The 57,671-nt window shown below is 49.3% G+C and carries 56 protein-coding genes (1 of these 56 cut by a window edge); 4 read left to right on the forward strand and 52 right to left on the reverse strand.

Annotated features, from left to right (window positions below):
• Positions 1 to 41 precede the first annotated feature (41 nt).
• The 11 genes from rpsA to gyrA all read right to left on the reverse strand — a co-directional run bounded on the left by rpsA (position 42) and on the right by gyrA (position 13,919).
• Entirely contained in the window at positions 42 to 1,721 is a 1,680-nt protein-coding gene (rpsA, locus tag Q4526_RS13005; RefSeq protein WP_215977776.1) for a 30S ribosomal protein S1, read from the reverse strand.
• A 394-nt stretch (positions 1,722 to 2,115) separates the two neighbouring features.
• Complete coding sequence (gene galU, locus Q4526_RS13010; protein WP_215977512.1) at positions 2,116 to 3,021, reverse strand: UTP--glucose-1-phosphate uridylyltransferase GalU; 906 nt, start codon at positions 3,019 to 3,021, stop codon at positions 2,116 to 2,118.
• Positions 3,022 to 3,052: 31 nt separating this feature from the next.
• Positions 3,053 to 4,408, reverse strand: coding sequence for a phosphomannomutase CpsG (locus Q4526_RS13015; RefSeq protein ID WP_215977513.1), 1,356 nt, complete (start codon positions 4,406 to 4,408; stop codon positions 3,053 to 3,055).
• Between the two features lie 202 nt (positions 4,409 to 4,610).
• On the reverse strand, positions 4,611 to 5,261 hold the full coding sequence (gene cmk, locus Q4526_RS13020; RefSeq protein ID WP_368411107.1) for a (d)CMP kinase: 651 nt from the start codon (positions 5,259 to 5,261) through the stop codon (positions 4,611 to 4,613).
• Between the two features lie 30 nt (positions 5,262 to 5,291).
• Positions 5,292 to 5,999 carry an orotidine-5'-phosphate decarboxylase gene (gene pyrF / locus Q4526_RS13025; protein WP_215977514.1) on the reverse strand — a complete coding sequence of 236 codons (708 nt, stop codon included), beginning with the start codon at positions 5,997 to 5,999 and terminating at the stop codon, positions 5,292 to 5,294.
• 204 nt (positions 6,000 to 6,203) lie between these two features.
• Positions 6,204 to 6,479, reverse strand: coding sequence for a helix-hairpin-helix domain-containing protein (locus Q4526_RS13030; RefSeq protein ID WP_303603400.1), 276 nt, complete (start codon positions 6,477 to 6,479; stop codon positions 6,204 to 6,206).
• Between the two features lie 152 nt (positions 6,480 to 6,631).
• Positions 6,632 to 8,053, reverse strand: coding sequence for a sulfate adenylyltransferase subunit CysN (cysN, locus tag Q4526_RS13035; RefSeq protein ID WP_215977516.1), 1,422 nt, complete (start codon positions 8,051 to 8,053; stop codon positions 6,632 to 6,634).
• Positions 8,054 to 8,156: 103 nt separating this feature from the next.
• Positions 8,157 to 9,068: a sulfate adenylyltransferase subunit CysD gene (gene cysD, locus Q4526_RS13040; protein WP_215977517.1), complete on the reverse strand. Its 912-nt coding sequence runs from the start codon at positions 9,066 to 9,068 to the stop codon at positions 8,157 to 8,159.
• 182 nt (positions 9,069 to 9,250) lie between these two features.
• The gene (locus Q4526_RS13045) at positions 9,251 to 10,147 is read right to left on the reverse strand and encodes a prephenate dehydrogenase/arogenate dehydrogenase family protein (RefSeq protein WP_303609657.1); all 897 of its coding nucleotides are present in this window, start codon (positions 10,145 to 10,147) and stop codon (positions 9,251 to 9,253) included.
• A gap of 32 nt (positions 10,148 to 10,179) precedes the next feature.
• Positions 10,180 to 11,283 (reverse strand): prephenate dehydratase, encoded by a 1,104-nt coding sequence (gene pheA, locus Q4526_RS13050; RefSeq protein WP_215977519.1) that lies wholly within the window; start codon positions 11,281 to 11,283, stop codon positions 10,180 to 10,182.
• Entirely contained in the window at positions 11,283 to 13,919 is a 2,637-nt protein-coding gene (gene gyrA, locus Q4526_RS13055) for a DNA gyrase subunit A (RefSeq protein ID WP_215977520.1), read from the reverse strand. Before gyrA ends, pheA begins: the two co-directional genes overlap by 1 nt.
• A 241-nt stretch (positions 13,920 to 14,160) precedes the next feature.
• Between gyrA and Q4526_RS13060 the strand changes: the two genes are divergently transcribed.
• From Q4526_RS13060 to Q4526_RS13075, 4 genes are read left to right on the forward strand one after another with little or no spacing between them, the layout of a single operon-like run.
• On the forward strand, positions 14,161 to 15,486 hold the full coding sequence (locus Q4526_RS13060) for a TRZ/ATZ family hydrolase (RefSeq protein ID WP_215977521.1): 1,326 nt from the start codon (positions 14,161 to 14,163) through the stop codon (positions 15,484 to 15,486).
• Entirely contained in the window at positions 15,455 to 16,213 is a 759-nt protein-coding gene (ubiG, locus tag Q4526_RS13065; protein WP_215977522.1) for a bifunctional 2-polyprenyl-6-hydroxyphenol methylase/3-demethylubiquinol 3-O-methyltransferase UbiG, read from the forward strand. Before Q4526_RS13060 ends, ubiG begins: the two co-directional genes overlap by 32 nt.
• A 17-nt stretch (positions 16,214 to 16,230) precedes the next feature.
• On the forward strand, positions 16,231 to 16,917 hold the full coding sequence (locus Q4526_RS13070) for an HAD family hydrolase (RefSeq protein WP_303603405.1): 687 nt from the start codon (positions 16,231 to 16,233) through the stop codon (positions 16,915 to 16,917).
• Positions 16,918 to 16,923: 6 nt separating this feature from the next.
• Complete coding sequence (locus Q4526_RS13075) at positions 16,924 to 17,691, forward strand: YciK family oxidoreductase (protein ID WP_215977524.1); 768 nt, start codon at positions 16,924 to 16,926, stop codon at positions 17,689 to 17,691.
• 88 nt (positions 17,692 to 17,779) lie between these two features.
• Here the strand turns inward: Q4526_RS13075 and Q4526_RS13080 are convergent, their stop codons facing one another.
• The 41 genes from Q4526_RS13080 to Q4526_RS13280 all read right to left on the reverse strand — a co-directional run.
• On the reverse strand, positions 17,780 to 18,076 hold the full coding sequence (locus tag Q4526_RS13080; RefSeq protein WP_215977525.1) for a DUF2802 domain-containing protein: 297 nt from the start codon (positions 18,074 to 18,076) through the stop codon (positions 17,780 to 17,782).
• Between the two features lie 97 nt (positions 18,077 to 18,173).
• Positions 18,174 to 18,659, reverse strand: coding sequence for a chemotaxis protein CheW (locus tag Q4526_RS13085; protein WP_215977526.1), 486 nt, complete (start codon positions 18,657 to 18,659; stop codon positions 18,174 to 18,176).
• Between the two features lie 121 nt (positions 18,660 to 18,780).
• Entirely contained in the window at positions 18,781 to 19,641 is an 861-nt protein-coding gene (locus Q4526_RS13090; RefSeq protein ID WP_215977527.1) for a chemotaxis protein CheW, read from the reverse strand.
• Positions 19,641 to 20,453, reverse strand: a complete 813-nt coding sequence (locus tag Q4526_RS13095) for a ParA family protein (RefSeq protein WP_215977528.1) — start codon at positions 20,451 to 20,453, stop codon at positions 19,641 to 19,643. The genes Q4526_RS13090 and Q4526_RS13095 overlap by 1 nt, the downstream gene beginning before the upstream one ends.
• A 78-nt stretch (positions 20,454 to 20,531) precedes the next feature.
• Positions 20,532 to 21,449, reverse strand: a complete 918-nt coding sequence (gene motD, locus Q4526_RS13100) for a flagellar motor protein MotD (protein ID WP_215977529.1) — start codon at positions 21,447 to 21,449, stop codon at positions 20,532 to 20,534.
• A 13-nt stretch (positions 21,450 to 21,462) separates the two neighbouring features.
• Positions 21,463 to 22,203: a flagellar motor protein gene (locus tag Q4526_RS13105; RefSeq protein ID WP_215977530.1), complete on the reverse strand. Its 741-nt coding sequence runs from the start codon at positions 22,201 to 22,203 to the stop codon at positions 21,463 to 21,465.
• Positions 22,203 to 23,318, reverse strand: coding sequence for a chemotaxis response regulator protein-glutamate methylesterase (locus Q4526_RS13110; RefSeq protein WP_215977531.1), 1,116 nt, complete (start codon positions 23,316 to 23,318; stop codon positions 22,203 to 22,205). Before Q4526_RS13110 ends, Q4526_RS13105 begins: the two co-directional genes overlap by 1 nt.
• A 50-nt stretch (positions 23,319 to 23,368) precedes the next feature.
• On the reverse strand, positions 23,369 to 25,642 hold the full coding sequence (locus tag Q4526_RS13115; protein WP_215977532.1) for a chemotaxis protein CheA: 2,274 nt from the start codon (positions 25,640 to 25,642) through the stop codon (positions 23,369 to 23,371).
• An 11-nt stretch (positions 25,643 to 25,653) separates the two neighbouring features.
• Complete coding sequence (locus tag Q4526_RS13120) at positions 25,654 to 26,448, reverse strand: protein phosphatase CheZ (RefSeq protein ID WP_215977533.1); 795 nt, start codon at positions 26,446 to 26,448, stop codon at positions 25,654 to 25,656.
• Positions 26,449 to 26,482: 34 nt separating this feature from the next.
• Positions 26,483 to 26,866 (reverse strand): chemotaxis response regulator CheY, encoded by a 384-nt coding sequence (gene cheY / locus Q4526_RS13125; protein ID WP_215977534.1) that lies wholly within the window; start codon positions 26,864 to 26,866, stop codon positions 26,483 to 26,485.
• A gap of 139 nt (positions 26,867 to 27,005) precedes the next feature.
• Positions 27,006 to 27,725 carry an RNA polymerase sigma factor FliA gene (locus Q4526_RS13130; RefSeq protein ID WP_215977778.1) on the reverse strand — a complete coding sequence of 240 codons (720 nt, stop codon included), beginning with the start codon at positions 27,723 to 27,725 and terminating at the stop codon, positions 27,006 to 27,008.
• Positions 27,726 to 27,752: 27 nt separating this feature from the next.
• Positions 27,753 to 28,580 carry a MinD/ParA family protein gene (locus Q4526_RS13135; RefSeq protein ID WP_215977535.1) on the reverse strand — a complete coding sequence of 276 codons (828 nt, stop codon included), beginning with the start codon at positions 28,578 to 28,580 and terminating at the stop codon, positions 27,753 to 27,755.
• A gap of 106 nt (positions 28,581 to 28,686) precedes the next feature.
• Positions 28,687 to 30,081: a flagellar biosynthesis protein FlhF gene (flhF, locus tag Q4526_RS13140; protein ID WP_215977536.1), complete on the reverse strand. Its 1,395-nt coding sequence runs from the start codon at positions 30,079 to 30,081 to the stop codon at positions 28,687 to 28,689.
• A gap of 20 nt (positions 30,082 to 30,101) precedes the next feature.
• The gene (gene flhA / locus Q4526_RS13145) at positions 30,102 to 32,309 is read right to left on the reverse strand and encodes a flagellar biosynthesis protein FlhA (RefSeq protein ID WP_215977537.1); all 2,208 of its coding nucleotides are present in this window, start codon (positions 32,307 to 32,309) and stop codon (positions 30,102 to 30,104) included.
• 140 nt (positions 32,310 to 32,449) lie between these two features.
• Complete coding sequence (flhB, locus tag Q4526_RS13150) at positions 32,450 to 33,586, reverse strand: flagellar biosynthesis protein FlhB (RefSeq protein WP_215977538.1); 1,137 nt, start codon at positions 33,584 to 33,586, stop codon at positions 32,450 to 32,452.
• Positions 33,586 to 34,371 carry a flagellar biosynthetic protein FliR gene (gene fliR / locus Q4526_RS13155; protein ID WP_215977539.1) on the reverse strand — a complete coding sequence of 262 codons (786 nt, stop codon included), beginning with the start codon at positions 34,369 to 34,371 and terminating at the stop codon, positions 33,586 to 33,588. Before fliR ends, flhB begins: the two co-directional genes overlap by 1 nt.
• A gap of 3 nt (positions 34,372 to 34,374) precedes the next feature.
• The gene (gene fliQ, locus Q4526_RS13160) at positions 34,375 to 34,644 is read right to left on the reverse strand and encodes a flagellar biosynthesis protein FliQ (protein ID WP_215977540.1); all 270 of its coding nucleotides are present in this window, start codon (positions 34,642 to 34,644) and stop codon (positions 34,375 to 34,377) included.
• Positions 34,645 to 34,665: 21 nt separating this feature from the next.
• Entirely contained in the window at positions 34,666 to 35,511 is an 846-nt protein-coding gene (gene fliP / locus Q4526_RS13165; RefSeq protein ID WP_303609658.1) for a flagellar type III secretion system pore protein FliP, read from the reverse strand.
• A complete protein-coding gene (fliO, locus tag Q4526_RS13170; RefSeq protein ID WP_215977542.1) occupies positions 35,504 to 35,977 on the reverse strand; it encodes a flagellar biosynthetic protein FliO in 474 nt (157 codons plus the stop codon). The genes fliP and fliO overlap by 8 nt, the downstream gene beginning before the upstream one ends.
• A 4-nt stretch (positions 35,978 to 35,981) precedes the next feature.
• Positions 35,982 to 36,395, reverse strand: a complete 414-nt coding sequence (gene fliN / locus Q4526_RS13175; RefSeq protein ID WP_303603542.1) for a flagellar motor switch protein FliN — start codon at positions 36,393 to 36,395, stop codon at positions 35,982 to 35,984.
• Positions 36,396 to 36,441: 46 nt separating this feature from the next.
• Positions 36,442 to 37,452 (reverse strand): flagellar motor switch protein FliM, encoded by a 1,011-nt coding sequence (gene fliM, locus Q4526_RS13180; RefSeq protein WP_215977544.1) that lies wholly within the window; start codon positions 37,450 to 37,452, stop codon positions 36,442 to 36,444.
• Between the two features lie 10 nt (positions 37,453 to 37,462).
• Positions 37,463 to 37,996: a flagellar basal body-associated FliL family protein gene (locus Q4526_RS13185; RefSeq protein ID WP_215977545.1), complete on the reverse strand. Its 534-nt coding sequence runs from the start codon at positions 37,994 to 37,996 to the stop codon at positions 37,463 to 37,465.
• Between the two features lie 258 nt (positions 37,997 to 38,254).
• Positions 38,255 to 39,835: a flagellar hook-length control protein FliK gene (locus tag Q4526_RS13190; protein WP_215977546.1), complete on the reverse strand. Its 1,581-nt coding sequence runs from the start codon at positions 39,833 to 39,835 to the stop codon at positions 38,255 to 38,257.
• 104 nt (positions 39,836 to 39,939) lie between these two features.
• The gene (locus Q4526_RS13195; RefSeq protein WP_215977547.1) at positions 39,940 to 40,281 is read right to left on the reverse strand and encodes an Hpt domain-containing protein; all 342 of its coding nucleotides are present in this window, start codon (positions 40,279 to 40,281) and stop codon (positions 39,940 to 39,942) included.
• Positions 40,282 to 40,303: 22 nt separating this feature from the next.
• Positions 40,304 to 42,007, reverse strand: coding sequence for a SpoIIE family protein phosphatase (locus Q4526_RS13200; RefSeq protein WP_368411108.1), 1,704 nt, complete (start codon positions 42,005 to 42,007; stop codon positions 40,304 to 40,306).
• 21 nt (positions 42,008 to 42,028) lie between these two features.
• Complete coding sequence (locus Q4526_RS13205; RefSeq protein WP_215977549.1) at positions 42,029 to 42,334, reverse strand: STAS domain-containing protein; 306 nt, start codon at positions 42,332 to 42,334, stop codon at positions 42,029 to 42,031.
• A 133-nt stretch (positions 42,335 to 42,467) separates the two neighbouring features.
• Entirely contained in the window at positions 42,468 to 42,890 is a 423-nt protein-coding gene (gene fliJ, locus Q4526_RS13210) for a flagellar export protein FliJ (protein ID WP_303609670.1), read from the reverse strand.
• A 31-nt stretch (positions 42,891 to 42,921) separates the two neighbouring features.
• Positions 42,922 to 44,316, reverse strand: a complete 1,395-nt coding sequence (gene fliI / locus Q4526_RS13215) for a flagellar protein export ATPase FliI (RefSeq protein ID WP_215977551.1) — start codon at positions 44,314 to 44,316, stop codon at positions 42,922 to 42,924.
• The gene (locus tag Q4526_RS13220; RefSeq protein ID WP_215977552.1) at positions 44,309 to 45,382 is read right to left on the reverse strand and encodes a FliH/SctL family protein; all 1,074 of its coding nucleotides are present in this window, start codon (positions 45,380 to 45,382) and stop codon (positions 44,309 to 44,311) included. The genes fliI and Q4526_RS13220 overlap by 8 nt, the downstream gene beginning before the upstream one ends.
• Positions 45,383 to 45,399: 17 nt before the next feature.
• Positions 45,400 to 46,425 (reverse strand): flagellar motor switch protein FliG, encoded by a 1,026-nt coding sequence (gene fliG / locus Q4526_RS13225; protein ID WP_215977553.1) that lies wholly within the window; start codon positions 46,423 to 46,425, stop codon positions 45,400 to 45,402.
• Between the two features lie 5 nt (positions 46,426 to 46,430).
• A complete protein-coding gene (fliF, locus tag Q4526_RS13230; RefSeq protein ID WP_303609671.1) occupies positions 46,431 to 48,113 on the reverse strand; it encodes a flagellar basal-body MS-ring/collar protein FliF in 1,683 nt (560 codons plus the stop codon).
• A 32-nt stretch (positions 48,114 to 48,145) separates the two neighbouring features.
• The gene (gene fliE / locus Q4526_RS13235) at positions 48,146 to 48,511 is read right to left on the reverse strand and encodes a flagellar hook-basal body complex protein FliE (protein ID WP_215977555.1); all 366 of its coding nucleotides are present in this window, start codon (positions 48,509 to 48,511) and stop codon (positions 48,146 to 48,148) included.
• A 192-nt stretch (positions 48,512 to 48,703) separates the two neighbouring features.
• Positions 48,704 to 50,167 (reverse strand): sigma-54 dependent transcriptional regulator, encoded by a 1,464-nt coding sequence (locus tag Q4526_RS13240; protein WP_215977556.1) that lies wholly within the window; start codon positions 50,165 to 50,167, stop codon positions 48,704 to 48,706.
• A gap of 25 nt (positions 50,168 to 50,192) precedes the next feature.
• Positions 50,193 to 51,416: a PAS domain-containing sensor histidine kinase gene (locus Q4526_RS13245; RefSeq protein WP_215977557.1), complete on the reverse strand. Its 1,224-nt coding sequence runs from the start codon at positions 51,414 to 51,416 to the stop codon at positions 50,193 to 50,195.
• A 518-nt stretch (positions 51,417 to 51,934) separates the two neighbouring features.
• The gene (locus Q4526_RS13250; RefSeq protein ID WP_215977558.1) at positions 51,935 to 53,371 is read right to left on the reverse strand and encodes a sigma-54 dependent transcriptional regulator; all 1,437 of its coding nucleotides are present in this window, start codon (positions 53,369 to 53,371) and stop codon (positions 51,935 to 51,937) included.
• A 170-nt stretch (positions 53,372 to 53,541) separates the two neighbouring features.
• Positions 53,542 to 53,940 (reverse strand): flagellar export chaperone FliS, encoded by a 399-nt coding sequence (fliS, locus tag Q4526_RS13255; protein WP_215977559.1) that lies wholly within the window; start codon positions 53,938 to 53,940, stop codon positions 53,542 to 53,544.
• A gap of 22 nt (positions 53,941 to 53,962) precedes the next feature.
• On the reverse strand, positions 53,963 to 54,241 hold the full coding sequence (locus Q4526_RS13260; protein WP_215977560.1) for a hypothetical protein: 279 nt from the start codon (positions 54,239 to 54,241) through the stop codon (positions 53,963 to 53,965).
• Positions 54,242 to 54,243: 2 nt separating this feature from the next.
• Positions 54,244 to 54,639 (reverse strand): flagellar export chaperone FliS, encoded by a 396-nt coding sequence (gene fliS, locus Q4526_RS13265; protein WP_215977561.1) that lies wholly within the window; start codon positions 54,637 to 54,639, stop codon positions 54,244 to 54,246.
• A 167-nt stretch (positions 54,640 to 54,806) separates the two neighbouring features.
• Positions 54,807 to 56,822, reverse strand: a complete 2,016-nt coding sequence (gene fliD, locus Q4526_RS13270) for a flagellar filament capping protein FliD (RefSeq protein ID WP_215977562.1) — start codon at positions 56,820 to 56,822, stop codon at positions 54,807 to 54,809.
• A gap of 133 nt (positions 56,823 to 56,955) precedes the next feature.
• On the reverse strand, positions 56,956 to 57,345 hold the full coding sequence (locus Q4526_RS13275) for a flagellar protein FlaG (RefSeq protein WP_215977563.1): 390 nt from the start codon (positions 57,343 to 57,345) through the stop codon (positions 56,956 to 56,958).
• A gap of 54 nt (positions 57,346 to 57,399) precedes the next feature.
• Positions 57,400 to 57,671, reverse strand: partial view of a flagellin gene (locus Q4526_RS13280; RefSeq protein WP_215977564.1) — the final stretch only. The gene runs 1,465 nt beyond the window's last position; only the last 272 of its 1,737 coding nucleotides appear in the window; its start codon lies off the right edge, out of view — the gene reads right to left on this strand; the stop codon is at positions 57,400 to 57,402.

The following is a 57,671-nucleotide window of genomic DNA, read 5'->3' on the forward strand; positions in this document are numbered from 1 at the left end:
GGCCAGCTTTAAAGCTGGCCTTTTTTGAGCTCAGACTAAAATCAGTCTTTTGCTTCCATTTGCGCCTTGATCAAGTCACCCAAGGTCGCAGGCTGGGCTTGCTCGGCCTGCTTGGTAGAGTGCTCTTTCACAGCTGCTTTCTCTTCGGCCACATCTTTCGACTTAACCGACAGGCTGATAGTGCGGTTTTTGCGGTCAACGCTAATGATCTTAGCTTCAACTTCTTCACCTTCTTTCAGCACGTTGCGGGCGTCTTCAACTTTCTCACGTGACAACTCAGAGGCTTTCAATACAGCTTCTACGTCGTCAGCCAGAGTGATGATAGCGGCCTTAGCATCAACTTCTTTGACGGTACCTTTGATCACAGTGCCTTTGTCGTTTTCAGCAACATACTCTGAGAACGGATCAGCTTCTAACTGCTTGATACCCAGTGAGATACGCTCACGCTCTGGGTCAATGGCCAGAACAACAGTCTCAATCTCGTCGCCTTTCTTGTACTTACGCACGGCTTCTTCGCCGGCTTCGTGCCAAGAGATGTCAGACAAGTGAACCAGACCATCAATACCGCCATCCAGACCAATGAAGATACCGAAATCGGTGATCGACTTAATCTTACCGGTGATCTTGTCGCCTTTGGCACAAGTACGGGCAAACGCGTCCCAGGGGTTTTCCTGACACTGTTTAACACCCAGTGAGATACGACGACGCTCTTCGTCGATATCCAGAATCATCACCTCAATCTCGTCGCCAACGTTAACAACTTTAGAGGGGTGGATGTTCTTGTTGGTCCAATCCATTTCAGACACGTGAACCAGACCTTCAACGCCTTCTTCCAGCTCTGCGAAACAACCGTAGTCGGTCAGGTTAGTTACCACAGCCTTAACGCGGGCACCTTCTGGGTAGCGACCAGTGATTTGCAACCATGGATCTTCACCCAATTGCTTCAGACCCAGAGATACGCGATTGCGCTCGCGGTCGAACTTCAGCACTTTAACGTCAATTTCGTCACCAACGTTAACGATTTCGCCTGGGTGCTTAATGCGCTTCCAAGCCATATCGGTAATGTGCAGCAGGCCGTCAACACCGCCCAGATCTACGAACGCGCCGTAGTCGGTCAGGTTCTTAACGATACCTTTAACAACCATGCCTTCTTGCAGGGTTGCCAACAGCTCTTCACGCTCTGCAGAGTTTGCTTGCTCCAATACCGCGCGGCGAGATACCACAACGTTATTGCGCTTCTGATCGAGCTTGATCACTTTAAATTCTAATTCTTTGCCTTCCAGGTGAGCGGTTTCGCGCACAGGGCGAACGTCAACCAAAGAACCAGGCAAGAAGGCGCGGATACCAGCAACGTCAACGGTGAAACCACCTTTAACCTTACCGTTAATAACACCTTTAACAACCTCATCGGCTGAGTGTGCCGCTTCCAGCACTTTCCAAGCTTCAGCGCGCTTGGCTTTTTCGCGAGACAGGCGAGTCTCACCGAAACCGTCTTCCACGGTTTCCAGGGCAACTTGAACTTCATCGCCCACTTCCAGCTTAACTTCACCATTTTCGTCGGCAAATTGATTAGCTGGAATAACGCCTTCAGATTTCAGACCAGCGTGAACAGTCACCCAGTCTTTATCCACATCAATAACAACGCCGGTTACGATGGTGCCGGGCGCCATTTCGACGGTTTTCAAGCTCTCTTCAAATAACTCTGCAAAACTCTCAGTCATGGTCACAAATATACCTGTATAAGTGCCGTTCGCAACATCAGAAAAGCGATGTCCGATACAGCGCCGCACAGCCAGTAGCGCGGGTCGATTAAAAAATTGAACCGGCCTGACCTCTTCGCTGGCAAGGACAAACCGATCGGCTGCTAACGTCTGCAAAATGACGAGAAAGATCGCCGTTTTTGCCTGCTTCTGCAGATGCAGGTGTTAGCAGGTGTTAGCAGGTGTTAGCAGGTGTTAGCAGGTGGGGCAGGCTAGCAGAAACATTAAGCATTGGCAAGATAAAAAGCGGCCGGAGGGGAACTTTACCCCTCCGGCCGCTTAATAACCGTGGTTTCAGTCGTGTTATCGCGGGCAGAGCACTCTAAGAACGACTCAGCCACCTATGACTCTAGGCTTAACTGTCTTTCTTGCCCGCGTAGGTTTTTTGCAAAAACTCAGTCACACCCTGCCCCACTTCTGGATGTCTGGCACCATAAGTGATGTTAGCAATCATGTAGCCGGTCTTACTGCCGCAATCGTGACTGCGTCCTACCAGTTCATAGGCCTCTACGCTTTCTTTTTCTAGCAGCATGTCGAGTGCGTCGGTCAGCTGAATTTCACCCCCGGCACCAGGTTGCGTGCGCTCAAGTAAATTCCATGTCTCAGCCGAGAGGACATACCGCCCCACGATTGACATATTAGAGGGCGCCTCATCGACCGGTGGCTTTTCCACCATCGCTTTAATTTTTTGGCTATTACCAGGTCCAATGTCTTTGCCGTCGCAATCGACCACGCCGTACTTATAGACCCACTCCCAAGGCACGCCTTCAACCAAGATCTGACTAGCGCCGGTTTCATCGAAGCGACTCACCATGCCAGCAAGATTGTCTTTTTTTAGGTTGCACTCGTAGCTATCGACCAACACATCGGGCAGCAACACCGCGAAAGGCTCATCACCGATGACAGGCTTGGCACACATAATCGCGTGCCCCAAACCTTTTGCCTCCGCCTGACGTACCGATATAACGGTCAAGCCCTGCGGCGTAATCGACTGCACCTGCTCCAATAAAGAACGCTTAAGCCGGGCCTCGAGCTGTGCCTCAAGCTCAAAACTGGTATCAAAATGGTTCTCAATGGAGTTTTTCGAGGCATGAGTAACCAACACAATCTCTTTAATACCCGCCGCTGCCGCTTCATCGACGACATATTGAATCAACGGTTTATCGACCACCGGTAACATCTCTTTCGGCAAGGCCTTGGTCGCTGGCAACATGCGTGTTCCCAAACCTGCGACTGGAATGACTGCTTTTTTAACTCTCATTTATGACCCCACTTTCACCTTAGTTTTTCAATTAGCTGTCTAACAGCGCAATGATCTCATCGGTTTTTTGTTGCATGAGTGCTTTATCGGCGCGACTTTCAACATTGAGTCGCACGACGGGCTCGGTGTTCGACATGCGCAAATTGAAACGCCAGTCATCGAACTCCATGCCAATTCCATCGGTAATATCAATCGCTTTGGCCTCACCGGCAAAATGTGCCCGGACCTTTGCAATAGAGGCCTTAGCATCGTCAACGGTGCGGTTAATCTCTCCGGGAGACGGATACTTAGCAATGCACTCCTCCATCATTGAGGAAAGCGTTGCAGATTTACGGATCATTAATTCGGTCACCAGCAGCCACGGGATCATGCCGCTGTCGCAGTAGAAAAAGTCGCGAAAGTAGTGATGGGCGCTCATTTCACCGCCGTAGATAGCGTCTTCTTTGCGCATCAACTCTTTAATAAAGGCATGGCCGGTTTTCGATTGCACCGCCTCGCCACCGCACTGCTCAGCAATGGCCTGGGTGTTCCACACCAGCCTCGGGTCGTGCACGACTTTACTGCCAGGTGCCTTAGTAATGAACGCTTCGGCCAACAGACCTACCACGTAGTAACCTTCGACAAAGTCTCCTTTTTCATCGAAGAAGAAACAGCGGTCAAAGTCACCATCCCAAGCGATACCCAAATCGGCACCATGCTCGATTACCGCGTCGCGGGTTGAGTGACGGTTTTCGATCAAAAGAGGGTTGGGGATGCCGTTAGGAAAGCTGGCGTCGGGCTCGTGATGGATTTTGATAAATTCGAACGGCAGGTATTGCTCAATAGCATCAATAACATGCCCTGCGGCACCGTTACCGGCATTAACCACAATTTTTAATGGCTTCAGCTCGGCCACGTCAACATAGCTCAACAGGTGTTGTACGTAATCGGCGAGCACATCTTTTTTCTCATAGCCGCCGCGATCGGCCTCGGCAACCGTTTCGAATTCACCCTGCTCTGCGATACGCTTGATATCCAGCAGGCCGGTATCGCCACTGATGGGTTTGGAGTTTTCCCGTACCGGCTTCATTCCATTGTAATCAATGGGGTTGTGGCTCGCGGTGACTTCAATGCCGCCATCCGCCTTTAGAAAGCTGGTGGCAAAGTACACCTCTTCGGTACCTGTCATGCCGATATCGACAATACTGACCCCTTCGTCTCGCATACCATTGCCCACAGCGGTTTTTAGAGCTTCACTGGTTTGGCGTACATCACCGCCCAGAACGACGGTTTGGGGCTTTAAAAATTGACCGTATGCGCGGCCAATACGGTAGGCGATTTCTTCATTTAATTCCTCGCCTAATTTTCCGCGAATATCATAGGCTTTAAAACATGTCAGGCTGGGCATAATTGAATTCAAACTCCCTAATTATATCGTCAACGTGGGCGGCGATGCCCTTTTAATCAATTCTCAAGTGACTGCACCAAGACATAGCACAAGCAGTTTACACACTTGAGGAATAATCAAACATTGTCATGATTGTGCCTTGTGATAGAACAATGCAGGTTTCACACCAACTTAGGCGCGCCCTGTGATTGCACACAAGGCGTTAGTTTATATGCTTTAAGATGACCTGTAACACCTCATCAATCCCCAAATCGGTGCTATCTATTCGCACTGCATCATCGGCGGGCTTTAACGGGGAGCTTGCGCGCGATTGATCGCGTTCATCCCGGTCTCGAATATCAGCAATTAAAGCGTTCATATCAACGCTTTCACCACGCTCTGCTAGCTGCTTATAGCGACGCTCGGCGCGGGCCTCGGCGCTTGCGGTTAAAAAGAATTTATAGTCCGCATTGGGGAAAACGGTTGTGCCCATATCGCGACCGTCGGCCACCAGCGCACCTGTAGCGGCGAAATCACGCTGTCTTTGCAGCAGTGCCTCGCGGACTTCGGCAATAGCGGCTACCCTGGAGGCTTGCATACCGACTTGCTCGGTGCGAATCGCTAAGGTGACATCTTCCCCCGCCAGCGTGACCTCAACGCCTTTTGGAGTACTGATAAAAGTCACATCTAACTGACGCGCCAACTCCACCAAAGCCTCGACAGACTCTATGGCGATAGCGTGTTTGATACTGGCCAGTGCGACCAAACGATAAAGTGCACCACTATCGAGCAATGTGGCATTGAGTTCGGCCGACAGCAGTTGGCTTATCGTACCTTTTCCGGCGCCACTGGGGCCATCTATCGTAACGATCAAAATACAGTCCTTACATTTTTCATGGAATATTTACGCTTGACTCATATCTAACAAGATTTGACGACAAGCTTGGTTGGGATCGGTCGCCTGAGTGACGGGTCGCCCTACCACCAGATAATCACTGCCCGCCGCTACCGCTTCTGCCGGGGTCATAACACGGCGCTGATCATCGGCAACCGCGCTGGCGGGTCGAATGCCTGGCGTTACGGTTAAAAAACCGTCGCCACACTGACGCTTGAGGTCACTTACCTCTTGCGCCGAACAAACCACACCATCGAGTTCACACTGTTTGGCTAAATCAGCCAAGTACAGTACCTGCTCACGAGGCGAGCGCCCCACTCCAGTTTGAGCCAAGTCTAAATCACTCATACTTGTTAGCACAGTCACCCCAATCAGTAGAGGTTTAGACTGATATGGGACGAGCGCCTCACGGGCAGCTTCCATCATTCTGATACCACCGGTGGCGTGTACGTTGACCATCCACACGCCAAGCTCAGCCGCGGAAGCTACAGCCTTTGCAGTTGTATTTGGAATATCGTGAAATTTTAAATCGAGAAAAACGTCAAAGCCCAAGGCCATCAACTGTTCGATAAGCTGGGGGCCGGTAGCAGTAAAAAGCTCTTTCCCCACTTTTAATCGGCACTCTAAAGGCGAGAGCTGGTGCGCAATTTTTAAACAATCATCTGAATTATTGTAATCCATGGCCACCACTAACCGTGGCCCTTGTTGCTGACGCATATATCCCCCTCTCATTTGCCATCATCGTAGAGGGTATTAAAACAAACTTCGATCAGGCGCGCAGCAAGTTCTGCACGCCGTTGTGATTTACTCAAAAATCAAGGTAATCTGAGTGTAATAGAAAAACTCCCCAGTGGGTAACCAGCGGGGAGTCGATTTATGTGGAATTGAGCCCTTTACAACTGGCATTCGCTCAATCTGATGTCACTCCAAACTGACCTGCTTTCGAATGGATTCTAATGTGGATTCACCGATGCCATTCACGGACAGTAGTTCATCGACAGTCTCAAACGGCCCATGCTCTTCACGCCAAGCAATAATCGCTTTTGCCTTGCTTTCGCCTATCCCTTTGAGCTGCACCAAAGACGTTAGGCCGGCTTCATTGACATTAATAATCGACATGCTCTGATTTTCATCCGCGAAACCAGGCATTGCTAGAACAACACATACTAAAGTGACAAGTCTAATTAGCTTTTTCATCGCTAACCTCCCTGTAGGTAAGTGAAAAATTAAGCAGTCGCTGCTGCCCTTTCAACTTAGAATCTAGCAGAGGGTTTTACAATGCCGAAAAAACTGAAACCCTTGTAAGACTTCTCTTACAAGGGTTTCAGAAGGTCGTGCAAAAGCTGTATTTACTTCAATAGGTCTTGCAGATTTTTAGCTTCCCAATGTGGAAAGTGTTTGCGTATCAGCGCATTGAGTTCAATTTCAAACTCACTATGTCCACTCACAACGGATGAGCTAACGTCTGCCTGGGTATCGATAACCATACCCGCACCCACCGTAATATTGGTCAATCGGTCAATCACGATAAAAGCACCAGTGGCGCGATTGCGTTGATAGTTATCGACCACAACGGGCTGATCCAAACTTAATCGCCCTACCGCGATATCGTTTAGACTCAGCTGATCAGTATCTGTGTGCTCTTGGGTGTTGACATCAATTTGATAATCAAACGAGGCAAAGCGACCGTTAACAACTTTGCTGGCAAATTTGAATAGATAGTCGGCATTGGGGACGCATGCTTTCTCATTCATCCACACCACATGGGTTTTTAAGCCGCTGGTCATTTCGACCTGATCATCGGCTTTTACCAAGGTGTCGCCCCGACTGACATCGATCTCATCTTCAAGGGTAATGGTCACCGCTTGACCGGCAAACGCCTGTTCTAAATTGCCATCGAAAGTAACAATCTCTTTTACTTTGCTGGTTTTATTGGAAGGCAAGGCGCGAACAGTGTCTCCGGGTTTTACAATGCCCGACTCGACTGTGCCACAAAAACCGCGAAAGTCGAGATTGGGTCGATTTACATATTGAACCGGGAAGCGGAAATCGTCGAAATTTTTGTCAGCCGTGACCGGTACAGTTTCTAAAATTTCCATTAAGGTCTGACCGGCATACCAATCAGAGCGCTCGGAGCGATTGACGACGTTATCGCCATCGAGTGCCGAGATAGGCACAAACTGAACATTAGTCATGCCAAGCTTTTGTGAGAACTCCAAATAATCAGACTTTATTTGGTCAAATACATTCTCATCAAAATCTTTAAGATCCATTTTGTTGACCGCGACAACCACATGTTTTACTCCCAACAAAGAAGCAATGTAACTGTGGCGGCGTGTTTGGGTAACAACACCGTAGCGGGCATCAATCAAAATTACAGCCAAATCGCAGGTTGAAGCACCAGTGGCCATATTGCGGGTGTACTGTTCGTGCCCCGGCGTATCGGCAATAATAAATTTACGCTTTGCGGTAGAGAAATAGCGATAGGCAACATCGATGGTGATGCCCTGCTCTCGTTCGGCCTGCAAACCATCAACCAGCAGAGCCAAATCAAACTCTTGACCGGTGGTGCCGTGGCGAGTGGTGTCAGATCGAACTGCATCCAATTGATCTTCGTAGATCATTTTTGAATCGTGCAGCAGGCGGCCGATTAACGTACTTTTACCGTCATCCACACTGCCACAGGTTAGAAACCGCAACAGCTCTTTATGTTCATGCTGCTTAAGGTAAGCATCAATATCTGTTTCGATAAGTTCAGACTGGTGACTCATTCTACTTTCTCAACTTGGTTCGTTCCCCCGCAACGTAAGCGCTGCGGGTCATGAATATGCTTGCTAGGTAATGTGAAAAGCGCTCGGCAGTAAGCCCGAGGCCCTAGAAGTACCCTTCCTGCTTTTTCTTTTCCATCGAGCCCGAGCTGTCGTGATCAATCACGCGCCCCTGGCGCTCGGATGTGGTCGTCAGCAACATTTCCTGAATAATTTCGGGCAAGGTTGTGGCTTCTGACTCAACCGCACCGGTGAGTGGGTAGCAGCCCAGAGTACGGAAGCGGACCATTTTCTCTTCCACTTTTTCACCGGGTTCCAGTGGCATTCTGTCATCGTCCACCATAATCAAAGTGCCATCGCGTTCAACCACGGGGCGCTTATCGGCAAAGTACAATGGCACCAATGGGATATCTTCCAGGTGGATATACTGCCAAATGTCGAGCTCGGTCCAGTTCGACAAAGGAAATACGCGAATGCTTTCGCCACTATCAACCCGGCCGTTATAGATATTCCACAACTCTGGACGTTGATTTTTGGGGTCCCAGCGATGGTTGCGGTCGCGGAACGAGTAAACGCGCTCTTTGGCGCGTGACTTCTCTTCGTCGCGGCGGGCACCACCAAAGGCAGCATCAAATTTATATTTATCCAGCGCCTGCTTAAGGGACTGGGTTTTCATAATGTCCGTATGCTTAGCACTACCGTGGGTGAACGGACCTACGCCCATATCAACACCTTCTTGGTTAACATGTACCAAGAGATCCCAACCCAAGTCTTTGACACGCTGATCGCGGAACTCAATCATTTCGCGAAATTTCCAGGTGGTATCAACATGCATTAATGGGAAAGGCGGTTTGCCGGGGTGGAAGGCCTTCATCGCGAGGTGCATCATCACCGCGGAGTCTTTACCAATCGAATAGAGCATAACCGGGTTATCAAACTCGGCCGCCACTTCGCGGATAATATGGATACTTTCAGCTTCAAGCTGCTTTAGGTGCGTCAGATTGTATTGCTCAGACATTCCGCTCACATTTTCAGTCATTCGGTTAGTGGGATGCCAACTCAGTTGGCGGCGCGTATTATAGGGGAACTTGGCCCAATACTCTAATCGAGGCAAGGTACATGGAAATAAGCGCCTTGTTAACGATTAAATAATTCTATGCTTATAGCCTGCAGGTCTGTGGCATGCGTGCCCCATCCAAATTACGGCTCATCACCGCTGTTGGTCGACCCTAGCTGTGTGTAGAGATCGCGGGCCTCCTTGGCACGGGCGAAGGTGGCAAGCAGGTAGTCGCCATCATCGGTTTCAATCGCGGTTTTTAAGCGCTGTAGATTATCCATAAACAACTCTAGCGAGGCTGTCACCGCATCCTTATTGGCTCGCATAATATCGTGCCACATACGCGGATCACTGGAGGCAATACGGGTGAAATCACGGAACCCACCGGCGGCATATCGGAAAATATTGGGATTGTCGAGGTCGTGGGCCAGTGTATCCACCAACGAATAGGCAATCGCGTGGGGTAAGTGGCTGGTCGCACCGAGCACCTGATCATGCTCAGCAATCGGCATATTAATTACCTCGGCCCCCAGTGCTTGCCACAACTGAGTGACACACTGCATTGAGCTGACCGAGGTAGAGTCCACCGGTGTGAGTATCACGCGATGATTAAGATATAAATCCGGATTAGCGGCGCAAACTCCGCTTTTTTCTGAGCCGGCAATAGGATGGCCCAACACCAGATTTGTGGGAATATCGCCAAACACACGCCGAGCGGCCTCGGCGACACTGCCCTTAACGCTGGCGCCATCGGTGACCGTTACACCGCGAGCCAGACAAGGTTTAAGTTTTTCCAGTACCGACTCCACCGACAACGTAGGGACGGCGATAAACACCATATCGCCCTCGCCGAGCTCAGCGATAATCTCATCCAAGTTCAGACAGGCTCGGTCAATCACTCCTAGCTCAATGGCTTGCTGGGCGGTTTGAGCGCGGCGAACAACCCCAATGCGCTCTTTTGCCAGCCCTCTGACACCGGCGCCTTTGCTGAAACTGCCACCGATAAGTCCCAACCCAACCACTACCAATTTATTAATCAAAGGCTTTGCACCCGTTTGAGTTCCGAGCATTATTAAAGAACAGCCTTAGGGTAAGAACCGAGAATTTTAAGGTCGGCAACTCGCGTGGCCACTTCGGTTAAAGTACTGCTGATCAGCGGGTCGTCCTGGTGGCCGGTGAAATCGACAAAAAAGACGTAAGTCCAGACTCCTGAGCGCGACGGACGAGTTTCCACTCTGGTGAGGTCAATGTTGTTTCTGTGAAAGGGCTCAAGCAGCCGATGCAAGGCACCTGGCTGATTACGCATAGCCACCAACAGCGAGGTTTTGTCTTTGCCACTGGCCGGAACATCCTGGGTGCCAATAATCAAAAAGCGGGTGCTATTATCCGGCTGATCTTCAATTTTTTCGGCGATTATGCGTAAATCGTATAGCTCGGCAGCCTTTTGTGGTGCTATCGCTGCCGCATTCCACTCACCTTTAAGTCGGCGAGCAGCCTCAGCGTTGCTGCTAACCGCAATTCGCTCAATATTAGGATAGTGTGAATCCAACCATTTACGACACTGCGCTAAGGACTGACCGTGGGAGTATATGCGAGAGATGCTCTCTACATTGGTGACATCCGATACAACCAAATTATGATGCACCCTGAGCTCAACCTCTCCGCAAATACGAAGGTTTGAGTTCATAAAATTATCCAAGGTATGGCTAACCACCCCCTCGGTGGAGTTTTCCACGGGCACCACGCCATAATTTACGGCGCCAGCTTCAACTTCGCGAAACACTTCATCGATCGCCGAAAAGGGTACGGCCAGCGCCGATTGGCCGAAGTGCTTTAGTGCGGCTTGCTGAGTAAAGGTCCCTTCAGGCCCTAAATAGGCCACTTTGACCGGTTGCTCCAGCGCCAGGCAAGCCGACATAATTTCCCGAAACAAGCGCGCCATTTCTTCATCTTTTAGCGGGCCCTGGTTGCGAGCCATGGCCTTACGCAGTACTTGAGCCTCCCGCTCAGGCCGGTAAAACACGGCATCGGTTGAACCGGATGCGGTTTTAACCTCGGCCACTCGCTGGGCACACTGGGCTCGCTCGGATATCAAGTAACCAATTTGCGCATCAATATCGTCAATTTTGTCGCGCAGCTCTAGCAGCGCGGCTTGTTGCGTATCGCTATCGGTCATTACTCATCATTTCCTTCATTGCTCTCATCACTGCTAGCGTCGCTGGCCGGTGCCGTAGGCTCCTCACTAGTTTCTGCTCCCTCGACTTGCTCTACATCTTGCTCATCAGCGGTGTCTTCGATTCGGGCAGCACCTTTTAAGTGCTCGCCGTCGCGCAGCTTAATAAGTCGAACGCCTTGGGTATTACGACTTAAAATAGACACCTCATCGGCTCGGGTACGCACCAAAGTGCCTTGATCAGAGATAAGCATAATCTCTTCGCCATCCAGCAGTTGTACCGCGCCCACTAAGGGGCCATTGCGTTCGCTGCTAGCCATGGCAATAACGCCCTGACCGCCTCGACCTTTGGCTGGGAATTCCGACACTTCAGTACGCTTGCCGTAGCCGTTTTCACTGACAGTTAACACCTTGCCATCTTCAACCGGCACCACCATTCCAATGACCGAGTGCTCTTCACTTAAGCGGATACCACGCACCCCGCGGCTGATGCGACCCATGGATCGTACGGCCGTTTCATTAAAGCGCGCTGCTTTACCATTACTGGCAAACAACACAATGTCTTTGCTGCCATCGGTAATGGCGGTGTACACCAGGTTGTCACCTTCCTCTAGGTCAATGGCTCGCAAACCAACACTGCGCGGACGGGAGAATTGATCGAGAGAGGTCTTTTTAACCGTGCCTTTTTCGGTGGCCATAAAGACAAAGTGATCGGCATCGAATTCACGCACAGGCAGAATTGAGGTAATCCGTTCGCCCTCTTCCAGCGGCATCAGATTGACTACTGGTCGGCCGCGAGACTGACGCCCGGCAACCGGGATTTGATAGACTTTTAACCAATACACTTTACCCGCACTGGTAAAACACAGAACGGTATCGTGGGTACTGGCAATCAATAGATGCTCGACAAAGTCTTCATCTTTCACGGCAGTGGCAGATTTACCCATACCACCGCGACGCTGAGCCTGATAATCAGCCAATGGCTGGCTTTTGGCGTATCCGCCGTGGGAGATAGTCACCACTCGCTGCTCTTCGTTGATCAAATCTTCCATCGTCAAGTCGAGTGTGGAAGCGGTAATTTCGGTGCGTCGCTCATCGCCGTAATCGGCAACAATTTGCTCTAACTCTTCGCGAATAACCGTCATCAAGCGGCTAAAATTGGCCAAAATATCTAGATATTCGGCTATCTGCTCCACTTTCTCTTTGTATTCACTGAGCAGCTTGTCGTGCTCCATGCCAGTGAGGCGGTGCAGTCGCAACTCTAGAATTGCCTGTGCCTGAGCGGGCGATAAGAAATACTTGCCTTCTCGCATACCGAAGGTATCGGGCAAGTCCTCCGGCCGGCATGCATCTTCGCCAGCGCGCTCGAGGAACTGCCCCATTTCCGAGGCATCCCAGCCACGAGAAATTAACGCTTCTTTTGCCTCAGCAGGCGATGGCGAACTCTTAATGAGCTCGATAACAGGGTCGATGTTGGCAATCGCGACAGCCAGACCCTCAAGAATATGGCCGCGCTCGCGAGCTTTGCGCAACAAATAGACAGTGCGTCGTGTCACCACTTCGCGGCGGTGGCGCACAAAAGCTTCCAGCAGTTCTTTGAGGTTGAGTACTTTAGGCTGACCATCCACCAGCGCCACAATGTTTATGCCAAAGACATTTTGCAGTTGTGTTTGGGAGTACAGGTTGTTGAGAAGAACCTCAGCCGATTCGTTGCGCTTGACCTCAATGACCACCCGCAAGCCATCCTTGTCGGACTCGTCACGAAGCTCACTGATACCTTCAATTTTTTTGTCTTTAACGAGCTCGGCGATTCTTTCAATCAGTCGAGCCTTGTTTAGCTGATATGGAATCTCAGTAACGATAATAGTTTCGCGGCCGGTTTTATCGTTGACCTCGATATCGGCCTTAGCACGTACATAGATGCGTCCGCGGCCAGTGCGGTAAGCCTGTACGATACCAGCGCGGCCATTGATAATAGCGCCGGTAGGAAAGTCGGGGCCTGGAATATACTCCATCAACTCATCGATGGTGATGTCTTCGTTATCGATTAAGGCCAGGCAACCCTTAACCACTTCGGTTAAGTTATGCGGTGGGATATTGGTGGCCATACCGACCGCAATACCGGATGAGCCGTTAACCAGGAGATTGGGGACCCGGGTGGGCAGTACATCGGGAATTTGTTCGCTGCCATCGTAGTTAGGGACATAATCGACGGTTTCTTTGTCGAGATCGGCCAGCAATTCGTGCGCAATTTTCTGCATACGCACTTCGGTATAACGCATGGCAGCGGCGCTATCGCCATCGATTGAGCCGAAGTTACCCTGCCCGTCTACCAGCATGTAGCGCAATGAGAACGGTTGCGCCATACGCACAACGGTGTCATACACTGCTGAATCACCGTGCGGATGGTATTTACCGATCACATCCCCGACAACACGGGCCGACTTTAAGTAGGATTTATTCCAGTCGTTTTTAAGTTCGCTCATGGCGAACAACACCCGCCTGTGCACGGGTTTTAAGCCATCTCGCACATCCGGCAAGGCCCGGCCTACAATGACACTCATAGCATAGTCGAGATACGACTGCTTAAGCTCATCTTCAATATTAACGGGAAGTACTTCTTTCGCTAAATCGCCCATGGAATAACGCGTTCCTTATTGTCTTAAGCGGTGCTTCGGTCGTACAGGACTGAGTTGAGCAAGCCCTGCACCGGCTCCGGGCCCACCCTCTTCACAGAGGGCAAAGAGCTGGCAATATTACCATAAAATCAGACGCATAGGTGAGTAACAACACCCACACCCTGCTGTCAGTAAGGTATAATTTAGCCGTGAAATTCGATGCACTTTGTTCAAGTAAGGTGCTCCATACAAGGACAAGACAATGCCCGCGCGCAAAGCTGTGCAATTATTAATCAAAGCCCGCTGGATAATCCCCATTCTACCCGCCGAACGCGTTTATCAAGATTGTGCCATCGCGGTATCCGGAGGACGAATTGTCGCCATCCTTCCCTGGGAAGAAGCCGACAAGCAATTTACCCCAGAACAAAGTGTTAATCTTGACCAGCACGTCGTGATGCCTGGATTGGTGAATTGCCACGGACATGCCGCCATGTCACTACTGCGTGGCTTTGCCGACGACTACCCGCTCGACACATGGCTCAATCAGCACATTTGGCCCGCAGAAAAGGCCCATGTTGACGGGGATTTTGTCCGCGACGGCACCGAACTGGCCATTGCTGAAATGATTCGCTCAGGTACCACCTGCTTTGCTGACATGTACTTCTTTCCCGAGCAGGTGGCAAAGGTAGCCCGCCGCGCTCATATGCGCAGTCAAATCACCTTTCCGGTATTAGATTTCCCCACCAATTGGGGGGAAGGGCCAGATGAGTACATTGCCAAAGGGCTAGAGTTGCACGACGAGTACCGGGCCGATGACCTTATTCGCATCGGCTTTGGCCCACACGCTCCTTATACTGTATCGGATGAACACCTACAGCGTATTGCCGTGTTAGCCGAAGAAATGCAGGCCCCCATTCAGATACACCTGCATGAAACCGCTCAGGAAGTTGAAGATTCGATTGCAAAATACGGCATGCGGCCTATCGAGCGCATCCACCAACTGGGTTTACTCACACCACAGACTCAGTGCGTTCACATGACGCAAATTGACAGCACGGATTTAGCACTGCTCACCCAAAGTGGTGCCCATGTGATTCACTGCCCCGAGTCCAACCTTAAACTCGCCAGCGGTTTTTGCCCAGTGGGTCAACTCATCGATAACAACACCAATGTTGCCTTGGGGACCGACGGCGCCGCCAGCAACAATGACCTCAATATGCTAGGCGAACTTGAAACGGCGGGCCTGCTTGCCAAAGCCGTCGCAGGCAACCCGGCACAACCCAGCGCCCATGAAATACTGGCCATGGCAACCATTAATGGCGCCAAAGCTATGGGACTTGAGGGCGAGATTGGTAGCCTAGAGGTCGGCAAGGCCGCGGATATAATCGCCTTGGAAACTAAACATATCGGTTGTCGGCCTATTTACGATATCGCCTCTACCCTCGCATACAACAATCGCTCTCTTTCGGTTAGCCATAGCTGGGTGGCCGGCAGAGCATTAATGCTGTCATCGCACTTGCAAACCTTAAATGAGCGTGACATTGCAGACAAAGCGAATGCTTGGTCCAAGAAAATTAACCGTGAGTAACTCCATGAACGAGCCAAAAAACACCGACAACGTCGATCCGCATGAACTGGAGAAATTCGAGCAAATCGCCGAGCACTGGTGGGATCAGAACGGTGAATTTAAACCTTTGCATCAAATGAACCCTATCAGAGCCAACTTTATTGATGAGCGCTCACCGGTGGCCGGATTAAAAGTACTAGACATAGGCTGTGGTGGCGGGATTTTGTGCGAGGCTTTGGCCCAAAGAGGCGCCAAGGTTACCGGCATTGACTTAGGTGAAGCACCTCTACAGGTCGCTAAAACCCACGCCGATCAGCAGTCTTTAAATATCCTCTATAAAAAAATCAGCGCCGAAGCTTTTGCCCAGCAACATGCCGGTGAATTTGATATTGTCACCTGCCTAGAGATGCTCGAACATGTCCCCGAGCCTGCTTCTATTGTTCAGGCCTGCAACCAATTATTAAAACCCGGCGGACATGGCTATTTCTCGACATTAAATCGCAATCCAAAATCTTGGGCCATGGCGGTTGTGGGTGCCGAGTATGTATTGGGCTTATTACCCAAGGGAACGCATGATTATCAAAAATTTATTAAACCGAGTGAGTTGGGCGCTATGGTTCGACGTGCAGGGTTACAAACTCAGCAGTTAGCCGGCATCACCTACAATCCCATTATGCAAAGCTTTAGCATTTCTGCCGACGATGTCAGCGTGAATTATATATTACACGCCCAAAAACCTAACTTATGAGAACGGAATCAACGTTAATGTCCTCACCTCTTACTGCGGTAATGTTTGATCTCGACGGCACCTTGCTCGACACAGCGCCCGACTTTGTTATGGCATTAAATCAATTGCGCCGCGATTACAATAAAGAAGGCTTACCGTTTAACGTTATACGCGAACAAGTATCTAACGGGGCTGCGGCACTGGTCACCCTTGGTTTTGATTGCACGACTGAAGATAAAACCTTTGCCCCATTGCGCCAGCAACTTCTCGATCACTATTTACATGGTATCGGCAAGGAAACCCGTTTTTTTCCAGGCATTGAAACCCTTTTACAAGACTTAAAAAATAAAGGAGTGCCTTGGGGCATTGCCACCAACAAGCCTCGACTTTATACCGAAGCTTTATTGAAAAAAATTAACTTCCCGACGCCGCCGAATTTTGTGGTTTGCCCGGATGATGTTGTCAATCGAAAACCTCATCCTGAATCATTGATTCTGGCCGCCAAGCATCTAAAGGTCGACTGTCAAAACATTCTCTATCTGGGAGATCACAGACGTGATATTGAATGTGGTAACGATGCCGGGGCGACTACCATTGCCTGTGGTTATGGCTATATTGATGCAAACGACCCTGCCGAATCATGGTTGGCCGATTTTTTAGTCCAACATTCGGAACAGCTACCCGATTTAGTCCATCATTTATTGATGCAATCAAGAGACCGATAACTATCCATGAGCGAAACCATTAACACTCTGCCAATTGATTACATTCCGGCCTCCCAAGCACTGACCAATGACATCATCCTCGTCACTGGAGCCGGCGATGGGATTGGTCGTGTAGCGGCATTAACTTACGCCAGCCACGGCGCCACCGTTATTCTACTGGGGCGAACCCTGGCAAAACTAGAAGCCGTTTACGACGACATTGAAAATACGGGCGGTCCGCAACCCGCCATATATCCGATGAATTTTGAAGGCGCCACAGAAAAAGAATACACCGATCTCTGTAATGCCTTACAAAGCGAATTCGGTGGTTTAAGCGGAATCTTACACAACGCCTCAGAGCTGGGCGATCGCATGCCCATCAGAGATTATGCCAATGACACCTGGGCTCGCATAATGCAGGTAAACGCCAATGCACCCTTTATGCTAACGAAAGCCTTGCTGCCATTATTGCATAGCTCCCCTACTGGCCACGCCAGTGTGATTTTCACCGGCTCGTCGGTGGCGCGCCAAGGGCGCGCCTATTGGGGCGCTTACGCGGCCAGTAAAGCGGCGCAAGAAAACTTAATGCAAACATTGGCCGATGAGCTCGACGGCACCAGTGTGCGTAGCAACAGCATCAACCCCGGGGCCACCCGCACTGCCATGCGTGCATCCGCTTATCCGGCCGAAGACCCTCAAACCATTAAAACTCCCGAGCAAATTATGCCGCTCTATCTTTATTTGATGGACAAGAAGTCTATTGCCATAAATGGTCAGTTGTTTAACGCTCAATAACATAAAGCGTGGAATTGAGTGCGCGCAGATGGGTTATTGCAGAAAGAAAGTTTTGTTAAAACTACTAATAATAATTTAGAAAAAACAATTAAGCGGTAGGTTTTTTGCGCAAAGCATCCAACAGGGAAGATTCGGCGCGGGAGAGGCCGCAGCGGCTAGCCACCTCTTCACGCGACACACCCATTTCCAACAGGTGAGTCGCCTCCGAGTATGGTCGTACACTGGCGGGAATATCATCCGCGTCAGTGCCTCGAACGCTTGAACTAGACTCCATAGCCATAATACGCTGCCCCATACCAATTGCGCCGGATTTTAGGGTGGTCAAATCTTTCGCGGTACTGTTTAGCTGAGATTGGATTCGGCCAATTCGGTTGCTGAGCAACATACACCAAACGCCACAAGCCACAGTCGCAAGAAGCGCTGCGGCTAATAACCATAAAAGTAACGGGCTCTCAGTCATATAGAAAAGCTCATTGGCTCGCTTAAATATCTTCTAACTCTGCCCACTCGTGGTCGGAAAGCAGCTTGTTGAGTTCAATCAAAATAAGCAATTCATCATTCTTGTGGCACACGCCTTGGATAAATTTAGCACTTTCCTCATTGCCGACATTAGGTGCCATTTCGATTTCAGATTGACGCAGATAGACAACCTCGGCCACGCTATCCACCAAAATACCAATAACGTGATTGTCGGCCTCGATAATCACAATACGTGTATTATCGGTCACCTCACCGGTAGGGAGAGCGAATCGATGGCGAGTATCAATAACGGTTACGACATTACCCCGTAAATTAATAATCCCTAATACGTAGGCCGGCGCACCCGGTACTGGTGCTATCTCTGTGTAGCGCAGCACCTCTTGGACCTGCATTACATTGATGCCGTAGGTTTCACCATCCAGCCGAAATGTCACCCATTGCAACACCGGATCGTCGGCATTATGATTTTGATTGGCATTGCTAGCCATGCACATTTCCTCGCTCGCTGGGCACTTAGCCCTTAATAATCTCTACACCAAATAGCATAACACTATTCATTACTATAGCTTACCGCACAAAATGCGCCAACAACACTAGCTTGGACTAACCTCAAGCGAGCCGGGCATTTTTATCCGAGTCAGTTAACAATTTACCGACCATAGGTATATCCAGCAGAGCACACATATGGGCTTTAACAGTGCCTGCCAGCCAGGGTCGCTGGGTACGAGTACCACGCCATTTTACATCTTCCGGGCTTAAGGTAATGGGCTGCTCGACATTATCGACAGCCAAACCCCAAGGCACACCATTGATAGAGATCACGTATTTAGCCGTTTGCTCAAAGGCGGGATCATATCGCTCTGGCATCACAAATTTTGCTGTATTGACGGTACGTACCTTGCCAGATGCGGTGGGTTGAAGTCCCATAAACCAATCAGCCTGCCCAAATAAAGGCGTTAATTCATCGGTCAAAGGCTGAATTTGCCCCAAAGAGATTAAGGGCACCGCTAAGGTCAAACCGCTTACTTTAAATAACAACACCTCAAAGGTGTTTTGTGCCCAGCGAGGACGGCCATTATCAAGCCATTCGAGCTGTTCATCTAGCACATTTAAGGCAACAGCATCCTCTATTGCCTCTAGAGTTTCACCAACTGAAGGCGACTCTTTACTCGTAACTTGGCTGACGGGCACCACCGGTGCTTGCACAGGCACAGCGGCGGGCTCGTTTAGGTCTACATCGGCCACCTGCTCTACTTGAACACGCGCGCTTTGCAGTAATTTTTGCAGCTGCTCGCGCTTAATTGCCATAACATCTTTTTCGGCAAGCGGCATCGGTTTTACGGCTTCGGATTGAGGTGCAGCTATCGCAGGCGACGCCGCAGACCGAGTTGACGATTCTGATTCAGACCCGACGCCCAACAAATCGCTGAGATAGTCCTGGAGTACATCATCAGTTTTGCTATCACTCATCAGCCGACCCCTACTTTTTGTGAAGTATTAGCCGATTTATTGCTTTTGCTGCGGACTAACCATTTATATAAAGATCGGTAGGCCTCAACGCCTCGGCTTTGCGGCTCGAATAGATGTGGTGGGACCCCCGCCTTACTGGCATCACGAAACTTAGTATCAATTGGAACCTTGCCCGGCCAAGTCTGCAAAGGATAATCATGGCGTATGGTTCGCAAGGTTGAGACGGATGCTTGTGTTCGGCGATCGAACATAGCCGGTACGATACAGTAGCTGACTTGTTTTTGATTGGATTTTGCCATCATATTCAGCGTGTTGACCATTCGCTCAAGCCCTTTCAGAGCGAGGTATTCTGTTTGCACCGGAATAATCAACTCATGACAAGCTGCCAGCGCATTGATCATCAGTACGCCTAGCAAAGGAGGGGTATCAATAATGGCCAAGTCGTAATCGTCACTGACCGCGGATAATACCTCACCTATAACTAACCCCAAAGCACCCTGCCCCACAGCGCGGCGCTCCAATGTCGCCAAGGCGGTAGCCGATGGGATTAAATCAAGTTTCTGATGGCCACTATTGATAATGACCGACTTTACAAAGTCCCGACTTAACTTGCCTCGTTCGGCAAAGAGCGTAAAAGCACTGAGTTTTACGGTATCCGGGTTTTGACCAAAGTAGCTGGTCAAAGAGCCATGCGGGTCCAAATCAATCAGCAATACGCGACGGCCTTGCTCGGCGGCAAGGCCGGCTAGTGCTGCGCTGGTGGTCGTTTTACCTACACCACCTTTTTGATTTGCCACCGTCCAAACGATCAATGTTTACTCCAGCGTCAATATGCTGACACAGTTTATAGTATTGGCCCTATTCGGTATCAACAGCAACTATTGTGCCTACTAGTTTTCACGAGGTAAATCAGGATCACTGCTAAACAGCAAATCGCCGTCTTCCATCTGCACAGCCTCTATCAAGCCTTGATTCGAATCAGGTCTTTTGACGGTATCGGCCGACTGCGCCATATCTTCAGGTGTATTTTCAGCTTCAGAGGCTGGCGCAAGTGCCGCGTCTCCGGCCAGCGCATCGATCGAGTTGCGCGGTCGGTCAAAGGCATCGCGGGCAATCATCACGGCCACTCGTCTGTTTTGTGCTCGCCCATCGGCACTGTCGTTCGCCGCTACTGGTTGATGCTCACCATAGCCCACAGCCGCAAGTCGGGTGGCATCGACACCGTTTGCCACCATCCATTTTACGATCGCGCTGGCGCGCGCCGAAGACAATTCCCAGTTACTGGGATAGCGCTCAGTATTGATCGGTACATTATCCGTAAAGCCTTCAATTTGAATCGGGTTTTGGGTTTCGGCCAAAATAGTAGATACTTTACTAAAAATTTCACGGGCTTGCGCACTGGCATCGGCACTGGCGGAATCAAATAAAATATTGTCGCGTAGTTCAATTTGCAGCCACATTTCATTACTTGAAATGCGCATTAATTCATCATCAATCAGTTGATCAAATTCATCACGAAAGTTTTGTTCTAAAATTCCTAAATTTCCGCCGCGAGCCATATTTAAATGAACGACCGACTGTTGCTGGTTTAGTATGGGGCGATCGATATCGATAGTTTTTTTCTGTGTTGAATCAGATTCAAAGGCCTGATCAAGCGTTGTGGAAAGCACTCGATACTTACTTTCATTCACTTGTGAAATAGAGTACATCACCACAAAGAATGCAAATAACAACGTAATAAAGTCGGCATAGGATACCAACCAACGTTCGTGATTTACTTTTAGCTCTGATGATCGGCGGCGAGGCATAACAGGGTCTACATTAATTGAGGTAGCCGCTCAGCTTTACCTGAATGGCTTTAGGGTTTTCACCATCGGCAATCCCCATGACCCCCTCGATGAAAAGCTCTTGGTAGCGACTGTCGCGGTCCACACACTGCCGTAATTTATTGGCAATAGGCAATAAAAATAAATTGGCAAGCGCCACACCATAAATTGTTGCGACGAAAGCAACGGCTATACCTGGCCCCAATTGTTCGGGATCTGCCAAATTGCGCATAACATGTATAAGCCCCATGACTGCGCCTATAATGCCTATGGTTGGCGAGTAACCTCCCATGCTTTCATACACACGAACGGCCTCCATGTATTTTTGCTCTTTTAAAATCATGTCTCCTTCCAGTACGCGTTTAATACTGTCAGGCTCATTACCATCAACTAATAACTCCAGACTTTTTTGGGCAAATGGGTCTTTTTCTTCTTCCGCCAAACGCTCTAGCCCTAACAGCCCTTCTTTACGTGCAACTGACGACCAATGAGTTATTTTCTTCACGCCTTTGGCATAATCCACAGACGGTGGTCGAAACACCCAAGGGAACATCCCCAACGCCCGCGACAAACAATCTTTCGGGGTCTGCAACATGGCAGCGCCAGCCGTACCGCCAAATACAATTAACGCGGCAGGCAAATTAACCAGCGAACCCAGAGATCCGCCCTCAATAAAATTACCGCCAATAATAGCCGCAAAACCAAGTATGACGCCAATAATACTGAGCAGATCCATTAGGTCACCTCATTGGCGATTTCTATGCCAATCTCTTTTAATGGCAGTATTCGATCAGATAAATTAGCTCTAGCGACCGCCATTGGCATACCGTAAATGACACAACTGGCTTCATCTTGACTCCAGATTTGAGCGCCCTTTTGTTTTAGCAGTTCTGCCCCCTTGCATCCATCAGACCCCATCCCGGTTAGCACAACGCCAAGCACACGATCCGACAAACTATTAGCGGCGGAACCGAAAGTGATATCCAAGCTGGGTTTATAGTTAATTCTCACATCATCGGGCATTACTTTTACTTTTGAGCCACGAGAATCCAGCATCATTTGCTTACCCCCGGGCGCCAACAATGCCACACCCGGCCGTAAGGTGTCGCCATCCACCGCTTCGCGAACCTCAATAGCACATTGCTTGTTAAGTCTTTCGGCAAAAGCTTTAGTAAAATTCTCCGGCATATGCTGTACCAGCAAAATAGGTATTGGAAAATTTCCCGGCAATTTAGTCAACACATCGGTCAATGCCACCGGCCCTCCGGTTGAGGCGCCAACCACGAGCAGTTTAGGCTTGGAAAATGTCTTTTTAGTTGAGCTGGATTTCGTTGATTCGACTCTTGGCCGGCTGCTCGTTAATGGTTGCCGTTTCGGCAGCGGGGTTACACGATCAGCAGTGGCTGCATGCCTTGTTGCAGTATTGGCCGAACTAACGACTGGGGTACTTTTTGCTTGACGAGCTAAAGTAAGTAATCGTTCGTGTAATTTTTGAGTTAAAGTCACGGAGTTGCGAGACACTTCGGCAAAATCTTTGGGGATAAAATCCAAAGCACCTGCGGCCAATGCATCCAGAGTAATACGTGCACCTTCGTAGGTTAACGAAGAAAACATTAAGATAGGCGTAGGGTTTTCGGCCATAATATGCCTGACCGCGGTTACCCCGTCCATCACCGGCATTTCGAAATCCATGGTGATAATATCAGGTTTGGCCTTGGCAACCATTTCTACAGCTTCTCGGCCATTACTTGCAACAGCAACCACCTGAAGATTTGCATTTTTACCGATAATTTCCTTCAATCGTGTTTGAAAGAAGTGTGAATCATCTACAATCATTACCCGTACGGGCATGCCTTATCTCCATTTATCAGGATAAAATCCATAACCGTTACAACTCAAAATCACGCGCCATTAGAATAGCTCTGCAATAAGCTAGGCACATCTAAAATAAGAGCGATGGTGCCATCACCGGTAATCGTAGCGCCGGCCATCCCCGGGGTACCCTGTAACATTTTACCCAGAGGTTTAATAACAACCTCTTCCTGTCCGATCAATTGGTCTACAACAAAACCCACACGCCGTGTGCCTACCGTTACAATCACCACATGGCCTTCTTTTTGATTTTTGGTGGATACATGCGCACCATTGATCAACCAATTTTTCAGGAAAAATAGAGGTATTGCCTGATCTCGTATTGCCACGCACTCTTGGCCATCCACCACGTGGGAACGGGTAAGATCCATATGGAAAATTTCATTTACACTGACCAAAGGCAAAGCAAAGGTCTGATTTTCCAACATGATCATCAACGTTGGCATGATTGCCAGGGTAAGCGGGACTTTAATATTAAAGCGAGTGCCCTCACCCAATTTCGATTGAATTTCTATCGAACCATTTAATTGGGTGATTTTAGTTTTCACCACATCCATTCCGACGCCGCGGCCCGACACGTCGGAGATTTCTTTTTTCGTTGAAAAGCCGGGAGCAAAAATTAACGCAAAGGCTTCACTATCGGATAACCGCTGCACAGTATCCTCATCATAGACACCTTTCTCCACTGCAATCTTGCGCAGCTTATCCGGATCCATACCGGCGCCATCGTCGGTAATAGACAGAAGAATATGATCGCCCTCTTGCTCCGCGCCCAGCACAACACACCCTTTGCGTGGTTTGCCTTTTTGTTCCCGAATTTCTGGCAGTTCGATACCGTGATCTACCGAATTGCGCACTAAGTGAACTAAGGGATCGGCCAAAGCTTCAACCAAGTTTTTATCCAGGTCGGTTTCTTCACCGACCAGTTCAAGGTCAATCTCTTTTTTCAAATTGCGAGCCAAGTCCCGCACCACACGAGGAAAGCGACCAAACACCTTTTTAATTGGCTGCATACGAGTTTTCATAACGGATGACTGCAAATCAGCCGTTACAACATCAAGATTAGAGACCGCCTTAGATAAAGACTCATTTTGAGCGCTATCACCTAATCGCACCAATCGATTGCGCACCAAGACCAGCTCGCCCACCATATTCATGATTTCATCGAGCCGTTGCGTATCTACCCGCACTGTTGTTTCTACTTGGGCTGGCGCGCCTTCTCGCTCAGGCCGGCCTTTTTGTGGGCCACCCGGTGTAGCGCTTTTGGCTTGAGCCTGAGACGCTGAAGCTTTAGGCGCTAATTCTACTTTTGGCTTAGCAGAAGGTGTTGGAGCGGGAGCTTTGTCTTGAGCTGCATTACTTTGAGGCCCTTTGCCTTTACCGTGTATTTGATCCAGCAAAGCTTCAAATTCGTCGTCGCTGATATCATCACTGGCTCCAGCGGCTTTAGCCGGCTCGGAGCTGTCGGCGGCTGGCGTGCTCTCAGCAGGAGCTGAGCCAGCGGTTTTTGTCGGGGCCTTACCCTTGCCGTGTAATTCGTCCAACAGAGCCTCAAACTCGTCATCGCTAATCTCATCACTTGAGGTTGCCGGCTTGCTATTGCCGCTTGGCGCTGAAGGCGCTGCCGCACCGGGAGCTTGCCCGGCACCGTGAAGTTGATCGAGTAATGCATCAAATTCATCTTCGGAAATCTCATCACTACTACCATCAGGTGTAGTGGCCGCAGTAGTGCTCGCGCCGCTCGGTTCGTTAGTAGATTGGCCCGCCGTAGTACCGGATAAGGCATCCAAAAGGTCATTAAATTCGTCGTCGGTGATATCGCTGCTAGCGCGAACGGTATCGGGCGAAGCGCTTTGCGACTCAGACGGGACAGCACCGTCATCGGCAGGGGCTGCGCTGGGTCCGTTCAGATCCTCGCAGGCGACCAGTTTTTCGAGCTGTGAAAGGAGTTCGGGGTCGGCCGCGGTGAGCTCTTCGCGTTGAGAGACCTGTTCGAATTGCAAATTAACGGCATCTAGCGCTTGCAACACAACATCCATAAGCTCAGATGTCACTTCGCGTTTACCATTGCGCAGAATATCGAACAGGTTTTCGGTGACGTGACAGCATTCCACCATCGCGTTTAATTGTAAAAAACCGGCCCCACCCTTAACGGTATGAAAACCGCGAAAAATGGCATTCAGTAATTCACGGTCGTCGGGCTGACGCTCCAGTTCGACCAGTTGTTCTGAGAGGTTCTCTAGAATCTCACCGGCTTCAACCAGGAAATCCTGTAGAATTTCTTCATCATCACCGAATCCCATTCACTCTTCCTCTAAAAGCCGAGACTGGACAGCAGGTCATCTACTTCGTCCTGACTTGATACTACGTCTTCTTTTTCTTTATCAATTTGAGGGCCTTCGCCTTTACTGACTTCAACAACGCGGGCCTTACCCTCGTTATCGGCCTCAACTTGTAAACCTGTAATCTCTTCTACCTGACCGGCGATTCGAACCAAACTGACCAAATCCTGTTCGACTTCATTAATCAGACCCATTACGCGCTTGAGCACTTGACCGGTTAGATCCTGAAAGCCCTGCTCGAGAATGATTTCCTGCAGGTTTTTCCCCAGCTGCTGAGTACCACTTTCCATTTGGCCCAAAAAATCATCCATACGGGTGTAGAGTGCTCTGAACTCGTCCGCACTCATGTCTCCACTTTGCAACCGGGTCCACTCTTGTTTGAGAGAGTTAGCCTCTTGTCCCAGGTTCATCGCAATAGGAGCGGCCTCTTCAACCATGTCCATGGTCTTGTCAGCGGCACTCTGGGTTAAATCAATGACATACTTTAAACGGTCGGTAGCATCGCGAATTTCAGAACGCTCAATACTGGGAGGTTCTGAGGAGAGGTCGCCGTCAACATTGAAATTGACAATGGCACTGTGCAGACCGCGGGTTAAACGGCCCACAGACTGGAAAAGATGCTGATCCCGGGAAGACACTATCGATTCAATTAAGCGGGTCGCCTCATCGTAATCATTACCTTGAAGTTTCTCCACCAGCAAACTGGCACTTTCTTGCAGTTCTTTGACGAACATTTTGTTGTCGTTTTCTTGAGTATCAGACGTCATCGGAGTGCCTTTATTGTTGTAATTTTCTGAGCTATTAACCTACCCGCTCGAAAATCTTCTCAATCTTCTCTTTCAGTGCCGCCGCAGTGAAAGGCTTGACGACATAACCATTAACACCCGCTTGCGCCGCCTCAACAATTTGATCCCGCTTTGCTTCGGCAGTGACCATAAGAACTGGCAAAGGCGCCAGTTTCTCATCGGCGCGAACTGCTTTAAGCAAATCGATACCACTCATCCCTGGCATGTTCCAGTCGGTAATCAAGAAATCAAACCCGCCGCTTTTCAGCATCGGCAGTGCAGTCACACCATCATCAGCTTCGTGGGTATTGGTAAACCCAAGGTCTCTGAGTAGATTTTTGATGATCCGCCGCATTGTCGAAAAGTCATCGACAATTAGAATCTTCATTTCTTTATCCAATGCTGCCTCCGTATCACTCTCAAGGGAGTCTGAATTACTCTAATTCTAGTCGCTGGGGAGAATGAATCCAGTGCCAGCGGCCACTTTACGTTCCGATCCTATATTTTTGAGATCGGAACCCGGCTATTGTACCCTATGATCAATCATTCTGGGTCCAATCTGACAGTCTGGACCTGAGTCTGCTAGCCGCCTGAGAATGTATCTGACTAACCCGGGACTCACTAACGCCTAATATTTGACCAATTTCTTTAAGATTTAGCTCTTTATCATAGTAAAGGGCCAACACCATTTTTTCCCGTTCCGGCAATTGGTTTATCGCCTGACTGAGAGATACCTTTAGGCTTTCTCGCGTTATATTGTCCTGAGGGTTATCAAACTCGCTGGATTCACCGGAAAGAGAAGCTCCGGCATCGTCGGTAAAGGTTTCTTCATAGCTAAACAAACGGCTGGAATTGGCATCGCGCAGCATTGCGTGATAATCGTTCAGTTCAACCCCTAATTCGGCTGCCACTTCACTGTCGTCGGCATCGCGTCCATGTCGAGCCTCCACCCGGGTAATAGCCTCGCTGACACGTCGAGCGTTGCGATGAACAGATCTTGGAGCCCAGTCCCCGCGTCGCATTTCATCGACGATGGCACCTCGAATTCGAATGCCAGCATAGGTTTCAAAGCTAGCGCCTTTAGATCCGTCGTATTTTTGTGCCGCCTCAAGAAGGCCAATCATGCCCGCCTGTATTAAATCATCGACCTGCACTGATGCAGGCATTCTTAACATCATATGGTGAGCGATACGCTTTACCAGTGAGGCGTAGTCTTCGACATTGATAGGATTCGCCTGGGAATTAGAATTACTGTACATAGCCAACCCATTTGCCGCGTTCATTACTCAATACCCCGCCCCACCCGTTTGCAGAAGCCGCTCTACAAAAAACTCTAACTTGCCGGTTGGTGCAGCCGGCAGAGGCCAACCATCAACCGTTTTTGCCAATTGGCGGATAGCCTGAGCAGCTTTGCAATTAGGTGCAAATTCCAGTAAAGCTTTCTGCTTTTGCACCGATTTGCGAACGGTCTCATCGAAAGGAACCTGTCCAACATACTGCAGTGTTACCTCTAGGAACCGCTCACAAACAGCATTGAGTTTGGCGAACATGAGCTGCCCCTCTCTGGCTCCTCGCGTCATGTTGGCCACCACTCGAAAGCGCTGCACATCGTGTTCTTTATTCAGAAGTTTGATCAGTGCGTAGGCATCGGTAATCGATGATGGCTCATCGCATACCACGACGAGCACCTCATTGGCCGCACGAGCAAAACTCACCACGGTATCGGAAATACCTGCCGCAGTATCAATGACGAGCACATCAACTTGATCACTCAAATCACTAAAGGCAGAAATCAGCCCAGCGTGCTCTTGGGGGCTCAACTCCGCCATTCTTTGTACACCCGAGGCCGCCGGTACAATTTTGATACCGGCAGGCCCGGTGACTAACACATCCTCAAGATCACAATTGCCCGCTAGTACATCAGCTAAGGTGTATTTGGGGGAGATTCCTAAGAGTACATCGACATTGGCCAAGCCAAGATCAGCATCCAGCAATACCACACGGCGACGCAGCTGAGCCAGTGCCATACTGAGATTAACCGAAATATTACTTTTACCTACACCGCCTTTACCACCGGAAACAGCAATGACTTGCACAGGGCGATTTTGACTCATCTCAACACTCTCTTTGTCGCACTCACCCAGGTGAGGCCCAATAAGTTATCTGTAATACGCAATCTATTGTCAATCATTACACAGTAATGCCTGTCACTCACAGAGTTTATCGCCGCACAGTTACTTTTGATTCAGCATTGCCCGCGACACGCACTGCTCGGCTCAATAAACTCGGGCCTTTGGCAACCGCTATATCATCAGGAATTTCCTGACCATCGGTAGTATAGGCTATTGGCAGTTTTGCCTGTATCGCACAATCAATGGCCTCGCCGATACTGGTGGTTTCATCCAGTTTAGACAACACACAACCCTGCAGCTTTGCCTCATTGTAGGCGTGAAGTGACGCTTTTAACATCTGAGCTTGGCTATTGGCCGGCAAAACCAGCAAACTGCGCACTTTAGGGATCTGGGCCAGAGCTTTCATCTGTTGTTTTAGCACAGGGTCGCCGTGACGCAAGCCTGCGGTATCAATAAGCACCAATTCGACATTGCGTAAACTGCGCAACACTTGGGGCAAAGGGTTGTGATCATCAACTACTCTCAGGGGCACTTTTAGAATGCTCGCCAGAGAACGCAATTGGTCGTGTGCCGCTAAACGCTGAGTATCGGTGGTCACTAAAGCGACTTTATCAGCGCCGTGTTGCATGACATAGCGCGCCGCTAGCTTGGCAACGGTTGTGGTTTTTCCGGCGCCGGTTGGCCCAACAAAGGCAAAAACACCCCCGCTGGCGGTCACATCTTCTCGGCAAACTGGTATGGCTTTCGCCAAACGGGCCATTACCTCAGGCCAAGCCTTGGCAATTAAACGATTGTTTAAAGGCTTTTTTAGCACCGCTCGGGTTACGCGTTCAGAAAACCCCAAATTATATAAGCGCTGGGCCATGCCGCCATTAATAGGTGCGGCCGCTTTGGTGTTAGGCGGCGCAGACGCGAAAGACGACAACTGCTGTTCAAGCAATTGTCGCATTTGTAAGATTTCTTCTTGTAAATCCGCAATACTCTGACGCTCTGCACCTGAGTCTGCACGCTCGGTCAGCTCAAGTTTAGCTGTCTCAATTGGTTCGTCCAGCAAACCATAACGTTCGGCCGCTGATTGAGTTTTAACCGTTGCTTTAGGCTTGGTCATGTTGCCTACCGCTGCATTAGACACGCGGATACCGGCATTAACAACCTGACGCTCTGCCAAATACTCATCAGCAGACTCATCAACTGCCGCACGGGCAGCCAAGCGACGACTGGCCAACTCAATGTCGGCCATTATATCGGCTCCACTTTTATCTGACTTATCTTGGTGGTCGGGAAACAATGGCTGTGGCTGAGATTGACTCGACAACATACCCGGCGCTGCTTGAACCGTGGTAGCATCGGAGCTACTGGTTAAAATTTCCACACCCTCTTTTACCCGTCGGGTAGAAAGAATCACAGCATCTTCGCCGAGGTTTTGGCGCACTAATTCAAGTGCCCGCCGCATATCTTTGGCTACAAACCTTTTTGCTTTCATGCCTATCTCCTACTTCACCTTTAGCCGTCAGCGGTAACCGAGGCATCGATGGTAATTTGCTTGTTGTCTGGTATCTCTGTGTATGCCAGCACATGCATATCCGCGATACTGTGTCTGCAAAAACGCGCCAACATAATTCGCAAAGGCGCCGCCACCAGTAAAACGGTTGGCTTGCCGGCCATTTCCTGCTTCTGTGCGGCCTCTGCCAATGATTTTTGTAGCTTCTCTGCCAACCCTGGCTCTACAAAAGCGCTCTCTTCTACCCCGGCTTTATGTGCTTGCTGAACAGTACCCAGCAACAATTGTTCCAACTGAGGGTGTAACGTGATAACCGGCAGCTCGGCCGCGGTACCATTGATACTTTGGATGATTTGACGGCCCAGTGAGACTCTCGCCGCGGCGGTTAAAGTGGCGGGATCTTGACTCTTTCCTGCCACCCCCGCCAAAGCTTCGGCGATTGAGCGTATATCGCGAATAGGAACCCGCTCGCGCAATAGGTTCTGCAATACTTTTAACAGGGTATTCAAGGTCACTGTGTTGGGTACTAACTCTTCGACCAATCGAGGTGAAGTTTTCTCCAGCATATCGAGCAACTTTTGTACATCTTCATGGCCAATTAGCTCATGGATATTATCTTGCAAGATATGATTCAGGTGGGTAGCCACCACAGTACTCGTATCAACAACTGTGTAACCTAGAGTTTGTGCCTGCTCTTTTTGTCCACTCGTAATCCAAATTGCATCCAAACCAAAAGCGGGATCTTTGCCTTTAATACCATCGATATCGCCAAAAACTTGGCCCGGGTTAATCGCCAGCTCGCGGTCCGGGTGTACCTCAGCCTCGGCCACAGTTACCCCCATAAGGCTTAATCGATAGGCATTAGGCGCAAGCTCTAGGTTGTCTCGTATATGAACGGTAGGCACCAAGAACCCCATTTCCTGGGACAGCTTCTTCCGCACGCCTTTAATGCGACCCAATAGCGTACCGCCTTGGTTTTTATCCACCATGGGAATTAACCGATACCCGACTTCCAGTCCAATCACATCCACCGGCTGAACATCATCCCAGCCGAGCTCAGTGTTCTCTGCCGGGGGCAAAGCACCCGCTGGAGCTGGTGCTGGGCCTGGGGCCATCGATTGACCGGCAGGTTTAGCAACTGGCCGACCAGCATTAGCACCACCGGGCATATAATTATCCTCAACGGGCTCGGGTTGCTGTTTGCGCCAGTGAATATAATAGGCAAAGGCTCCACATAAGATCGCTAAGCCCAAAAAGGCCACATGGGGCATGCCAGGTATAGCACCCATGATAAATAAAATGCCTGCCGCTATCATAAGTGCTTTCGGTGAATCGAACATTTGCGACATCACTTGAGAGCGCATATCTTGCGAGCTATTCACCCGGGTAACCAAAATAGCGGTAGCGGTAGACAGCATTAGCGACGGTATTTGCGCCACTAAACCGTCACCGATTGTCAACAGAATGTATTTTTGTAAAGCATCGGCGAACTCCAACTCATGCTGGACCATACCGATACCCAAGCCGCCAATGATATTAATTGCCAAAATCAAAATCCCGGCGATTGCATCGCCGCGTACAAATTTGCTGGCACCATCCATTGCACCGTAGAAATCCGCTTCACTGGCCACATCTTCACGCCGCTGCTTGGCCTCTTCTTGATCAATAAGCCCCGCGTTCAAATCGGCATCAATCGCCATTTGCTTACCGGGCATGGCATCGAGGGTAAATCTGGCACTGACCTCGGAGATCCGTCCGGCACCCTTGGTCACAACGACAAAATTAATGATCATCAAAATCAAGAAGACCACCAAGCCCACCGCGTAATTGCCGCCTATGACGACCTCACCAAAGGCTTGAATCACCTTACCTGCGGCATCACCGCCTTCGTGCCCATTGAGCAAGACAACTCGGGTTGAAGCGACGTTAAGCGCTAAGCGCATTAACGTCGCCACCAATAAAATAGTCGGGAAAGCGGCAAAATCTAATGGCCGTAGGGCATAAACCCCCACCAGCAACACCACGATCGATAAGGCAATATTGAAAGAAAAGAAAGCGTCGAGCATAAACGCGGGCATGGGTAAGATCATCATGCCCAGCAACATAATCAGTAAAACAGGGATGCCTAGGTTTCCCCGGCCCATTCCCTTGACTTGATTAAATGCGGCCTTGCCATCAGCCTTTGTGAATTGCCCCAAAGATAGTGCCATAAAGTTGTACGTTTTTTTGACGCTCTGTTGTAGTTTCTTGCTCTATCGCAAGAACCATACCTAAGTGTTAAAGCGAAACAAAAAAAGGAGGCAGGTTAGATTAAAGGAAAAACAGATAGCACTAGCAGGCAGGTCAAAAATCAATCATATCGCATATCCCGCGGTACATTAATATCACGTGGAAAAACCGGCCTCTCCCCTTTGCCTTGGCGAAAATTTCTTAGACCAAACACATAGGCTAAAACTTGAGCAACGGCCATATAAAGTCCTGCTGGAATTTCAGCATCAACCTCTGTGGTATGGAATATCGCACGGGCCAATACGGGTGATTCAATGATATCAATCTTGTTGTTTTTAGCGATATCGCGAATACGAAAAGCCGTATGATCACCGCCTTTAGCCAATAGGATGGGGGTAGACATGTCATCTGGGTTGTATTTTAGAGCGACGGAAAAGTGTGTTGGGTTGGTAATAACCACATCGGCTTCGGGTACCTGTGACATCATTCGGCGTTGGGCGATTTCTCTTTGCATCTGCCTAATGCGCCCTTTTACCTCTGGCTTACCATCGGTATCTTTATGCTCATCTTTGAGTTCTTGATGGGACATTTTCAATTTTTTGGCGTGATCCCAAATTTGAAAAGGCACATCAATCGCGGCAACCAATATAGTGACTGCCGACATAGCAATGGTGGTATAGGCGCTGATCAGCACAGACTCAACGATAGCCACATTGGTCTCTAAGGCCCCTAGCTGCATCATATCCTGCTGCCATATAAAAAGAGCCAAAACAGCAACCGACATGACCACGGAAACTTTCCCAAGAGATTTGGCCAACTCTACCAAAGCCTTGACCGAAAACATTCGCTTTAAGCCTGCCAATGGATTCATTCGACTAAACTTTGGCGCCATAGCTTTAGCACTTAACATCCAGCCCCCTAAAGCTATAGGGCCAACAATGGAGGCCACCAATAAAATCGCCAAAAAAGGAGCAATAGAGATTAGTCCTGCGTAAAAAGAGCTTACAAGGTGACCTATCATCGCTGATGTATCGAATATTTCTGTACGACTTAAGGTGAAATTATTTTGAGTTAAAGCCACAAATTTATCAGCAATTAAACGACCAAATACAAACAGACCGATGGATCCTGCCAGCAATATAAAAGTTGTGGTTAAATCGCGAGATCGTGGAATTTGTCCGTCTTCACGGGCTTTTTCAAGTTTTCGTGCGGAGGGTTCTTCCGTTTTTTCCTGACTGCTGTCGTTGTCTTCAGCCATTATGGGAGCCTCAACAGAGCACGGCTAAACATACCCGCCTGATAAAAGACATCTTCGAAGTATGGTAAAAATACAATCAGACTCAGCCACATAAACAACAATCCGAAAATCAAGGTAATCGGAAAGCCGACGCTAAAAACATTAATTTGAGGCGCAGATCGGTTCATAATGCCAAACGCCATATTGATCACGAGCATAGCTGTAAACAGTGGCAACACCACTACCAAAGCCGCACTAAACATCCAACTGCCCATATTGGCGATTTGAATAAACTGATCGGGGCCAAACCCTGCCCCACCAACAGGAAAGGTCGAGAAACTTTCTACGATTAATGCAATGATTAGTAGGTGACCATCAAAGATCAAAAATAAAACGGTAGACAATAAAAGATAAAACTGAGAAAGGACTGTAACAGTAATACCGTTGCTAGGATCGTTCATAGAGGCAAAACCTAACCCCATTTTCATAGCGATCAGCTGGCCGGCCAAGACAAATATATGTAAAACCACCTGAAAACTAAAACCCAGAGCTAATCCGATCAATACTTCATTGGCAACAATCATTAAAGCAGGACCACTCAGTAGGTCAACTCCCCTGGGCACTTCAATCATGGGGCTGACCAGTAGAGTGACAAACAAAGCTAACAAGACACGAACACGTGCTGTTACCGTTTTAGCCCCGAAGATTGGCGCCGCCATAAATACTGCACCAATACGCAGAAAGGGCCAGAGATATTGACCAATAAACTGCATCAGCTGATCGGTACTGAGAACAAGCTCTTGCACAGCTTAGCCTATGAGCCCTGGAATACTATTAAAAAGGCGATTAAATAAATCGCTTAATTTAGATACCATCCAGTTCCCCGCCAACATAATGGTCAATAGCATGATAATCAAACGTGGCAAAAAGCTGAGAGTTTGCTCATTAATTTGAGTGGCCGCTTGAAACATGCTGACCACTAAACCTACGACCAAACTTGGCCCCACAATTAATAGAACCATGATGACGGTCAAGTAAAGCCCATCGGCAAATAAACTGAGTGCGATTTCTGGAGTCATTAGGGCCTCCGATCTATAGAGCTAAACACCGAAACTGGCCGCCAAGGTACCAATAATCATGGCCCACCCATCTACCAATACAAACAGCATGATTTTAAATGGCAAGGACACAATCAGGGGCGAGAGCATCATCATACCCATAGCCATCAGAACACTGGCAACCACGATATCAATCACAAGAAACGGAATGAAAATAATAAAACCAATCTGAAATGCGGTTTTGAGTTCGCTGGTCACAAATGCTGGAACCAGAATAGTAAAAGGCGTTTCTTCCGGGGTTTGAATTTCAACATTGCCGGCGATTCCGACAAACAATGCAATATCGCTCTCACGAGTTTGCGACAACATAAACTGATGAAAAGGTCTTGAAGCTTCAGCCAGGGCCTGCTGTGCAGTTAACTCACTATTCAAATATGGCTGCAAAGCGTTGGCATTCGCCTCATCAAATACCGGCTTCATAATAAACAGCGTCAAAAATAAAGAAAGACCTATTAAGATTTGATTGGAGGGTGACTGCTGCAACCCCAATGCCTGACGCAAAATAGCAAACACAATAATAATACGGGTAAAAGACGTCATCAGCATTAACAACGCTGGCAAGAACGTCAGCATTGTCATCATGGCGAGGATTTGTAGGGTTACCGTATACTCTTGTTCACCATCGGCATTGGTTTGTACGGTGAAGGCAGGCAGCCCCGGAATTGCAGGCAAAGCACTCTGAGTACCAAGCAAGCCCTCAGCCTCACTCTGTGCAGCAACCGAATCATCCGTTGGTTGTTGTGCCCAGCTGTGGGTGACACTTAATAACCCCCCGACCAGCACTATGATTTTGCTTAACAAAATGAGCGTACGCAACAGGTTACTCATGACTCGATTTTCCCTGTGAATCATTATTGTCTACAGCCTTTGGCTTTTGACCGGTCATAACCGCTTTGAGTTTTTCGCTGAATAGCTCGCCACTTTGTATCTCGGTGCTGGCAATCGCCTCGTCAAATACATGTAAGGTTTGAATAGACTGGGCGGTAACTCCGAGCAAAAGCTGTTTGTCGGCAACATCGACAATAACCAATCGCTCTTTGGCACCCAATGGCAAGGTGGCGACCACTTTCATAACCGCTGAACGGGACAAAAACCCACCGCCCATGCCCACCCGACGCACCAGCCAAGCCAGAGCAAATATCAGCACTACCACAAACACCAGCGACAACAACACAGAAAACAGCTGAGCCGACCCTACACCGGCCGAGACTTCGGCACTGGTTTTATCTTGTGCTAAAGCTGGTAACCCGGCACATAATATCAAACCAGAACTCACTGCCTGGAAAATTTGCATCAATTTATTTCAACTTTTTAATACGTTCAGATGGACTGATGACATCTGTCATCCGAATCCCGAACTTCTCGTTAACCACGACCACTTCGCCATGAGCGATTAAAGTGCCATTGACCCTGACATCAAGTGGTTCGCCGGCCAGTCGGTCTAATTCAATGACTGAGCCCTGATTGAGCTGGAGTAAATTGCGAATGGTAATGGCAGTGCTACCTACCTCCATTGAAATAGAGACGGGAATATCGAGAATAAGATCAAGTTCGGGACCTAACTCCCGCGGAGAACCTTCATTTTGTAATTCATCGAAACCAACAGCACTGGAATCATCACCAGCGGTTTGAGCCAAGACTTCATCCACATCCACCTCGGAGCTTTCATCGCCTACTTGCTCTTCCATAGCGGCAGCCCACTCATCCGCCATTGCTCCTTGATCCAATTCGGAATCTTCACCAGTGTTTGTTTCATCATCATTTGCCACGTGAATTTCCTCCTTCAGTAACGGTTATATTGTAAGCGCTACTGTGATCTATAAACTCGTTAATTTTAAATGCCAGATTACCTTTGTGCTGCCCAAGCTGCGTACGAAATACAGGGACACCATTGGCAGTCATTACATGTTGTGAGGGCCATTCAATTGGAATGACATCACCTGCTTCTAAATCCATTATGTCGCGCAGTGGGATATCACATTGAACCAACTCGCACTCTAAATCCACCGCTGCCGCTAAAACGTCTTCTCGCAGTGCTTTTACCCAGCGCTCATCTTGCTCTTCGCTGTCGCTTTGTAAACCTGCATCTAACACTTCGCGGATCGGTTCAATCATTGAATAGGGTATGGTGATATGAAGCTCGCCACCGCCACCGTCAAGTTCTATATGAAAAGTACTGACCACCACGACTTCACTAGGGCTCACAATATTTGCCAATGATGGGTTCACTTCAGAGTTAATGTATTCAAACTCTATTGGCATTACAGCCTTCCAAGCTTCACCCAAATCGATAAATACCTGATTCAACACCATCTGCACAACACGTAACTCAGTGGGGGTAAACTCACGGCCTTCAATTTTGGCATGGCGACCATCACCACCAAAAAAATTATCTACTAATTTAAAAACCAGTCTGGCGTCTAAGATGACTAACCCCGTGCCACGCAGCGGTCGAAACTTAATCATATTTAAGCTGGTAGGTACATACAGGGTATGCACGTATTCACCAAACTTTTGAATTTGTACCCCGCCAACCGACACATCGGCGGTGCGACGCAGCATATTAAACATGCTGATACGGGTGTAACGAGCAAAACGCTCGTTGATCATTTCCAGGGTCGGCATACGCCCCCGGACAATTCGATCCTGGCTTGTTAAATCATAAGATCGTACCGCACCTGGGTCACTGTCGGCATCGGTATCAATATCGCCATCATCAACACCATGTAACAGCGCATCGATTTCATCCTGACTTAATAAGTCCTGCACAGCTCAACCCCTATTGTAAGACCATGTTGGTGAACAAAACTTGTTCTATACCCGGCTCACCAATCTCTTTTTCCAGTACCTGCTGTATTTTTAGCAAGGCTTGCTGACGCAGCAGCTCCTTGCCCTCAGCGGTTTGCAATTCTTGGTAGTCCTGATTGCGCAGTAACATCACCATCGCATTTCGCAAGGCTGGCATGTGCAATTCTAGCGCCGCAACCACATCGTTATTGCGTAACATTAAGGTTACATGTAGCTGCATATACCTTTGCCGACCGCGCACCTCGTAATTGGTGGTGAAGTCGGGCTTCATGGGATAATAAATAGCCGGCTGAATCTCGGGCGCTTCCTCTTCGATCTCTTCAGCCACCTCATCGGTCAATAGCTCTTCATCATCCTCAGAACCATTGAGAAGGTAGAGCGTTACGGCGACGGACACCCCAATCAACAGCAGTAGTATCAAGGCAATGATTATCCACTTTTTTTTACTGCCAGCGGTTTTTGGTTCTGCGCCAGCTTCGCCACCCTCTTGATCTTCTTCCGCCATGTCAAATTTCCGTCATTTGCAGTATTTATCGGTATTTTTGATTACTTCAGCAAAGGTCGTGCCATAGGCTTAACCCTTATATCTCTGAAGTGTATCGGACAGCGGGGAAAGGAACAATGAAGAAATAACGCAACAAAGTAGAGGCAATAGACTGGCGGGAGTATCTAAGGATCTTAATTACACTCCCTCGGTTAATGGTTAACCGGGGGAGTGTAATTCAGCAGCTGTCGCAGGAAATAGCATATAAACCGATTGCCCTTAGGCATATTGATCGAGCAGCCCCACCGTGGAAATGACGGTTGGGGAGCCTTGTTCAGATTCCCCCTGTGAAGCCTCTCCCCCATGACCACCCGCCTCACCTTCAGAATCACCTTCATGACCTGCCATCTGCGGCTGATCTTCGCTGGAAACATCGACATCCACCTGAGTCATACCTTGTTCGGCCAACATTTCCCGTAAGCGGAAAGCGTTTTGGTCTAGTGCCTCACGCACTACCGCATGATGACTGGTGAAATTAACCTGAGTCTGCTCGTTATTGATTGAGATTTTCACCTGCAAGGGGCCAAGGTCGGGAGGGTCTAATCGGATTTCAGCGGTTTTAATACCTTGCTGTGCCAAAAGCACCACTCTTTGATTTACCGCCTGCCCCCAATCAGGGCTTTGAAAACTGGTAGTCACCTGAGCCTGAGCCACTGGCACCCGAACTTGACCTGATGCCTGAGAGACTTGCTGTGTTAGCTGAGCTAGGTTGGCCACATTGTTAATGGAGGAACGATCACCTATTCCCTCACCACGACTTGAAAATAAATTATGCAGCTGGGCAGCCTCACTGACTAAGCGGTTTTTCTCACCTCCGGCTTGGGGCAGCAGGCCGGCAAATGGATTGTCGGCCTGCAATTTAACAATGGCTGCACTCTCGCCAGACTGGGCCTGAGTCTCTCCGCCCTGCCAGGCAGCTGCATTATTGTTAAACCCAGTGCTATCGGCTAAGCGTTGAGAAAATGGGTTATCGCCAGCCATTACCGCAGATTTCAGCTGGGCAATGGTCGACCTCTGAGCAGAATCCAATACACTCGCCAGATTTTTTGCCACCTGAGCAAGTTCAGCGACTTGTGCGCGTAACCCCGCTATCCCCTCTGCCCCCTGAACTTGAGCCAAGAGGGCATTTTGCAGATCGTCAGACAGATCGCTTCGAGCTAAAATGGCTTTTAGCTCCTCCAATGCAGCCTCCCCATCCTCGGCTGTTGCCAATACTTGATCAAACTTAGCCAGGATCTCGTCTAGGGATTGAAGCTGTTTAACCGTGCCTCCCTCGAGCAAGGCAGAGAGCTCAGGAGAGAGTTCATTGAGTTGCCCTTGCGCCAGCATCAAAGATAATAGCGTTGATTGATCTTCAGCGGGCAGAGCCCTAATAGCGTTTGCCTGCGAGTCAGGCAGAGAAGCCAACAGCTTTTCTTGTTCGGGAGTTAATGAGTCATCTACCGTTGACTGAGAGCTCGAATCCACTGCGTTTGAGTGGTATCCCGGCTTATTCGCAGAACTTGCCGCGGAGCTTTTAGAGTCTATTCCTGTATGCGCTTCAGTAACCCTGTCATTTCTGTCGTTGTACTCAAACCGCTGGGGATTGTTTTGCTGAACTTTACTGGACGGGCTTTGGTTTTGCGCTGTATCAGAGCGATGACTAACAGCAGCAGGCTTAGAGGCTGCGCGTACAGATGCCGTGGATTGCATAACACTAGAGAATAGATCGCCAGAGCTTGCGGTTTGGCGCCCGCTTTTGTCTGCACCAGGCAGGTTCTGCAGGTTCAGTAACGCACTGATGGTGGTTGAGTCGGCCATTTTTCGCTATCTCCTGTCAAAAACGGCAAGCCATTGCCGCTTTAGTCGTCTCTTGTTTTACTTACCTTAAGAGATAGCAAGTGAAGTGCCAGTTTAGTTGAGCTTTATAAATAGATATCCAGCTGACTTTTCACTATTTGATATTCTTCTTTAATATCAATGATTTGAGACTCCAAGTCTCGCAAAATTCCTGCCTGAGCTCGATCTTCAACATTCTTGCAGAGTCTAACTAGCTCATTAGCACCGATGTTACTGCTGCTGCCTTTAAAGCTGTGGGCCGCGCGCCTTAGCTCTTCGGCCAAACCTGCGGCCAAGGCTTTTTGCATATCCTGTATTCTCTGCTGGGAATCACTGAGAAAGGTTTCAATCAAACGCTGAAAATCCTCCTCCATTACCTCTTGCAGTGTTGCCAAGGTTTCGTGATCAATGTGATTACTCCCGGTCATGGGCACACCTCGTTATTATGATTTAATCATCCACTCGCCAGCGGTACTGAGCTTTAACACAATTGCCGGGGGGCACCACCTGCAGTGAGTCACACAACGAAGAGGCGAGCTTAAGCCCCCGGCCACTGTACTCTTTTCCAGTGTCGCTTAATGCCAACCCAGACACATCATAGCCTACCCCACTGTCTTCAACCGTGATTTCTAAGGTGCCGCCACCTTCCGAGGTCCGATGCTTAAGCTCGATTCGAATATAACCTTCTACAACCTCTCGGGTTCGCTGTTTGCGTAGCTCGTAGTAGCGCTCAAAACCCGCGGGATCATTTTTAAGCTTAGAATCCAAACCAAGCACACCATGCTCTAAGGCGTTGGTATAAAGCTCTGAGATAACGGTATACAAAGTGCCGCTGTGGTTACGAAGTCCCGGCACCTCCAGCAAAACACTCAGTAACAATGGCAACGGATCAAAAATAGAGAAACTTGAAGGTTTCACTTCAAAGGCTAGGCTCCACTCCGCCAATTGCGACTGTGCCTTAGCCGGTTCAGACTGTTCTTTAAAAGCGACCTCTACCGGAGCCATTAAAATTTCTATTAGAGATAGATCATCACTTTTCTCAACATCACCGGAAAATTGCTTAACTTGATGTAACAACTCAGAAAACAACTGGGAAGGATCTTTGTTTTTAGTAAATGAGGCGAGCAACCTCTGTTCGCCAAACATCTCCCCGTCGGCGTTTCGAGACTCGTGAATACCGTCAGACCAGAGATAGATACGTTCGCCGTGATCGAGCTGAAACAAGACCGGATCGGCTTTAAAGTCTTTATTGTTCAGAACACCTAGCGGTAAATGGGTCGACTTGATCGGTTCAATCGTGCCATCGTTATGATAGATATAAGCCGCCGGCAGGCCACCGTTCCAGACTCGAATGGATTTTTTGCGAAAATTCACCTCAACCATGGCAGCGCAACAAAATAATCCAACCGGCAGAATGCCCTTCAGCTTACCGTTAATCTCCGACAGTATATCCACCATCGAAAAGCCTTTATTGACCATGTCATAAAAGGTGGTTGCCAGTGGCATAGCGCCGATAGCAGCCGGTAAGCCGTGGCCGGTAAAGTCACCCAACAACAGCATCATATTACCCGCCGGGGTGGATGAGGCCACCATTACATCGCCATTAAAAACCGCCAAAGGTGAGAGGTAATATTGCAAGCTGTCGGTATTTAAATCGCCACCGCGGGTAATATTGTCGAACACTTGTTTGGCGACCGTTTGCTCTTGCAAGAAATGTTCGTTGTGCAAGGCAATTTGGTCACGCTGATTTAGCATAGTGCGATTCATGGTTCGCATGCGGTAAAACGCTTTGATTTTTGCCTGCAGAATCACTCGATTGTAGGGTTTTGATAGGAAGTCATCGCCGCCGGCTTCAAGACATTTCACCAGTGATGGAGTGTCAGTTAATGAGGTTAAAAATATGATCGGAATAAGCTCTTCACCGGCCAATATTTTGATTCGACGGGCCGCCTCAAAACCATCCATATTTGGCATTAAAGCGTCGAGTAAAACAACATCAGGGCGTAATTTCTCAAATTTTTTCACGGCCTCAACACCATCGCGCGCGCTGATAACCCGATGCCCTTCTTTTTTAACAATAGCTTCCAGAATCAACCGATCGGTATCGGTATCATCCGCAACCAGTACGGTAATCTCCCGATCATTGCGTATCACATCCATGCCCCTGTACAGGTGCTAATCTATAGTGAAAAGCTGTTCGAAATTCGAGATTGTCAAAATACGTTTGACATCAGTACTGGTGTTTTTTATTTCAATACTGGCATTGTCGCCACCGGCGTGATCGCGCAGGAGCAAAAGCATACCCAGAGCCGAGCTGTCTAAATAAGCGGTATCGCTCATATCAATCACATAGCGGCTGGGTTTGGCATCCAAATTTTCGTAGGCGCCCCTAAAATCCTGATGTGAACTGAAATCAAACCGCCCGTTGATCGCGATAGTGAGAATTGTTCCATCATCGGATACCGTGGTAGATATTGCCATATTTAACCCCGTTGCCTAATTACCTGTAATTCCAGCTGTCTTATCGTAGACACCTGTGAACCTGTCCCTTTCAGTTAACTGCAAGAATAGCCTATTTTGGCGCTTAAACGTAACCATAATCCTCAGTATTGAGCTAATCTTTAGGGCGATTCAAAGCCGCAGCCGCCATTTCATCTAACTCTTTCTGTAAACGGCGTTCGGCGTCTTTATCCTCACCAGCTCTAAGCCGATTAATCAGCTCTTCAATAGATTTACAGCGGTTGTGTTGAGAGAACCAGTGCTGGCGAATTTTAGTTAATTGAGCTTCAAGCTCGCTCAGCTGTTGTTGCTGCTGTTCTAGCATAGCTTCTAGATTATGAATAAAAGCGCTGTAGTGGGATAACTGCCCAGGTGACATGGCCAACTGCGTGTGACTCATTCGTTCAAGATAATTTTGCCGGTATTCGGTCAGCTGGCCTAGCTGTTCGCGCTGCTGTTGGACGATCTGCTGGTGCTGTTGCAGGTAACCGGCCGCCTCCTGCTCGTGCCGTTTCGCGACCATGAGCACAACCCCCATGCGCTCGGATCGACGGGCAGCCACCGGTTAGCTAGCCTCTGCCGTGTTCGGCGGCCAGCGGGCTGGGTGCCGCTGCCGATCGAGGATTGGCCGGGCCTTTTTGCAAGACGGCATTAAGATTGGTAGTGGATTCTGCCATATGCACGGACTGAGTGAGCCCCTGCTGAATAAAGGCACGCAATTTGGGGAAACGCTCAATGGCCTCATCTGTGGCCGGATCGGTGCCTGGACTATAGGCGCCAATGGCGATGAGATCACGATTTTGCTGATACCGCGACAGCATCTGCTTAAATTTCTGCATCGCTTTAAGCTGATCTTCTTGAACGATATTGGGCATGGCGCGGCTAATAGAAGCCTCGACATCAATTGCAGGGTAAATACCTTCTTCGGCCAGCTGACGCGACAAAACAATGTGCCCATCGAGAATGGCCCTAGCCGAGTCGGCTATGGGGTCTTGCAGATCATCCCCTTCGGTTAAAACCGTATAAAAAGCAGTGATGGAGCCCTCTCCCTCGGCGGCGTTGCCGGCCCGCTCCACCAATTCTGGAATCTTGGCAAATACCGACGGCGGATAACCTTTGGTAGCAGGTGGCTCACCAATGGCCAGGGAAATCTCCCGCTGAGCTTGGGCAAAACGAGTCAGTGAATCCATCAACAGGAGTACATTGAGCCCCTGATCTCGATAGTACTCGGCCACCCGACTGGCCAACTGTGAAGCCCGCAGGCGCATTAAGGGAGCATCATCAGCCGGTGAGGCCACTACAACCGCACGTGCCAGCCCCTCTTCCCCCAGGATATGATCAATAAACTCTTTAACCTCGCGACCGCGCTCACCAACTAACCCCACCACTACGACATCGGCTGTTGTGTACTTGGTCATCATGCCCATCAACACACTTTTACCCACCCCGCTGCCGGCGAACAAACCCATACGCTGGCCACGGCCCACGGTAATTAAGGCATTTATAGCCCGAATTCCGACATCCAGCGGTTCACTGATGGGGTGGCGTTTAAGCGGATTAATATCATTGGGAAGACTGTCGAGGATGTCACTGCCCAGCAAAGGGCCCTTATCATCCAGCGGTTGGCCTAAGCCGTTGATCACACGCCCTAAGGTTTGCAAGCCAATGCGCATGGCCATGCTATGAGCCAGTGGTACAACTCTTGCTCCAGGCTCCAAGCCTTCTACTCGCTTGACCGGCATTAAATAGATGCTGGCACCGGCAAAACCGACCACCTCTGCCTCGACCTTGCGACCGTCGCGCGATATCACCACGCACTGCCGCCCCACAGAGACATTTAAGCCAATGGCCTCGAGCGTCAAACCCACCGAGCGCACTAATCGGCCCTCGGCTTCAGGGATAAGAGCCGTACTTTCGGGTAAATAACGACGCAACCGATAAGACAGCGGGCGACGCTCAGTCATGATTTACCTCGTCATCTGCAGGCGCGCTATCGGTTTGCGCTGTCTCGGGGGTGGCGGCCGCCTTACTTTTTTCGGCCGTGTTCGTCGTTTCAGTAGTGCTCGCTGTTTCGAAAGCGTCTGTTATATCAGACGACGCAGCACCAGCTGTGTCCGTGGGTGCCTGAGTAGACTCAGTACCGTCATTTGGACGGTCGACAGGCGCAGGTTCAGCGGCTGACATGGTCTCTGACATAGAATCAAAAGCCGATGAGCCACCACTTGGGGTCTTGCTTGCAGACGCGCGCTCCAGAGAACTCAATAGTTGTTCGTCAGAAGTGTTTTCATCGACATTATGCTGGCTGAGGAAGCTTTCAATAATATCGTCTAAGCGGCGCTCTATGGTGTGATCGACTGTGCTATCGGTGGTCACTACTTTAACGCCGCCCGCGGCAATGTCCGGAGCGGCTTGAAAATGCCAATCCAGCGCGTGCTCTTGGCAATAGGTTTCAACCACGGATAAATCATCGGGGTTAAGGTGCACACTGATTTGCTCTCGCCCACCGGGCAGAGCCGCAACCGCTTGGCGAACCAGTGCAACCATATCGCCCGAATCAGTGGTCAATTCTCTGGCCACCACCGCTCGGGTTAAGCGCTCAAGTGTCGTGAGCAACATAGATTCGAGCAAATCATCTTGCCGATCGATTGGCTCGAGTAGGTTAGATGCCAGGCTTTGGAATGTTTTTTGTTCGGCTGTTAACTGTTGCCGCATTTCGAGTAGCCCCTGCTGCTGGCCACTTTTGAAACCTTCGTCGTAACCGTTTTTAAGTCCTTCTTCGCGCCCCTCGGTGAACCCTTCATTCTCGGCCTGCTTGACGATATCCGCCAACTGCTCGGCCGTTAAAGGCTTAGATTGCTCGTTAGCCTCCACCTCGACATCTTCAATGCTTTCAACATTCTCATCCTCGGCTTGACGTTTTTCAGCACTCAATACCTGTCCGTCATCACCGATTACCGGCATGGTCCAAGATTGCCAAGTATCTCCATCGGCGGCGGGGATTCGATTGGGGTTGGTTTTGGGTTCTTTCATAGGCGAACTCTAGTAGGTTAAAGCATTTGCTCACCAGAGCCACCAAGTACAATCTCGCCGGCATCGGCCATTCGTCTGGCAATGGTAAGAATTTCTTTTTGCGCAGACTCAACTTCTGAGACTCGCACCGGACCTTTCACCTCTAGATCATCGCGCAGCAACTCGGCCGCACGTTTGGACATATTTTTGAATATTTTTTCCTGCAGTTCGTTTTCAGCGCCTTTGAGCGCAACGATGAGCACCTCAGAGGATACCTCGCGCAGGAGCATTTGGATGCCGCGATCATCGACGTCTTTGAGGTTATCAAAGACAAACATCAGATCTTGAATCTGGTTGCCCATATCCTCATCAACTTCTTTAATGGCATCCATCAGCTCGGCTTCGATACCACCATCGAGATTGTTCATAATTTCAGCGGCAACCTTATAGCCACCCATGGACTTGGTTTGAGAGCCCGCTTTGCCCGAGAATTGTTTTTCCAGAATATCGTTTAATTCTTGCAATGCACTGGGTTGAACGGTGTCCAGGGAGGCCACTCGCATCATGATATCGATGCGCACTTTCTCAGTGAAGTGTGACAGCACTTCGGCCGACTGGTCGGCGTCCAGATAGGCAATCACGATGGCTTGAATTTGGGGGTGTTCATTGCGAATAATATCGGCAATAGAGCGGGCCTCCATCCACTTTAAAGTATCCAAACCCGTGGTATTACCACCGAGCAAAATACGGTCAACCAATGAGCTTGCCTTATCTTCACCCAGCGCGGTAACCAGCATATTGCGGATATAATTATCGGCACCCATACCTAAACCGGTCAGGTTGCGGGCCTCCTCCAAAAAGCTTTGCATCACCACCTGAACGTCGCTTTGCTGAACGTTTTGGAGTGACGACATGGCACTACCAATGCGCTGGACTTCTTTTGGGCCCATATGCTTTAGCACTTCGGCCGCATCCTGCTCACCCAATGACATCAACAAAATGGCCGCTTGATCCACCTTGTCAAGCTTTGTTACCTGGGGCGTGTCGTCTTTTTTTTCAGCCACGATTGTTACTCATCTTTATTAATCCAGGATTTCACCACCTGAGCGACCCGGCCCGGATCCTCAGCAATCAGTCCTTTAATGGCGTTAAGCTGCTGCTCATAACCCTCTTCGGGCCCAGGTAAGGCAACCGCCCCCCCGGTTAGAGTGACAGAATCACTCGACATATCGCCGCCAAGGCCTGCATCTTCCAGTGCTTGTAACTGGCGCGCCTCTTCATCTTCGGCCGTTTCGGCCCCAGTGTTGGCGATGCTTTTCAGTATTGGGCGCAGCAAGCCAAATATTAACGCTAGGATCAGTAAAAAACCGGCCAAGGGCTTCACATAGGGCTGCAGCCACGCTTGTTGCCACCAAGGTACCTCAACCGCTTCCATTTGCCCATCATTACGCGCTGCAAAAGATGAATTAATCACCGTTACGCTGTCGCCGCGCGCCTCAGAAAAGCCCACTGCGTTCTGCACCAAGGTCACTAAACGATCAATCTCTTGCGGCTCCCAGGCTGTGCGAACATTTTGTCCTTCGGCATCGACCGTCAATTTATCATCCAGCACCACCGCCACACTCAAGCGTTCAATATTACCCTGCTGGCGACGGGTGTAACTGATGGTTCTATCCACCTCATAATTGCGGGTGACATCCTCGCGGCTGTGCTGAACCGGTGGTTCAGCTAAGGGCAGACCAGTCGCCGGATCAATTTGCTCGGGTGCCTGACCATCGATCGGAGGCTGGTTCGTCAGCGCGCCGGGAATACCACCCAGAGTTTCGTCACCGGTACGGCGCTCATTTTGCAGATGCTCACTGCGCACCACCGGCTGCTCATCGTCATACACCTCTTGAGCCTGCTCAACAGCGGTGAAGTCCACATCGGCATTAATTTCTGCGCGAAAATTACCGCCGCCCAGTACCGGCTCTAAAATGCTATTAACTCGTTTTAACAGGCTCTCTTCCAACTGTTCAGTGTACTGTCTCTGCTTACCAGCCAGCTCCAGCTCGGGCGATTCATCCCCAGCCGACAACAAACTTCCATGCTGATCGATGACCGTCACATCTTCATAACTAAGCTCGGAGATACTAGAGGCCACTAGATTAGCGATGGCTTTCACTTGTCGCGGCGCCACGTCACGGCCGGGAAAAACTTCGAGAAATACGGATGCGCTGGGCTTTCTGGCATCGCGTACAAAGACACTGCGCTTGGGAATGGCCAAGTGAACCCGAGCCGAACGCACGGTATGAATACTGGTTACAGTACGTGCCAGTTCCCCTTCTAAACTTCTGTGATACCGGGCACTTTCTATAAACTGGCTAGTGCCTAATGCCTGCTCCTGCTCCAACAATTCAAAGCCGACCGATTGGGTATTGCCAATTCCCACTTCCGCCAGCTTTAAACGAGCGCTGTGTACCTCATCAGAAGTCACCAATAGAGCACCTGTAGAAGGCTCGATTTTATAATGAATTTGGTTCTGCTCTAAAATATCGACCACTTGGGCGGAGTCGAGCCGATCGAGACTACCGTACAGAGGACGATATTCCTCACCCTGGCTCCAGAGCACCACATAAAAACCAATCGCTACCGATGCGGCTAAACCCACCATTAGCCCCACTTGGCGCAACAGCGTTAAACTGCTAAAACCCTCAACCAAATCATTGCCTCGGGCGGATTTGTCTGCACTGGGATCGGCTAAATCTGACATCGCTTGCTCTTCGGCCATGATGCGTTACTCCATTAAATCGGCATGTTCATAATGTCGCGGTAGGCCTCTACCAACTTATTGCGTACTTGTAGCGCCGCCTCAAAAGAGACGCTGGCTTTTTGCGAAGCAATCATCACATCGGTAATGTCCACACTGGGGTCACCCTGCTGATATGCGTTAGCCAATTGTCCGGCGTTTTGTTGTACATCATTAACCGAGTTGACTGCCTGAGACATCATCTCGGCAAAGCCCGGCACCTGATTGGCCTGATTGACGCGCCCTGTCGATTCAGTCGCGATACTTTCCTGCAGCCCTTGGGGCTTTTGAAAAGCCTGTGTTTGCGATTTGAGCGAACGCATCTCGTGCAGCAAATTATTGATGTCTACTCGATTACTCATGTCGGTGCCATTTGGTGTCTATGTGTCGATTAATTGGCGGTTTACGGATAAAAACCGTCGTTATATTGAATACTGCACAAAATGGGCCAAGGTTTGCCGCCGGCAATTATTCACCGCCCTCAGCTCACGCGCATAAAAAAACCGCCTCAGACACACTGAAGCGGTTATATAGCAGCAGCTGAAAACCTTCTCTTAAATATCCAGCGTTAAACCTTCCTCTTTTAATCGAGCAATTTTATAGCGTAAAGTTCGGGGGCTTATACCCAAAGTTTCAGCGGTTTTTTTGCGGCTACCTCGCTCGGTGATTAACGTTTGGCGAATAATTTCAAATTCACGCTGCTTTAAATCACTGCCGAGCACTGCGCCTGTGGAATCACTGCCAATATTCTCACGCAGGTCGCTTTCATTCTCGGCTGTCGCACTAGCGGCTGCCTCCCTCGCTGGAGCGGCGGCATGGCCATTTAATAAACTGGGTTTGGCACTGTAACAAGTGGTATCAATCAATCCCAAATCAGAATCGGTAATAACACGGCCCGGCTGAAGAATTAGCGCGCGCTGCATAATATTATCCAGCTCGCGCACATTGCCCGGCCAGCGATAATCCAATAGAGCCGCCTTGGCAAATTTATCCAGGGTGATAGCGCGGCGGTTTTGTTTTAAAGCGTGACGCTGCAGCAGTTTTTCTGCCAAAGGAACGATGTCTTCTGGTCGATCGCGCAGTGGCGCCCACTGCAGAGGTAAAATGCTGAGCCGGTAATATAAATCTTCGCGAAATTGCCCAGCCATTACCGCCTCTCGCATATCGCGGTTAGAAGTGGCAATCACCCGCACATTCAGTTTAATGGTTTTTCGTCCACCTAAACGTTCCACTTCTCGCTCTTGCAAGACACGCAATAATTTTGCCTGCAAGCCGATATCCATTTCCGAGATTTCATCCAACAGCAGTGTGCCACCATTGGCCTGCTCGAATTTTCCCGGAGCGCTAGCATGTGCGCCGGTATAAGCGCCTTTCTCATGCCCGAACAATGTTGCCTCAAGCATATTTTCAGGAATTGCAGCGCAGTTAATGGCGACAAAAGGCTTGGCTGCCCGGGGAGAGTGGTTATGAATATAGCGTGCTAGCACCTCTTTACCGGTACCAGATTCGCCAATAATTAAGACGGTGGATTCAGATTGCGCAACGCGTTCGGCTAATTGTAATAATTGCTGACTGGCCTCAGATTGGGCCACTGGTTCATCGTCATCACAACCGCCCCCCTGCCCCACATGTTTGGCAACAATATTCAGTAACGCGTCGGGCTCAAAGGGCTTAACCAAATAATCAACCGCGCCTTCTTTAATTGCCATCACCGAGTCAGAAATGCTGGCGTAAGCGGTAATCAATAAAAAGGGAATGTGCGGATAATCGGTCTTAACGTTTCTAAGCAAGTCGTAACCGGACAACTTACCCATATTGACATCGGATACGATCAATCGGATATCAGCTACAGTCTTTAAACGAATGAGCGCCTGCTCGGCGCAATCGGCCTCCAGTACCTCATAGCCTGCTAACTCCAGAGTATCCACCAAAGCTTCACGCAAACTTGGGTCATCTTCTGTCACCAAAACTTTGGCGCCAGTGACGTCTAGTGGGGCTATCACAGCGGTATCATTCATTTTTCTCACCTAATCAAAAAATTATTTAGCTGTTTACGGTAGCTTCTGCATCGCAGGGCAATAAAAGCGTGGCTTTTACGCCATCGCCTAGTTCTGATTGCAACCTAAAACGCCCGCCGTGAACTTTGGCTACCGCCTTAACTACGGCAATCCCTAAGCCTGTGCCCTGCGATTTGGTCGTTACAAACAAATCGCCCAAGGTTGGCAACAATTGCGGATCGATACCGGGGCCGCTATCGCGAATTTCAATTGCCAGCCAAGGTCTCTGGTCGATATAAAACTGATTGAAGCGGATGCCTATTTTGGCCCGACTACCCACTGCCTGAATGGCGTTATTAACGAGATTAAGCAGTGCACTGACCAGCGCATCGCGATTACAATGCAAGTACGCATTAACCCCCTGTACATTCCACTCAACACAACTGTTGCTGCTTGATACAGGCACCTCCATCGCCTCGGCCAACTCCGCCTGTAATTCAGCAACACTACAAAGGTCTTGCACTGGCAATTCACCTTTTACAAACAGCAACATATCTTGTACTTGCCGCTCCATATGCAGCAAACGGTTGGAGACCTTACCGGCAAACCCCTGTCTTTTCTCTTGTGTGAGGTTGTCGCGTTTTAAGTGATTGGCATAAAGCAGTGCAGCCGATAATGGCGTGCGAATTTGGTGGGCTAGAGCCGACACCATTTTACCCAGCGCCGATAATCGTTCGTGCTTGGCAAGCTCACCTTGAAGGCGCCGGGTTTCGGTCTGATCGGTTAATAGGATAATTTGCCCGTCGTCACCTAAATTGCGGGTGGCCAGACTGATTCGGCGGCCATCACTCAGTGATACTTCATGTCCATCATCTTGTTTGGGAGCAAAACTGCGGGCAATCACCACCCGCCAAAGCTCACCTTCCAGCGGCTCTCCTAACAAGTCAATGGCCGCTGGATTGCATTCGCGTACGTAACCGCGCGAGTCCAGCACCACAACCCCTCCGGGCAACACGTTGAGTAATCCTTCCAGACGGTGGGCAATACGTTCTTTTTCAGCCAACTCCTGCAAGCGTTGATGGGTGACCTCGGTCAGCTCTTCATTCAGCTCGGCTACGCGTAACTCTAGCTGGCGATAGGAATCGGTTAGCTGCTCAGACATATCGGAAAACATGGAAAAGGCTTCGGCCAGTGCCTGCGCCTTGTCTTTATGTGTCGACTCCGCCCCTGGGTGTCCGGGAAGCTGATGCACTTCGGCTTTTTTTGCCATGAAATTTACCCAATGCCTTATGTTCAATGACGACTATCTGTCGTATCGGATGCGTTAGGTCTTTAATTGCAATAGTGATGCCAGCGCGAACAACCCTTTATATTCAAGCACTTAGAGACAACATTGGCAGGCTGGGTCAATTTTTTGGCTTAAAATGAGTTACACAGAGGGTTGAGTATTAAGGGAGTGCATTTTTGACATCCGGCAGGCTTCTCTAAACCTCCGGCATGGCCAGCGTGGCCTGTAGAGTGTCAATACTGTGTTTTGTCTCGACGACCAGAGTCTATACTTTGCCTGTGGCAATACACGATAGAGGGTTACTTCCAGCCTTGTTCTTCGGAGCTTCCATACAAGACTATACTCGTCTTAACCATCTTTTGATGGGTGGAGACACTATGAAAAATAGCGCCCAGATTACAAACCACACTGAAAGCCCGAGTACGTAAGTGTTTTTCAACAGCTTGCTAGAAATAAGAGCCCATAATTGTATTCAGGGCTCTAGTGTTGGAGGGGTAAGATCAACGCTGTAAATCGTATTTACGCATTTTTTCCACCAAGGTGGTACGTCGAATGGATAAACGCTCAGCAGCTCGAGCGACCACACCACCAGAGTCATTAAGGGCTTGCTGAATAAGCCCCTTTTCTAAACTGGTTAAATAATCACGCAAATCAATACCCTGATCCGGCAACAACGGCGTATCGCCCATACTGACCATGGTGGTGCTTTTGGCTTCTGGTTGCACTTGACCTGCGCCAAAGTCCTCCTCAAGGACATCGACATGGCGATATTTAACAGGTAGGTCTGTAACACCCGCCACTGCAAAGGGGTGCATAATTGCCATGCGCTCCACCAAGTTAGCCAGCTCGCGAATATTGCCGGACCACTCATGGCGACAAAGAGATAAAATGGCCGCCGAATTAAATCGAACCGAGCCACGATTCTCACTCTCCATGCGCGAGACCAATTCATTCACCAATAGCGGGATATCTTCGGCACGATCTTTTAGAGCAGGCAACTCTATAGGAAATACATTCAGGCGGTAATATAAGTCTTCGCGAAATTTACCTTCATCGATCATGGTTTCTAAATTGCGATGAGTAGCGGCGATAATGCGAACGTTAGTTGCAACGGTTTTATTACTACCAACGCGCTCGTAGCAACGCTCTTGCAGTACGCGCAGAATTTTAACCTGCATGTTTAGAGGCATATCGCCAATTTCGTCCAAAAACAGAGTGCCGCCTTCGGCCAGCTCAAAACGGCCCGCACGGGCTGATATTGCTCCGGTAAAAGCCCCCTTTTCATGACCAAAGAGCTCACTTTCCAGCAACTCGGCAGGAATGGCGCCACAGTTCACTGGCACAAAAGGCTTTTCACGACGGTCGGAGTGATAGTGTAGATTGCGGGCCACGACTTCTTTTCCCGTGCCCGATTCACCGGTGATCAGTACCGACACTTCTTTGTCGGCAACCTGACTCATCATTTCGCGTACGTTTTGCACCTCGCGGCTAGTGCCAACTAAAGAGCGAAACAAATGCACCGGGCGCTGCTGGCTGTGTTTTTTATTGGCGCTTTGTGCCTCGCAATACAAACGGGCTCGGTGTATTAAATCCAATAGAGGGTTGTAAGTCATGGCGACATCAATAGCACCAATCACTTTGCACTTTAAGAGAGGATCAAAGCCATCGGTAACAGGCTTCTCACCAATCAACGCAATTGCAACTTCATCGTTCCAAGCGTGAATTTTCTCAACCAGAGACTCACCCCAATCCGTGCAATGTTCACTGATTAAAATCAACACATAATCGCCACCCTCTGGCTCTTGGGCGATATGCTCATCGAGGCCAGTGGTACTGATAAAGTGGCCTTCTTCCCCTAAAAAATCAAAAATCGCCCGAAACGTTGACGTGCGCTGTGCATCGTCTTCCAGGATCAAGAGTTTGTTATTTCGACACATACATCAACCACATGATCTGCAGGAACGGCTTTAGCTCCCTGTTTCACCAATCTGCACGTCAAAACTTCACGCACCCCTATTACAGGAATAGACGGCGTTTGAAGTTTAGTCAAATAATTGACAGAAAACAGGGGCAATCAGCGTAAAAACAATAGCTTAGGAGGATTATCTCAAGCTTTCCCTTCAGTCGCAATCCCATCCCAACCAGCTTTTAAGGTTTTTAGGAGACGCCCGACCTCTTGCAACAACTCGGGGTTTTGATCGCGGGTTGCGTCGAACAAGCGAAATTCACAATACTGATACAAGCTATCCAGCTGGTTGGCGAGCTCGCCAGCCTGTTCGTCCAGGCTGTGACGTAAAGCGGCTACAATCTCAATAACACGACCAACTAATGCGCCCGACGACGCATAATCGGCTCGAGTCATCGAGACTTCCGCCTGTTGGAGGCGAGTTAAGGCCCCTTCAAATAACAATTGGATTAAACGATGAGGGGACGCCGAGTTCACATCGACCTCGAGGCCGAGCTTGCGATATTGTGACGCCGCCTTGGTTCCGCTGTAACCTACCATACAGTCCTCGACTCCGAGCCGGTTAACCAACCGCTTTGCATTGCGCAAGGCGATTACATTCTTGTAGCATTTGCCGATAAACAGCCTTTAAGTCGCGCATGGCATCTAAGAGTGTAGCTTTGTCGGTGCCGTTGGCGCTAACCAGTGCGTCGAGCACTACCGCACAGGTGTCGTCCAGCTGGCGCACACGGTGATAATCACCGCGCGCCAAGGCGCGGTACATATCCGCCTGTACTTGTTGTAACTGCTCCACGCCTAAAGGGCCCTGTAAAGACGGACGATCAATCAGCTGCAAGCTCATTACTACACTCCCGGCCCGGCGGAGATACCGTCCCAAGCCGTTTTAATTTCGCCTAATAAACGTCCACACTCATCAAGCATAGCCGGATCACTTTGGCGATTGGCTTCTATTAATCTACGCGCAATATAATCGTACAACTGATCCAGGCTGGCTGAGAGATCACCGCCTTCGGTGTCATTCAAGCTACCCTGCAAGCCTTGCACAATGTTTATGGCTTTTGAGATTTTCTCACCTCTGAGCGCAATATCGCTGCGTAACATAGCCCCTTTTGCTTCGGCTATGCGCTGTAAAGCACCCTCAAAAAGCATTTGAACTAACCTATGAGGGGAGGCATCAACGACACTGGATTGAACGTTGACTTGCTGGTACTGTTTGGCGGCAGCGCTGTAAGGACTCATACACACACTCTCTGTTGCGGCTATTTAAGGTTTATCAAAGCTAAAGTGCTAACGGCTGCGGGCAATAAAACTTTAGTATCAACACTCTTTATTTCTAAACTATTTGTCAAATAATCGCCCACACATAAACACCCGATAGAGCCAAACGCTCTTTGCTGAATAACCGCTTAACTCTGCGCAGTGAAAGGTAGGCGATCGTTAATATCCTGCAAAAAGGAGCCTGTATTGGTTAAGTTATTAACGATCAGTTCCATTGCCAAAAATTGGCTTTCTAAACGCGCTCGATATGCATCGGTTCGACGATCCAATTCAGTTCGATCGTCTTCGATATCAACTAAGTCTTGCTCGATATTACTTTCTCGCGATGCAATAAGACCAGTGCTACCTAAAAAACCATTAATCAAGCTGCTCATAGTGCCGGAAAAACCACGCGAGAAGTTAATAGTGGCTGTCGTAGCCCCCTCTTTAATTTTCAAGGCGAGCCCCTCTGCTGCCGTACCAAGCTTGGGCAGTAGTACCTGTCCTGAACCGAATGCAACCTCACCATCGACAGTACCGGCCACATTGGTCCCTACTCCACCGGTTGCCACACTTAAACCCAAGTCTGCTGTATCAGCACCTATGCTAGTAATATTCACTTTACTACTGCTACCATAGGCGTTGGAGATAAAATTAAGTGCGCCAGCGTCATAATCCACCGTGATACTGGTAGAGGTTCCGGACAACTCTTGCCCCGCATTAATCAATGACTCGATTTCAGCGGCCAATTCAGCACCGCTGGTGTAAGTTTTCCCATCTGGCAAACTGATTTGGGCAGTTTTGTCATCGACTTCTACTGCAAAACTATAATCTTTACCCGTGGTATCCAAAGGAAACCCAGCCGTTGCTGCACCTGATAAGGAGCCGCGACTAGGTTGCTGGGTAATAATGACTTCGTAGCTACCCGGCTGGCTGTATTGGGTAAAATTCGTCACCTCAACGGCAGCCGAGTCTGACCCGGTTTGCGGTACAAATATGTCACGCACTAAATCGTAGTTTTGGGCCATCACCGCATTGAAATTCGTATTGACCCGAGCAGGATCTTCATCGATTGAAAGCGTACCATCTGTCACATTCGTTTGAATGCCCAACTGCGCCAAAGACGAGAAGTCACCTTGTATACCCGGAACTGTGCTCTTAATAACATTGCGCACTTGATCAATAATATTATCGGCCATGGAGTCGGTATGCAGGCTTCCGTACTCACCGGTTTCATCATTAATGCCGACCAGCTGCTCAACCGCATTTATAAAGGTGTTATAGGCCTCAACAAAATCACGGATTGCGGTTTCAGCCAAGTCTCGATCTTCACCAATAGTGATATTGACCGTTTCAGTATTGGACACATTGAACAGATCCATGGACAAACCGTTAATAACATCATCCACGCTATTGGTCTCACGAGTCACCTGTAGGCCATTAACTCGTAAAATCGCATCTTTCCCTTCCTGCTGCTGAGTCATATTTTGACTGACAGTGTTAAAGTCAAACTGAGACAAACCTGGGGAACCTGCATCTTCGGCCACCGTCAGCTCAACTTCATTGCTAGCCCCGGTGGGGCCCGTTAACAGTAAACGGAAGCTACTGCCATCACTAACAATACTAGCCTGCACCCCGACATCGGCGGCGTTTATCGCATCCCGCAACCCTTCCAGGGTATTATTAGAATCATCGATAACAATCGTGGCACCATTTTTTTCGGTATCTACCGAAAAATCATCCAAAGCAGCATTCCATTGCCCTAACCGCAGGGTGATTTCCCCTTTGCCAACTTCCGCATCGGCACTGCTAAATCCTGAGCTTGCCAGGGACTGAGATTGAGCGATTTGCTCAACTTGCACTTGATAACTGCCGGCGATTGCACTGGAATCCAGTTCAGTTAAACCGAGCAATGAAGTCTCGGGTACAGAAACGGATTTGGCATCAAAGGTGTCAGCACTGCCTAACTGTGCAACAGAAAGCTCCAACTCCGACAATGCGCTGCGTAACAAGCCGTAGTCAGAAATTTGCGTTTCTAAAGTTGCCTCTTTGGTATCCAGACGGTTTTCATCCGGGGCACGGTTTATGCTCACCAAATCATTGATCAAGCTGGTGGTATCAATTCCCGAACCCCCACCGAGACTGCTGATAATGTTGTTTGCCATACCCTACTCCAGATATCAAAAAATTATTGCCTACATGAGGTTATCGACTAAACTCAGCTTTACTTTAAACCTTCCTTAATTTTAGAGCAAAAAAAAGGTGCCGTAAGGCACCTTGAAGCGTTCTTTTTGACTATTATGCCTGAGCAGTCAGTAAAGATACCGGCTCATCTGCATTCAATTCACGGGCCAACTTTAAGAAAATCTCATCCGGGATTTGTCGAATTAGCTTTTTAGTAGAGCTATCTAACACTTTCACAATAGTGTCACCTGAGTCACCATCATAACTAAACTGCAGGTCGCGCTGGGTAGACTGTATGAACTCATTCATATGGGCTACCGCTTGCTGAACACTTTGCTGAAATTCTCCCGCGGGGATCTTCTCTGCCTCTACCACCTGATGTTTTGTTTCTTCGGGTGGCAAACTTTTGCCGCTTGGTTTAGCGAAGTCAGCCTGTGCCGATGAAGCCGCACCAGAGCGCGCAGGGCTATAGCGTTCTGCCACTGTTGCGTTCACTTCATTCATAGCTTAATCCTCAATCAATAAAACCCACCGGTGACCCGGTGGGTAGATTCAGTCTTATTGCAGCAAAGACAGTACTTGCTGTGGACGGGCATTCGCCTGAGCCAGCATGGCAGTAGCTGCTTGTTGTAACACCTGAGACTTACTCAATGCCGCGGTCTCTTGAGCGAAATCTGCATCCATGATTCGAGACTTAGCAGCAGACGTCTTCTCTGATACGTTGGTCAAGTTAGATACAGTGAAGTCCAGGCGGTTGTTTACCGCACCCAAGTCTGCACGGGTTTCACTTACCTGGCTGATTGCTTCGTCGAGAATCCCAATGGCTTTTT

The organism is Gilvimarinus sp. 2_MG-2023 (genome assembly GCF_030547685.1).
GTDB lineage: Bacteria > Pseudomonadota > Gammaproteobacteria > Pseudomonadales > Cellvibrionaceae > Gilvimarinus.

What these genes read in the sequence shown, in the direction of transcription:
- Q4526_RS13110 (WP_215977531.1), bottom strand. Translation starts at nt 23,318, where the DNA reads ATGCCCGTACGGGTAATGATTGTAGATGATTCACACTTCTTTCAAACA.
- Q4526_RS13275 (WP_215977563.1), bottom strand. Translation starts at nt 57,345, where the DNA reads ATGAATGAAGTGAACGCAACAGTGGCAGAACGCTATAGCCCTGCGCGC.
- Q4526_RS13205 (WP_215977549.1), bottom strand. Translation starts at nt 42,334, where the DNA reads ATGGCAATATCTACCACGGTATCCGATGATGGAACAATTCTCACTATC.
- fliP (WP_303609658.1), bottom strand. Translation starts at nt 35,511, where the DNA reads ATGAGTAACCTGTTGCGTACGCTCATTTTGTTAAGCAAAATCATAGTG.
- cysN (WP_215977516.1), bottom strand. Translation starts at nt 8,053, where the DNA reads ATGAGTCACCAGTCTGAACTTATCGAAACAGATATTGATGCTTACCTT.
- Q4526_RS13250 (WP_215977558.1), bottom strand. Translation starts at nt 53,371, where the DNA reads ATGTGTCGAAATAACAAACTCTTGATCCTGGAAGACGATGCACAGCGC.
- pheA (WP_215977519.1), bottom strand. Translation starts at nt 11,283, where the DNA reads ATGACCGATAGCGATACGCAACAAGCCGCGCTGCTAGAGCTGCGCGAC.
- fliO (WP_215977542.1), bottom strand. Translation starts at nt 35,977, where the DNA reads ATGCAAATTTTCCAGGCAGTGAGTTCTGGTTTGATATTATGTGCCGGG.
- Q4526_RS13185 (WP_215977545.1), bottom strand. Translation starts at nt 37,996, where the DNA reads ATGGCGGAAGAAGATCAAGAGGGTGGCGAAGCTGGCGCAGAACCAAAA.
- fliF (WP_303609671.1), bottom strand. Translation starts at nt 48,113, where the DNA reads ATGTCAGATTTAGCCGATCCCAGTGCAGACAAATCCGCCCGAGGCAAT.
- Q4526_RS13135 (WP_215977535.1), bottom strand. Translation starts at nt 28,580, where the DNA reads ATGAGTCAAAATCGCCCTGTGCAAGTCATTGCTGTTTCCGGTGGTAAA.
- Q4526_RS13080 (WP_215977525.1), bottom strand. Translation starts at nt 18,076, where the DNA reads ATGTTGCTCAGCAACCGAATTGGCCGAATCCAATCTCAGCTAAACAGT.
- Q4526_RS13105 (WP_215977530.1), bottom strand. Translation starts at nt 22,203, where the DNA reads ATGGATCTGCTCAGTATTATTGGCGTCATACTTGGTTTTGCGGCTATT.
- Q4526_RS13240 (WP_215977556.1), bottom strand. Translation starts at nt 50,167, where the DNA reads ATGAATGATACCGCTGTGATAGCCCCACTAGACGTCACTGGCGCCAAA.
- Q4526_RS13120 (WP_215977533.1), bottom strand. Translation starts at nt 26,448, where the DNA reads ATGACGTCTGATACTCAAGAAAACGACAACAAAATGTTCGTCAAAGAA.
- ubiG (WP_215977522.1), top strand. Translation starts at nt 15,455, where the DNA reads ATGCTTGGTCCAAGAAAATTAACCGTGAGTAACTCCATGAACGAGCCA.
- cysD (WP_215977517.1), bottom strand. Translation starts at nt 9,068, where the DNA reads ATGTCTGAGCAATACAATCTGACGCACCTAAAGCAGCTTGAAGCTGAA.
- fliI (WP_215977551.1), bottom strand. Translation starts at nt 44,316, where the DNA reads ATGACTGAGCGTCGCCCGCTGTCTTATCGGTTGCGTCGTTATTTACCC.
- fliD (WP_215977562.1), bottom strand. Translation starts at nt 56,822, where the DNA reads ATGGCAAACAACATTATCAGCAGTCTCGGTGGGGGTTCGGGAATTGAT.
- Q4526_RS13015 (WP_215977513.1), bottom strand. Translation starts at nt 4,408, where the DNA reads ATGCCCAGCCTGACATGTTTTAAAGCCTATGATATTCGCGGAAAATTA.
- rpsA (WP_215977776.1), bottom strand. Translation starts at nt 1,721, where the DNA reads ATGACTGAGAGTTTTGCAGAGTTATTTGAAGAGAGCTTGAAAACCGTC.
- Q4526_RS13245 (WP_215977557.1), bottom strand. Translation starts at nt 51,416, where the DNA reads ATGGCAAAAAAAGCCGAAGTGCATCAGCTTCCCGGACACCCAGGGGCG.
- Q4526_RS13190 (WP_215977546.1), bottom strand. Translation starts at nt 39,835, where the DNA reads ATGGCCGACTCAACCACCATCAGTGCGTTACTGAACCTGCAGAACCTG.
- Q4526_RS13220 (WP_215977552.1), bottom strand. Translation starts at nt 45,382, where the DNA reads ATGAAAGAACCCAAAACCAACCCCAATCGAATCCCCGCCGCCGATGGA.
- fliQ (WP_215977540.1), bottom strand. Translation starts at nt 34,644, where the DNA reads ATGACTCCAGAAATCGCACTCAGTTTATTTGCCGATGGGCTTTACTTG.
- gyrA (WP_215977520.1), bottom strand. Translation starts at nt 13,919, where the DNA reads ATGGGCGATTTAGCGAAAGAAGTACTTCCCGTTAATATTGAAGATGAG.
- Q4526_RS13195 (WP_215977547.1), bottom strand. Translation starts at nt 40,281, where the DNA reads ATGACCGGGAGTAATCACATTGATCACGAAACCTTGGCAACACTGCAA.
- Q4526_RS13260 (WP_215977560.1), bottom strand. Translation starts at nt 54,241, where the DNA reads ATGAGCTTGCAGCTGATTGATCGTCCGTCTTTACAGGGCCCTTTAGGC.
- fliN (WP_303603542.1), bottom strand. Translation starts at nt 36,395, where the DNA reads ATGGCGGATGAGTGGGCTGCCGCTATGGAAGAGCAAGTAGGCGATGAA.
- flhB (WP_215977538.1), bottom strand. Translation starts at nt 33,586, where the DNA reads ATGGCTGAAGACAACGACAGCAGTCAGGAAAAAACGGAAGAACCCTCC.
- Q4526_RS13085 (WP_215977526.1), bottom strand. Translation starts at nt 18,659, where the DNA reads ATGGCTAGCAATGCCAATCAAAATCATAATGCCGACGATCCGGTGTTG.
- motD (WP_215977529.1), bottom strand. Translation starts at nt 21,449, where the DNA reads ATGCCTCGCCGCCGATCATCAGAGCTAAAAGTAAATCACGAACGTTGG.
- Q4526_RS13060 (WP_215977521.1), top strand. Translation starts at nt 14,161, where the DNA reads ATGCCCGCGCGCAAAGCTGTGCAATTATTAATCAAAGCCCGCTGGATA.
- Q4526_RS13130 (WP_215977778.1), bottom strand. Translation starts at nt 27,725, where the DNA reads ATGTACAGTAATTCTAATTCCCAGGCGAATCCTATCAATGTCGAAGAC.
- Q4526_RS13115 (WP_215977532.1), bottom strand. Translation starts at nt 25,642, where the DNA reads ATGGGATTCGGTGATGATGAAGAAATTCTACAGGATTTCCTGGTTGAA.
- Q4526_RS13030 (WP_303603400.1), bottom strand. Translation starts at nt 6,479, where the DNA reads ATGAAAAAGCTAATTAGACTTGTCACTTTAGTATGTGTTGTTCTAGCA.
- flhF (WP_215977536.1), bottom strand. Translation starts at nt 30,081, where the DNA reads ATGAAAGCAAAAAGGTTTGTAGCCAAAGATATGCGGCGGGCACTTGAA.
- Q4526_RS13090 (WP_215977527.1), bottom strand. Translation starts at nt 19,641, where the DNA reads ATGAGTGATAGCAAAACTGATGATGTACTCCAGGACTATCTCAGCGAT.
- fliS (WP_215977561.1), bottom strand. Translation starts at nt 54,639, where the DNA reads ATGAGTCCTTACAGCGCTGCCGCCAAACAGTACCAGCAAGTCAACGTT.
- flhA (WP_215977537.1), bottom strand. Translation starts at nt 32,309, where the DNA reads ATGGCACTATCTTTGGGGCAATTCACAAAGGCTGATGGCAAGGCCGCA.
- galU (WP_215977512.1), bottom strand. Translation starts at nt 3,021, where the DNA reads ATGAGAGTTAAAAAAGCAGTCATTCCAGTCGCAGGTTTGGGAACACGC.
- Q4526_RS13075 (WP_215977524.1), top strand. Translation starts at nt 16,924, where the DNA reads ATGAGCGAAACCATTAACACTCTGCCAATTGATTACATTCCGGCCTCC.
- fliJ (WP_303609670.1), bottom strand. Translation starts at nt 42,890, where the DNA reads ATGGGGGTTGTGCTCATGGTCGCGAAACGGCACGAGCAGGAGGCGGCC.
- pyrF (WP_215977514.1), bottom strand. Translation starts at nt 5,999, where the DNA reads ATGCGTCAGCAACAAGGGCCACGGTTAGTGGTGGCCATGGATTACAAT.
- fliS (WP_215977559.1), bottom strand. Translation starts at nt 53,940, where the DNA reads ATGGTAGGTTACAGCGGAACCAAGGCGGCGTCACAATATCGCAAGCTC.
- fliE (WP_215977555.1), bottom strand. Translation starts at nt 48,511, where the DNA reads ATGAGTAATCGAGTAGACATCAATAATTTGCTGCACGAGATGCGTTCG.
- Q4526_RS13070 (WP_303603405.1), top strand. Translation starts at nt 16,231, where the DNA reads ATGTCCTCACCTCTTACTGCGGTAATGTTTGATCTCGACGGCACCTTG.